General features: G+C 59.0%; 45 protein-coding genes (1 of these 45 running past the window's edge). 22 read left to right on the top strand and 23 right to left on the bottom strand.

Annotated elements, in window-relative coordinates:
- Positions 1-1,278, top strand: partial view of a sodium-extruding oxaloacetate decarboxylase subunit alpha gene (gene oadA / locus BK659_RS23400; RefSeq protein ID WP_123427497.1) — the 3' portion only. The gene continues 531 nt to the left of window position 1, outside the view; the window shows 1,278 of its 1,809 coding nt (coding positions 532-1,809); its start codon lies beyond the left edge, outside the window; it ends in the stop codon at positions 1,276-1,278.
- A 78-nt stretch (positions 1,279-1,356) separates the two neighbouring features.
- Here the strand turns inward: oadA and BK659_RS23395 are convergent, their stop codons facing one another.
- The 4 genes from BK659_RS23395 to BK659_RS23380 form a co-directional block, all read right to left on the bottom strand.
- Positions 1,357-3,333, bottom strand: a complete 1,977-nt coding sequence (locus BK659_RS23395) for an autotransporter outer membrane beta-barrel domain-containing protein (RefSeq protein WP_123427515.1) — start codon at positions 3,331-3,333, stop codon at positions 1,357-1,359.
- Positions 3,334-4,392: 1,059 nt separating this feature from the next.
- The gene (locus BK659_RS23390) at positions 4,393-5,064 is read right to left on the bottom strand and encodes a GNAT family N-acetyltransferase (RefSeq protein WP_123427495.1); all 672 of its coding nucleotides are present in this window, start codon (positions 5,062-5,064) and stop codon (positions 4,393-4,395) included.
- A gap of 17 nt (positions 5,065-5,081) precedes the next feature.
- Entirely contained in the window at positions 5,082-5,528 is a 447-nt protein-coding gene (locus BK659_RS23385) for a GNAT family N-acetyltransferase (protein ID WP_123427493.1), read from the bottom strand.
- A 2-nt stretch (positions 5,529-5,530) separates the two neighbouring features.
- Positions 5,531-6,160 carry an FMN-binding negative transcriptional regulator gene (locus tag BK659_RS23380; protein ID WP_123427492.1) on the bottom strand — a complete coding sequence of 210 codons (630 nt, stop codon included), beginning with the start codon at positions 6,158-6,160 and terminating at the stop codon, positions 5,531-5,533.
- A gap of 104 nt (positions 6,161-6,264) precedes the next feature.
- On the opposite strand from BK659_RS23380, the gene pdxR reads away from it, so the two are divergent.
- On the top strand, positions 6,265-7,815 hold the full coding sequence (pdxR, locus tag BK659_RS23375; protein ID WP_123427490.1) for a MocR-like pyridoxine biosynthesis transcription factor PdxR: 1,551 nt from the start codon (positions 6,265-6,267) through the stop codon (positions 7,813-7,815).
- Between the two features lie 33 nt (positions 7,816-7,848).
- Here the strand turns inward: pdxR and BK659_RS23370 are convergent, their stop codons facing one another.
- The 8 genes from BK659_RS23370 to BK659_RS23335 form a co-directional block, all read right to left on the bottom strand.
- Entirely contained in the window at positions 7,849-12,432 is a 4,584-nt protein-coding gene (locus tag BK659_RS23370; protein WP_123427488.1) for an energy transducer TonB, read from the bottom strand.
- Positions 12,433-12,561: 129 nt separating this feature from the next.
- Entirely contained in the window at positions 12,562-17,187 is a 4,626-nt protein-coding gene (locus BK659_RS23365) for a coiled-coil domain-containing protein (protein ID WP_123427486.1), read from the bottom strand.
- 157 nt (positions 17,188-17,344) lie between these two features.
- Positions 17,345-18,460, bottom strand: coding sequence for a polyamine ABC transporter substrate-binding protein (locus BK659_RS23360; RefSeq protein WP_123427484.1), 1,116 nt, complete (start codon positions 18,458-18,460; stop codon positions 17,345-17,347).
- A gap of 12 nt (positions 18,461-18,472) precedes the next feature.
- Positions 18,473-19,504 (bottom strand): histone deacetylase family protein, encoded by a 1,032-nt coding sequence (locus BK659_RS23355; protein ID WP_123427482.1) that lies wholly within the window; start codon positions 19,502-19,504, stop codon positions 18,473-18,475.
- Positions 19,505-19,822: 318 nt separating this feature from the next.
- Positions 19,823-20,815: an AraC family transcriptional regulator gene (locus BK659_RS23350; RefSeq protein WP_123427480.1), complete on the bottom strand. Its 993-nt coding sequence runs from the start codon at positions 20,813-20,815 to the stop codon at positions 19,823-19,825.
- A 164-nt stretch (positions 20,816-20,979) separates the two neighbouring features.
- The gene (locus BK659_RS23345; protein ID WP_123427478.1) at positions 20,980-21,984 is read right to left on the bottom strand and encodes an asparaginase; all 1,005 of its coding nucleotides are present in this window, start codon (positions 21,982-21,984) and stop codon (positions 20,980-20,982) included.
- 181 nt (positions 21,985-22,165) lie between these two features.
- Entirely contained in the window at positions 22,166-23,617 is a 1,452-nt protein-coding gene (locus tag BK659_RS23340) for an alanine/glycine:cation symporter family protein (protein ID WP_123427476.1), read from the bottom strand.
- A 484-nt stretch (positions 23,618-24,101) separates the two neighbouring features.
- The gene (locus BK659_RS23335) at positions 24,102-25,526 is read right to left on the bottom strand and encodes an aspartate ammonia-lyase (RefSeq protein WP_071552724.1); all 1,425 of its coding nucleotides are present in this window, start codon (positions 25,524-25,526) and stop codon (positions 24,102-24,104) included.
- Positions 25,527-25,706: 180 nt separating this feature from the next.
- On the opposite strand from BK659_RS23335, the gene BK659_RS23330 reads away from it, so the two are divergent.
- The 5 genes from BK659_RS23330 (at position 25,707) to BK659_RS23305 (ending at position 29,523) form a co-directional block, all read left to right on the top strand.
- The gene (locus BK659_RS23330) at positions 25,707-26,633 is read left to right on the top strand and encodes a LysR substrate-binding domain-containing protein (RefSeq protein ID WP_123427475.1); all 927 of its coding nucleotides are present in this window, start codon (positions 25,707-25,709) and stop codon (positions 26,631-26,633) included.
- Between the two features lie 322 nt (positions 26,634-26,955).
- Positions 26,956-27,447 carry a 5-(carboxyamino)imidazole ribonucleotide mutase gene (purE, locus tag BK659_RS23320; protein WP_019694319.1) on the top strand — a complete coding sequence of 164 codons (492 nt, stop codon included), beginning with the start codon at positions 26,956-26,958 and terminating at the stop codon, positions 27,445-27,447.
- Between the two features lie 11 nt (positions 27,448-27,458).
- Positions 27,459-28,541 carry a 5-(carboxyamino)imidazole ribonucleotide synthase gene (locus BK659_RS23315; RefSeq protein ID WP_123427472.1) on the top strand — a complete coding sequence of 361 codons (1,083 nt, stop codon included), beginning with the start codon at positions 27,459-27,461 and terminating at the stop codon, positions 28,539-28,541.
- A gap of 111 nt (positions 28,542-28,652) precedes the next feature.
- Complete coding sequence (locus tag BK659_RS23310; RefSeq protein WP_123427470.1) at positions 28,653-28,898, top strand: GlsB/YeaQ/YmgE family stress response membrane protein; 246 nt, start codon at positions 28,653-28,655, stop codon at positions 28,896-28,898.
- An 88-nt stretch (positions 28,899-28,986) separates the two neighbouring features.
- The gene (locus tag BK659_RS23305) at positions 28,987-29,523 is read left to right on the top strand and encodes a DUF3299 domain-containing protein (RefSeq protein WP_123427514.1); all 537 of its coding nucleotides are present in this window, start codon (positions 28,987-28,989) and stop codon (positions 29,521-29,523) included.
- 135 nt (positions 29,524-29,658) lie between these two features.
- Here BK659_RS23305 and BK659_RS23300 read toward each other — a convergent pair whose 3' ends face one another.
- The gene (locus tag BK659_RS23300; protein ID WP_123427512.1) at positions 29,659-30,558 is read right to left on the bottom strand and encodes a D-hexose-6-phosphate mutarotase; all 900 of its coding nucleotides are present in this window, start codon (positions 30,556-30,558) and stop codon (positions 29,659-29,661) included.
- A 57-nt stretch (positions 30,559-30,615) separates the two neighbouring features.
- Positions 30,616-31,020, bottom strand: coding sequence for an acyl-CoA thioesterase (locus BK659_RS23295; protein WP_019694314.1), 405 nt, complete (start codon positions 31,018-31,020; stop codon positions 30,616-30,618).
- A gap of 361 nt (positions 31,021-31,381) precedes the next feature.
- Between BK659_RS23295 and BK659_RS23290 the strand changes: the two genes are divergently transcribed.
- The 11 genes from BK659_RS23290 (at position 31,382) to BK659_RS23240 (ending at position 43,919) form a co-directional block, all read left to right on the top strand.
- Positions 31,382-32,680 carry an MFS transporter gene (locus BK659_RS23290; protein ID WP_123427468.1) on the top strand — a complete coding sequence of 433 codons (1,299 nt, stop codon included), beginning with the start codon at positions 31,382-31,384 and terminating at the stop codon, positions 32,678-32,680.
- Positions 32,681-32,937: 257 nt separating this feature from the next.
- Positions 32,938-33,942, top strand: a complete 1,005-nt coding sequence (locus tag BK659_RS23285; RefSeq protein WP_123427466.1) for a phosphate ABC transporter substrate-binding protein PstS — start codon at positions 32,938-32,940, stop codon at positions 33,940-33,942.
- A gap of 499 nt (positions 33,943-34,441) precedes the next feature.
- Complete coding sequence (locus BK659_RS23280; protein ID WP_185015457.1) at positions 34,442-36,475, top strand: ABC transporter permease subunit; 2,034 nt, start codon at positions 34,442-34,444, stop codon at positions 36,473-36,475.
- Between the two features lie 15 nt (positions 36,476-36,490).
- Positions 36,491-38,161, top strand: a complete 1,671-nt coding sequence (gene pstA, locus BK659_RS23275) for a phosphate ABC transporter permease PstA (RefSeq protein ID WP_123427462.1) — start codon at positions 36,491-36,493, stop codon at positions 38,159-38,161.
- A gap of 143 nt (positions 38,162-38,304) precedes the next feature.
- Positions 38,305-39,138 (top strand): phosphate ABC transporter ATP-binding protein PstB, encoded by an 834-nt coding sequence (pstB, locus tag BK659_RS23270; protein WP_019694309.1) that lies wholly within the window; start codon positions 38,305-38,307, stop codon positions 39,136-39,138.
- 113 nt (positions 39,139-39,251) lie between these two features.
- Complete coding sequence (gene phoU / locus BK659_RS23265; protein WP_123427460.1) at positions 39,252-40,013, top strand: phosphate signaling complex protein PhoU; 762 nt, start codon at positions 39,252-39,254, stop codon at positions 40,011-40,013.
- A 180-nt stretch (positions 40,014-40,193) separates the two neighbouring features.
- On the top strand, positions 40,194-41,138 hold the full coding sequence (locus tag BK659_RS23260; protein WP_123427458.1) for a response regulator: 945 nt from the start codon (positions 40,194-40,196) through the stop codon (positions 41,136-41,138).
- A 475-nt stretch (positions 41,139-41,613) separates the two neighbouring features.
- Positions 41,614-42,003, top strand: coding sequence for a DUF6124 family protein (locus BK659_RS23255; protein WP_123427456.1), 390 nt, complete (start codon positions 41,614-41,616; stop codon positions 42,001-42,003).
- 253 nt (positions 42,004-42,256) lie between these two features.
- Entirely contained in the window at positions 42,257-42,580 is a 324-nt protein-coding gene (locus BK659_RS23250) for a type II toxin-antitoxin system RelE/ParE family toxin (RefSeq protein ID WP_123427454.1), read from the top strand.
- Between the two features lie 5 nt (positions 42,581-42,585).
- The gene (locus tag BK659_RS23245; RefSeq protein ID WP_123427510.1) at positions 42,586-42,903 is read left to right on the top strand and encodes a helix-turn-helix domain-containing protein; all 318 of its coding nucleotides are present in this window, start codon (positions 42,586-42,588) and stop codon (positions 42,901-42,903) included.
- Positions 42,904-43,022: 119 nt separating this feature from the next.
- A complete protein-coding gene (locus BK659_RS23240) occupies positions 43,023-43,919 on the top strand; it encodes a peptidoglycan DD-metalloendopeptidase family protein (protein WP_123427444.1) in 897 nt (298 codons plus the stop codon).
- 141 nt (positions 43,920-44,060) lie between these two features.
- On the opposite strand, the gene BK659_RS23235 is transcribed toward BK659_RS23240, so the two are convergent.
- From BK659_RS23235 to phoB, 3 genes are all read right to left on the bottom strand, one after another.
- Complete coding sequence (locus BK659_RS23235; protein ID WP_123427442.1) at positions 44,061-45,401, bottom strand: hemolysin family protein; 1,341 nt, start codon at positions 45,399-45,401, stop codon at positions 44,061-44,063.
- A gap of 279 nt (positions 45,402-45,680) precedes the next feature.
- The gene (gene phoR / locus BK659_RS23230) at positions 45,681-46,967 is read right to left on the bottom strand and encodes a phosphate regulon sensor histidine kinase PhoR (protein ID WP_259740302.1); all 1,287 of its coding nucleotides are present in this window, start codon (positions 46,965-46,967) and stop codon (positions 45,681-45,683) included.
- Between the two features lie 81 nt (positions 46,968-47,048).
- Entirely contained in the window at positions 47,049-47,738 is a 690-nt protein-coding gene (gene phoB / locus BK659_RS23225) for a phosphate regulon transcriptional regulator PhoB (RefSeq protein WP_007896474.1), read from the bottom strand.
- A gap of 151 nt (positions 47,739-47,889) precedes the next feature.
- Between phoB and BK659_RS23220 the strand changes: the two genes are divergently transcribed.
- Positions 47,890-48,270, top strand: a complete 381-nt coding sequence (locus tag BK659_RS23220) for a COG4315 family predicted lipoprotein (protein WP_123427438.1) — start codon at positions 47,890-47,892, stop codon at positions 48,268-48,270.
- Positions 48,271-48,394: 124 nt separating this feature from the next.
- Here BK659_RS23220 and ubiA read toward each other — a convergent pair whose 3' ends face one another.
- A complete protein-coding gene (ubiA, locus tag BK659_RS23215; RefSeq protein ID WP_123427436.1) occupies positions 48,395-49,285 on the bottom strand; it encodes a 4-hydroxybenzoate octaprenyltransferase in 891 nt (296 codons plus the stop codon).
- A complete protein-coding gene (locus BK659_RS23210) occupies positions 49,285-49,848 on the bottom strand; it encodes a chorismate--pyruvate lyase family protein (protein WP_123427434.1) in 564 nt (187 codons plus the stop codon). Before BK659_RS23210 ends, ubiA begins: the two co-directional genes overlap by 1 nt.
- Positions 49,849-50,049: 201 nt before the next feature.
- On the opposite strand from BK659_RS23210, the gene BK659_RS23205 reads away from it, so the two are divergent.
- The 3 genes from BK659_RS23205 (at position 50,050) to BK659_RS23195 (ending at position 51,868) form a co-directional block, all read left to right on the top strand.
- Positions 50,050-50,220: a rubredoxin gene (locus tag BK659_RS23205; protein ID WP_123427432.1), complete on the top strand. Its 171-nt coding sequence runs from the start codon at positions 50,050-50,052 to the stop codon at positions 50,218-50,220.
- Between the two features lie 34 nt (positions 50,221-50,254).
- Positions 50,255-51,403 (top strand): NAD(P)/FAD-dependent oxidoreductase, encoded by a 1,149-nt coding sequence (locus BK659_RS23200; RefSeq protein WP_123427430.1) that lies wholly within the window; start codon positions 50,255-50,257, stop codon positions 51,401-51,403.
- Between the two features lie 189 nt (positions 51,404-51,592).
- Positions 51,593-51,868: an HU family DNA-binding protein gene (locus BK659_RS23195; RefSeq protein ID WP_003213368.1), complete on the top strand. Its 276-nt coding sequence runs from the start codon at positions 51,593-51,595 to the stop codon at positions 51,866-51,868.
- Between the two features lie 624 nt (positions 51,869-52,492).
- Here the strand turns inward: BK659_RS23195 and BK659_RS23190 are convergent.
- The 4 genes from BK659_RS23190 to BK659_RS23180 all read right to left on the bottom strand — a co-directional run.
- Entirely contained in the window at positions 52,493-53,104 is a 612-nt protein-coding gene (locus BK659_RS23190) for an imm11 family protein (protein ID WP_076029261.1), read from the bottom strand.
- Complete coding sequence (locus BK659_RS27810; protein ID WP_185015456.1) at positions 53,101-53,259, bottom strand: hypothetical protein; 159 nt, start codon at positions 53,257-53,259, stop codon at positions 53,101-53,103. The genes BK659_RS23190 and BK659_RS27810 overlap by 4 nt, the downstream gene beginning before the upstream one ends.
- Positions 53,260-53,346: 87 nt before the next feature.
- Positions 53,347-53,937 carry a hypothetical protein gene (locus BK659_RS23185; protein WP_123427428.1) on the bottom strand — a complete coding sequence of 197 codons (591 nt, stop codon included), beginning with the start codon at positions 53,935-53,937 and terminating at the stop codon, positions 53,347-53,349.
- The coding region (locus BK659_RS23180) for an RHS repeat-associated core domain-containing protein (RefSeq protein ID WP_259740301.1) at positions 53,937-57,671 on the bottom strand (3,735 nt) is incomplete at its 5' end. The genes BK659_RS23180 and BK659_RS23185, both read right to left, overlap by 1 nt.

Genomic DNA, 57,671 nt, shown 5'->3' with positions numbered 1-57,671 from the left:
GCCGGCCTGCTGACCCCGTACGCCACTGGCGAATTGGTCAAGGCTCTCAAAACCGAGCAGTCGCTGCCGGTGTTTGTCCACTCTCACGATACCGCTGGCCTGGCCGCGATGTGCCAACTCAAGGCCATCGAAAATGGTGCCGACCATATCGACACTGCGATCTCCAGCTTCGCTTGGGGCACCAGTCACCCAGGCACCGAGTCGATGGTTGCCGCCCTTAAAGGCAGCGAGTTCGACACCGGCCTGAGCCTGGAACTGCTGCAGGAAATCGGTTTGTACTTCTACGCCGTGCGTAAGAAGTACCACCAGTTCGAAAGCGAATTCACCGCCGTCGACACTCGCGTACAAGTCAACCAGGTGCCGGGCGGGATGATTTCCAACCTTGCCAACCAGTTGAAAGAGCAGGGCGCGCTGAACCGCATGAGCGAAGTGCTGGCCGAGATCCCGCGGGTTCGCGAAGACCTCGGTTTCCCGCCGCTGGTGACCCCGACTTCGCAGATTGTCGGTACTCAGGCGTTCTTCAATGTGTTGGCCGGTGAGCGCTACAAAACCATCACCAACGAAGTGAAGCTCTACCTGCAAGGCGGCTACGGCAAGGCGCCAGGTGTTGTTAACGAGAAACTGCGCCGTCAGGCGATCGGCAGCGAAGAAGTCATCGATGTCCGTCCGGCGGATTTGATCAAACCGGAAATGACCAAGCTGCGCGGCGAAATCGGGGCCTTGGCCAAGTCTGAAGAAGACGTGCTGACCTATGCGATGTTCCCGGACATCGGCCGCAAGTTCCTTGAAGAACGCGAAGCCGGCACCCTGACTCCGGAAGTGCTGTTGCCGATTCCAGAAGCCGGTGGCGTGACCTCGGCGGGTGGCGAAGGTGTACCGACCGAGTTCGTCATCGACGTTCACGGTGAAACTTACCGCGTCGACATCACCGGTGTGGGCGTCAAGGCCGAAGGCAAGCGTCACTTCTACCTGTCCATCGACGGCATGCCGGAAGAAGTGGTGTTCGAGCCGCTCAACGAATTCGTCAGCGGCGGCAGCAGCAAGCGCAAGCAAGCCAGCGCACCGGGCCATGTCAGCACCACCATGCCGGGCAACATCGTCGATGTGCTGGTCAAGGAAGGCGACACCGTGAAAGCCGGCCAGGCCGTGCTGATCACCGAAGCGATGAAGATGGAAACCGAAGTGCAAGCGGCCATCGCAGGCAAAGTCACCGCCATCCACGTGGCCAAGGGCGACCGGGTCAACCCGGGCGAGATCCTGATCGAGATCGAAGGCTGATTTAACAGCCTCGACTGCAACGCTTTTACCTCGGGGGGGCATGTGCCCCCCTTTTTTTTGTCCGCGGTTGTCAGTGTTTTAGAAACTCATCCGCCACTGACCCATCACGCCGTTTTCGTGGCTGTTGTTGCTCATCTCACCGTTGTAGGCAACGCTCAAAGAGTGCTGTTTCGAGACCCTCAGATCCAACCCCGCTTCCAGTGTCAGGCTGTTGCGATCCAGTGGAATACTTTCGACGTAGAACGTCTCGCTACCTGCTAGAAAAGTCTGACGTACATGGCTGCTGACATCGCCGTAGGTGTGCTTCCAGCCGGCGCTCATGCGCGGGGTCAGGCTCATGCCGTTCTCCAGGTCGCTGCGGTGTGCCAGGCGCAGGCCAAGGATGCTGTTGAAGTTGCGTTGGGTTTGTCCATCGACTTTCAGCGCAGCATCGCCACCTTTTTCCCGGTAGCTGTCGCGTTGATAATGTTCATACCCGAGGCTTGCGAAAGGTTCGACCTGCAGGGCGCCACTGCTCAGGTTGTAACCGACTTCGGCGAAAATCTGCTGGCTGCTGGCGTCGTAGCTGCCTTTGAGTCTGTCGCTGTAACGACTGAAGGCAATATTGCGTTTGGTCGTACCGTCATGACTGCCGTAGGTAGCGCCGAAGCGCAGGGCCAGCGGACCACTTTGGCGCAAGGCATAGGCGCCGAGGTGCCAGCTGTCGAGATCGCCGTCCAGTAACGCCCCGTCCAGGCGTGTTTGTGATTTGCCACCGAGTATGCCTACGCGCCATTCATTGTCGAGTGACCAGTCGGCCCCCACCACAACCCCGTGAGTGCGTTGCCGCAATGCGCTGTCGTCCAGTTTGTCATCGAGGGTTGCGGAGTTGCCCAGCGCCTGAACCCAGACCCTGCCGTTGGTATCGTGACCGGTTGCCGAACGATCCTGCAGGCTCGCATCGTTACTCAGCTCGCGCAGGGCCGAAAGCATGCTCGCGCTGACCGGCCGGACACTACTCAAAGTGGCATTGGCGAGGTTGGCATTGCTGCCGCCGGCCAGTTGCTCCAGCGCTATCGCGGCCGTTGCGATGTTGCTGGTGAGCAGGGCATTGTTCGCAACGGTCTTCGGTGTTTGCGTTGTGCCGTTTTTATCTGAGTCGAGGCTGTTGGCCACTTGGCGGGCATTGTCGCTGGTGGCGGCGCTTTCCAGCGACATATCGTTGCGGGCGTAAGTCAGGGCGATGGAGGTGTCGGTGTATGCCAGGGTGGGCGTCATGTACGCCAGGTTGTTGGTGACGGTGGCGAACGTTCCCTCGACGTTGCCAGCCTGGAGCACCCTATGCTCGCTGGTCGGCGGGTGATCGGCATTGGCCGCATTGATAGCTAGCGTAGCGCCACTGATGGTTGCCGTACCCTCGACAACAACGGTAGCGCTTCGGCCTTCGGCGTCAATGTCATAGAACAGAACGGCGCCCTCGTTCAGGTACAGATCCTGACGAACCTTGGCGGCGCCAAGAGCTGCATTGGCCGACAAGCCGCCATACACAAACAGCTTGTTGACTGAGCCGCCACCGCCGTAGAGGCCACCGGATTCGACCTCTACATCGCCAGCGATACTGCCCTGATTGTACAGGGCAGCGTCCTTGAGAACTCCGGCGCCATGACTGAAGTCGCCGGAGCCGGTCAGTCTCCAGACACCCTGTTCGACCAGCAGTCCTCTGAAGTTGCGGGTTTCGCCCAGTGTGCCGCCCTCGACGGCATTCAGTTTCAAACCGTTCAAGCCACCGCCGCCATCGATTACGCCTTCCTGCCGAACACCGCTGGTCAGGACGATCAGGTCATCGCCGTCACCGTACTTCGCGGCAACGCCATCGGTGGCCTCAAGGGCGGTTGCGATTCGGCTGTGAAAAGTGGTGGGTGCTATGGCGAATGCGCGGAACAACTCCTGGACCGAGGGTTCGGCAAGGTCGTATTGCTTCACATTGTGGGCATTGGTCGTCACTTCCGCCGGGAGTTCAGGTGTCAGTGCAGCGATCAATCCTTCACTGGCCGTGGGTTCTTTTACGTCATACATCGTTTCGACGAGCAGAGGATCATTAGCGGGAACGGGTTGCGTGTTATCGGCTGTGATCGACTCCACCGATGTGATGGTGAGAACGTCAGGTATAGGCTGCCCAGCGGAGTTCTGGGCGTCGGGTTTGGGTTTCGCAGGTTTTTTGGCCTTAACCGGGCGGGGCTTCGTCTCGGTAACTGCAGACTCTGTTTGCTGAGCATGGGACATTTCGATGCCGCCGAAGGCGAGGGTGATAGCCAGGGCGAGATAATGTGGACGGTGAGTGTGCAGAATGGGCATTGGATGCGACCTCTTCCTTGGGGAGGTCGAACTCTAAAAGGCCGGGCACATGCTCCGATGCCGGGCATTTCCGGGGCTATCGAAAGACACTGGAGCTTCGGTTGTAGCAAAGGACCAGCTCACGATGCTGAATGATCATTGACCTCCTTGCACTGACGTTTTTCCTTACGCTGTTCTCGGATGTATCGATTTGCGAAGGCTTGGAAACCATATCTGCAATAAGTTGCATCGCCGGAGGGTGAGCTGGATTTGTTCGGAGTCGATGAGCATGGGAGTGTGGGTACTTGAGCGCGGGGCTCTACTCGAAAGCATTCAGGAAGGATTGGCTGACGGGACCTTGGAGATTGGTGAGGCGGACCTTCCGGTAAGTTAAGGAGCTTCAGCTTCAACATATTCCCCGTAGCAGCTGCCGAGCCTGCGTTCGAGTGCGTAGCGCTCGCAAAATGGCAAACTTCATCCTTTCAGGAACACTGCGTATCGCCTGTTTGCGACCGCTTCGCGGCCGAACGCAGGCTTCGCCAGCTGCTACGGTTCGCGTAACGGCTTAACTTGCCGGCATTGGGGCTGCCCGCGAGGGCGACCTCATGGAGCATATGCCGCGCATTTGTTGATTCAGGACGGTTGCGACGCGTTGGATGCGTTGGGGTGGAAGCTTAAGCGCGAGCCTGCCTCTGCTGTATCGTAAAAATCAAAAGATCGCAGCCTGCGGCAGCTCCTACAGAGGAATACGTACGCCCCGTAGGAGCTGCCGCAGGCTGCGATCTTTTGCTGTTGGGTCTTTTAGTTCCGGCACTCAACCAACGTTCTCACCTGCCCCGAGTCCGTCTGATTCTCATCAGACAACCACTCTTCAAACCCCGCACCAATCGCCGGCCACTCCGAATCCAGAATCGAATACCACGCGGTGTCGCGGTTCTGGCCCTTGACCACCATGTGCTGGCGGAACACACCCTCGAAGCTGAAGCCCAGGCGTTCGGCGGCGTATTTGGAGCGGGCATTGCCGTTGTTGCACTTCCATTCCAGGCGACGGTAGCCCATGGCGAACGATTCTTTGGCCAGCAGGTAAACGGCTTCGGTACTTTTCGGTGAGCGCTGCATCGGTGCGCCGAAGGTGACGTGGCCGATTTCGATGCGGCCCTGGGCCGGGACGATCGACATCAGGCTGAGGATGCCTTGCACTTCACCGGTGGCGCGGTCGATCACGCTGAAGAAATACGGGTCGCTGTTGGCGGCGTGGTTGTTCAGCCAATCGTTGAACGCGCTGCGCTCCGGGAACGGGCCGTAAGGCAAGTAATCCCACAGTTTCGGGTCGGCGCCCGGGCCTTGCAGGGCTTTGAACAAGCCATCGGCGTGGCGCGCCGGGTCGAGTTTTTCCAGGCGAATGAAGCGCCCTTCGATCAGTTGAACCGTTGGCGCAGGGACGCCTTTCCAGTCGGCGAGTGAAGTGCTCATGCTGTTCTCCTTGAACCTTAAAGGCCTTTGCGAAACTGAATGAAACCCGGGCGTTCGGCGATGCGCTCGTAGAGCTGGATCGCGGTGGCGTTGGATTCGTGGGTCAGCCAATGAACCTTGCAGCAACCGTCTGCCTTGGCGGTGGCATAGACGAATTCGATCAGCTTGCGGCCGACACCGGTGCCGCGGGTTTCCGGCGTCACCAGCAGGTCTTGCAGGTAGCAGGAGTTTTCGATGCTCCAGTTCGAGCGGTGATAGATGAAATGCACCATGCCCACCGCTTTGCCATCGGCCCAGGCGAGAGCGGCGTGGGTCGGTTCGCTCGGGTCGAGGAAACGCTGCCAGGTGCTGTGGCTGACGACCTCTGGCAGCTCGGTGTTGTAGAAACACAGGTAGGCTTGCCACAACGGCAGCCAGGCGGCGTGGTCATCGGCGGTGACACGGCGAATCTCGATCTGACTCATGATCATTCCTTGGGCATCAAGTGGGCGAGGGTCTGGTCGCGCGGGTCGGGACTGGCAGTCAGCCCTTCACGCACGCCGGCAATGTCTGCAGTACTGCGGTTCTGGCTGAGCTTGCGCTTGCCTTCCAGGCGCTGGATCGGCAGGGCGAAGCCGACGATGGCCTTGAGCATTCCATCGATGTAGTCGGGCGGCGCATCGTCGACTTTCCACGGCTTGGCGCGGCCGTGTTCATGGCGATCGGTCAGGGCGCTGACCAGATTGCGCAAGCGATGGGCATCGCTGAACACTTCGGCGCTGCCGTAGGCGTGCACGGCCACGTAGTTCCAGGTCGGTACGACTTTGCCGTGGTCGGTTTTGCTGGGGTAGAACGACGGGCTGACGTAAGCATCGGCCCCGGCAAAAATCACCAGCGCCTCGGCACCGGCCTCCAGTTCCTGCCACTGCGGATTGGCTCGGGCCAGGTGGCCGTAAAGAGTGCCATTGGGGCCTTGTTCCGGGCTTAGCAACAGCGGCAAATGGCTGGCCTGCAAGCCGCGCTCGCCGTGGGTGACCAATATGGCCAGGCGTGTGTCGAGGATCTGCTGATGCAGTGCGGGAAGGTCGTCGATGGCAAATGCGCTGGGGGTATACATGGATATTTTCCTTGGCGAATGCCTGTATCCTAGGCAGGCTATTGGTCTGTTGTAAGATCCATTAACAGCCAGTTTCGTAGGTCCATTAGCAGGGTTCCATTGCCATGAACAACCCGCCACTGTCCCTGTCGTTCAACCCGGCGGGTATCGAACTCGATCGCCGGCAGGGCTTGAGTCGTCAGCTCTATCAGGCGTTGCGCCTGCGCGTACTCGACGGTCGCCTGGCGAGTGGCACGCGTTTGCCGGCCAGTCGCGATCTGGCCGCGGCGTTGTCGATTTCGCGCAATAGCGTGGTCCGAGCCTACGACCAACTCTACGCCGAAGGTTTCATCGAAGGGCGGGTCGGTGACGGCACGTACGTGGCGCAATTGCCGCAAGCCGCGTTGCCCACGAAAAAACTATCCACAAAAGTATCCACAGGGTTGTCAACAGGCTTACCCACAGGGTTATCCACAAGTTGGCTGGATTTACCTGTGGTTACATCCAGTAAAATTATCCACAACGGTGCTCTTGAGCGGGTCGAGAAGCACCATTTGCCCAGGCCGCCAAGTGGTCCACCGAGGGCTTTTCGGGTCGGCGTACCGGCCTTCGATCTGTTTCCATTCGAGGTCTGGGCCAAGCTGAATGCGGCTTTCTGGCGCAAACCGGATTTACAGCAACTGTGCTACGGCGCGCCCGAAGGTGACGAGCGCTTGCGTGGATTAATTGCCGCCTACTTGCGCAGCTCGCGCGGCATGCAGTGCAGCGCTGAGCAAATTGTGATCACCAGTGGCGCACAGCAGGGGATTAGCCTTTGTGCACAGCTGCTGGTGGAGCCCGGCGATGGGGTGGCGGTGGAAAACCCCGGCTATCGCGCAGCCGGGCACGCCTTTGCCGTGGCCGGGGCGCGTTTGCATGGGGTCTCGGTGGACAGCGATGGTATCAACTGCGCTGAACTAGCTGATCTGAGCGACTGCCGATTGGCTTATGTCACGCCGTCTCATCAGTATCCGACCGGAGTGATCATGAGCCTGGCCCGGCGTCTGGAATTGCTCGCCTGGGCCGAGCGCACTGACGGCTGGATCATCGAAGACGACTACGACGGCGAGTATCGCTACAGCGGTGCACCATTGGCGCCCTTGGCGGCGCTGGATCGACAGGGTCGGGTGCTCTACGTCGGCACCTTCGGCAAAGTCGCGTTTCCGGCATTGCGTCTGGGTTATCTGGTGTTGCCGATGGGCCTGGTGGAGGCATTCGCTCAGCGCCGTGCGGTGGATGTGCGCCATTCAGAGGTGAGCACTCAGGCGGTGATGGCTGAGTTCATGGCGGCCGGGCACTTTCAGCGGCATATCCGCCGTATGCGGCGCGCGGCTTTGAGTCGCCGCAACACCTTGCTGGCCGGTTGGCCTGTGGATATCCCCGGCGTTGGCAGCCTGCCAAATGTCGCGGCAGGACTGCATTTGACGGTGGCGGTCGATACTCAGGCCCGTGAACGCGAATTGATCGAAGCGGCGGCGAGTGTTGATGTCGAGATCAATGGCCTGAGCAGTTACTGGTTACCGGAGTCGAGCACTCCGGCGGATCAGCGAGCGGGGCTGGTGCTGGGTTTTGCGGCGGTGCCGGAAGCGGCCATCGAATCAGCGCTCGCGCGTTTGCGCAGTGCCTGGCGCCGGTAAAAAGGCTGCTCGGCAGAGCAGCCTTTTTACGGGTCACCGGGGCTCGAGTGTCAGGAACAGTGATTGGGTGGACGCACTGGTGATTCGACGCAGTACGTAGTCAATCGGTTGAAGTGTGGCCAGCTGTTGCCGAAGTTCGGGTTCCAGTGTCGCCAGGTATTTTTCAGATACTTTCAGGTGGGCTGCGGTGGATTGAGTGGCGTTACTCTCAAGTGTGTCGTAGTGGAAATGCGCAACCCATAGTTCCTGGTCATTGTCGGTGGTGTCGAGAATCCGGTACTCCTGAAAGTAGTCCTTGCGCCCTTTGGTTCTGATCCTGCCTTGCTCGTGGCGGACGATTTTGATCTGTCGGTTCTCGTGCAACCATTGAAAGTACTCCTGCCTGGGTTTGCGCTTCTTGAGCATTTTTGTGCGGGTACTGATGCCCTCCTTGCGGAGTCTGATGGCAGCTCCACGCATTTCCTCGCGCTGGCCTGATATAGGAGGAGGTTGCTTGCCGGCACTTCTGATGTCGCTCATGGCCCGGTCGAGGTTTGTTGCAGACTCTTCCAGTTTGCGCGCCTGTTGATCGAACAGATCCTGCACATCGGCAGGGATTCGGTTCGCACGTTCGGCATCCCGGTTGGTGCGTCTGATGAAATCGCTTACGTCCAGGTTGAGGTTCAGGGCGGCAGCGATGGTATCGAGATCATCGAGGGCGGGTCTGGCTGGCTGAGCGCTTTTGGGGGCGAGCTTCTGGAACGCCTCCTCTTCTTTCACCTGCTTGGGTGTTTGGGGTGCTTCGCTTTCCGCGACGCGTGGACGGGTCTTGGTGACCTTGACCTTGGGCCGCGACGGCCCTGCAACAACAGGTTGGGGAGGTTTCGGGAGGAAAGACTCTTCGGCCTCGGGAAGCGGATCATCGAGCTGGCTCAGCGTCAGTGCCTGAAATTCCGTGAGCAATGTTTGAAGGTGGTCGAGAGGCGATTGGCGGACCATCCCGGGATACAGGGTTGGCAGGTCCTGGATGCGCTGATGGATATCGGCATAGATGTCGGCCAGTCTGGACAGTTTGTTGATGTGCTCCTCGGACGGCTTGCTCACGCTTGGCTGTTTCATCATCTCAGCAATTTCACGGCTGGCGTCAGCTGCATCGACCACAATGCTGGCGGTTGCTGCTCGAGCCTGGGACATGGCCTTGTCAGATGTCTCTTGAATGCACGGTTCGTAGGCCATACCGATTTCGTTGGCCTTGAACTCCAGTCGAGTGAGTTTTGGCAGGTACATTGTGAGGATCTGGATTCTGGTGATCCCTGTGCGGCCTAGTACCTTGAGGCCCGCCAGAGAGGCTTTTGCCAGCTCAAGCCGTTCGATGATGGCGTTACTCAGTGCGGTTGCCTGCTGAATGACGGCCAGGTTTCCGGGCACCGGTTCAGCACTGTTGATGGCCTGTTTATTCAGTGCTTTCGCGAGCGGAGCGTATTGGTTGTTCTTCACCGTTAACCAGAGTGACAGGAACTTTTGCTGCTCGGTGGTGAGGCGCAACAGCTTGTAGGTGTAATTGGTTTCACCGCCCAGCGAGCGCCATTCGCGTAACTGTTTGAGGGCCTCTCCATAGCTTTTGATCCGCTCATCGAGTTTGTCGGTGTAAGACCTGGTGGCAGTTTCGAGGTTCTCGGCGGTAGCCTTGGACATAGCGTTCTGGAGGAGATCGAGTGCTTCCTGATGGTTTTTTTCCTGGCCCTTGAATGTCTCTAACTGAGTATTCAGTTCCAGCATGCGGTTCTCCTTTACTTGCTTCAAGGCTTTCAAACGGCTTTTGGGACCACCACCGCGCAGCCGCAGCCGCGTATCGACATACCACTTGCCGTGCTGGTCATGAACCAGCAACGGGCCAGGACGCTTGGGGTCATTTGGATTGAGGATCTGCACTTGCTCGTCGTCATCGATGCTGACCTTGAACCAGCGCTCGCCGACCTGGGCGTAGTGTGTGTCGTTGAGTTGATACAGATGAGGCGGTTTCCCATTCAACGTCTTCAGCTCGGTGTTGGTCAATTCCGGCGCCGCGACTTTGAGCGTGTCCAGATAGGTGCCCAGTGTCGTGCCTGAGCGACGAGGCACCGATACACCGATCTCCAGAGATGAGGCATGGCTGGCGGGCAGTTCACCGGAGAGTACGAGGGGGTCCATGGAAATCGTCGCAGGTACAGGCCCGGGTAATGGATGTGGTGCTGGAGGTGACGGCAGTTCCCATGCCGGTTTCTTGCGCGAATGCCCAGTCCACTCGCTATGACGCCGCTCGTAAGCGCGGTGAGTCAGCACAATGGCCAGTGTCACCAGCACATCACCCAATGAACTCCACTCGACCAGCGTGTCGCCTTGTTCATGAGCATCGAGGGCTTGCTGGATCTCGCTGATGCTTTGCCACACCCAGACGGCGGTCCCCACAGGCCCGCTCAAGAAGGTCGAGGCAACGTTGAAGATCGCCCAGGCACTGTCCTTCAAGAGTGCCCAGCGTCTTTCGCCATTGGACAGTGATTGCCGATCCGCCTGTTCGACCATCGTGCTGGCGTTGCTGTTAAACAGCGCAGACAGTATGTCGCCGGTGATTTCTTCGGTTCCCAGGTCGATAGGCCCGGCCAGGTCCAGCGTGAGTAACGTATCGATACCGGACTGAGTCACCAGCCAGGGTGAAGGCAGCCCCACGGGAAAGACGTATTGCGCATATTCGAAGCTCAGCGCTGGGGTCGGGAGCCAGGCCAGTACGGAGTCGCGCAGCTCACCCGGTTGGTGCAGGGCGTAAACCAGGTTTGCCTGCGAGGCAAACTGCAATATAGGTTGCTCAAGCAGTGGCCGGTAAAGCAGGCAGGGAGCGTCTGTTTTTTGCCGCGGGCCGACGATGAACATGTTTGTAACGGTGTCACCGCCAGGTAGCAGGCGATGCCGAGGCCTGAACGTGAGGGGGCGAATCACGATATCGAGATTGCCTGGTCGCGGTTTTCCGAGGGCGACGTCCATTAACTCGCAGATGTAGCGATAGCCCGTTTCATCGACCCCGCCTTCCTGTTGAAGCATGCACTCCAGTGCATTGAGCCGCAGCAAGTCGGGCAGTTGATTGATGTAACGCTGTTTCTGGAGCGCGGCTTGTGCCGGATCATCGATCAGTTTGTTCCTGAGCAACTGCGGGTAGATCCTGCCGATATTGACCTGGGTGGCCATGGCAATCAGATAATCATCAGTCAACCATTGGGGGACGGTTTCGTTGTTTTTGAAGCGCAGTTCTGCCCGGTAGGGCGCGGTATTTTGCAGGGCGAAATCACCCAGGCTTTCGATATGCCGGTCATGCGGGTTGGGCAAGGTGAGCCCGCCGACGGTGAAGCTGTTGGTGACGGTGATTTGCAGGTCATCCAGCGGCAGCAGCGCGGCCCCTTCGCTGGCTTTGTCCGTAACGATGGCTTCACGCATTTTGGTCTGCGCGTATGCACCGATCAGCGGGATATCGTTCAGGCCTGAGGCGTTTCGCAGTTTTCCCAGGCGAGAGAGGCTGAGACTGTAGTCTTGCAGGTGGCTGGCCGAGGCGTTTGATAACCAATCGGGTATGGCCGCCTCAAGCTGATCGATGCGGCTCTTGTCGGCGGAGCTGAAATGTCCTCCCGGGGTGACGGCCGTGCGCAAGCCAGGGGTTTTTCCGGTCCCGGCGGTCGAGACCGAAGGGATGAATGCGTTGATGGCGTCCATTTGAGAGGCGATCAGCGCCCAGACCATGTGATCGAAAATGTTGCCTGCTGGCTCGACCAGTTGCCACTTGAGCGTGCGACCTGCCAGGTCCATGTCGATCCGGGCGGGCAGCGACGCGCCCAGTTTCTCCAGAGTGTCGAAGGCTTCGTAGCCGCCTTCTACCGTGTACAGCATGATCTGTTCGCGCTGTTTATAAGTAGCCTTCAGGACAATTGCACCTCCCAGCATGAGATGGGCGGTGTCGGTGGTTTCGTTGTAGTCCACGTCGATCAGGCAGGCTTTGATGCCGGGGATTTCAGTGTTTTTCAACGCCCGTTCGGTTTTGTCCGGATAGTTGTACACCGCACGGGCCACGGCGCATTGATCGGCGCTCCAGCCCTTTGCCTGTTGAACATTAAACGTGTTTCTCAGCATCTCGCAGAGCCCATGCCAGCGGGGTTGATCGTTGACCGCCTCATTCCAGAAAGCCAGTGCGCGCTGTTGAAATTCGACGGATAGCAGGGAGACGTGATTGTTCAGCAGTTGGGCAATGTCTTCGACACTGACAGCGAGATGAACGGGAGAGCTGGTAAGGGGATTGCGCGTCAGGAAGTGCTCACCTTCGATGAAATTCGCGACACCTGCGCTCCAGCTCAGACGCACCAGCGCATGGGTCAATGTCTCCACGTATGGCGAGTCGGCACTCAAGGTTCCATCCACCATGCGCCATCCTGGAGTGACGATCAGTGTTTGGTCGGGGTCGATGTCGAGCTTCGGATAAAGCTGTTTCAGTGCTTCGCGCAGCACTTGCGAGCTGACATCGTCGAGGGTGGGACCCTGACTGGTCAGGCTGACCAGATAACTTCTGTCCAGCAGCGGTGTTGCGTTGTTTGGGGGGGTGGTTGTGGATACTTGTGTCATGGTCATTTTCCTTTTTGACCGGAGTAGAGGGCGGCCGCCAACACCCGATAATGGGCGTTACAGCCGGTGAGGCGGCAGTCGATGACCGCGGGTAAAAAGACCCACCGGCAGGTGAGTCTGTGGTAACGGTCAGGTGGATGCGGGTGCCTTAGGGAGGAACAGCGATCGGGCCAACTGAGGGCTGATCTTGCTGTGATAGATCTCGATCGCTTCCTGGTCGCTGGTGCTCGCCCCTATATCGGCACGGCCAAGCAGCCGTTGCTCGCGGGTTTTCAGGTGAGCGGCGGTATAGAGCTGGGCGCCATCCTTGAGCTGGGCGTAGTGAAAGTGGGCGTACCACAGCACGCGGGCGGTGGTGGCCTCACGCACTTCGTATTCCTGCAGATAATCCCGGCGCGGCCCTTTGAGTCGACGTCGGTCTCCCACGCGCACGATGTCGACTTCACCTTTGCTGTGTAACCACTCGACGCGTGCGGCGGTAGGCGGTTGTCGTTTGGTCATCTCAAGCCGCAGGCGATGGCCTTCGGCATAGAGCCGGGTGGTTTGTGTGGCCAGTTGGATCAATACCGGTCGTGCGTCGCTCGTATGATCCTGCGTGGAGTTGCTTTGGATGAGCGCTGTGTTGATCGCCTTGGCGGCGTCTTCAAGGCGGGAGGCCTGCTGGTGGAACGCTTCCTCTATTTCCACCGGGAGCTGCCATAGCTGTTTTGAGTCAGCTTCGGTACGTTGAGTAAAGGCGGGCAGAGTATCCAGCAGCGATTTTCCTGCCGTTATCAGTGTCCCCGGATCAGGCAGGCGCGCTCTGGGGGCTTGCGGTTTCGTCTTCAGCCGCTCGACCCAGACCCCTGGGGTCTTTTCGTGGAAGGTGGCGATCACCTTGCCGGTCACCGGCGCGGTGACATCCACGAGGACCGGGCGGTCGGGCGCGGTTTTGCGGGTATGGCCGATCACGGTGCCTTTGAAGCGCGTCTTGATGACTCTCTTGTTTGACGCCGATGAGGTGCGTGACGGGCCCGGTGTAGGCTCCAGGAGTCGCTGCTCGCGCAGCAGGTCCGCCAGATGCCCGACGGTCTGCTGATTGAACTCGTCAACGCGGCCCTGTAGTCGCTCAAGTTGTTCTTTGACAATCTGCTCCGGGTACGTACCGGCGAAGCTCTGCAGGCGCTGTTCGATAGCGGCGAACTGGTCGACCAGGTCGTTCAAGCCCTCAATCCGGTCACTCGTGCTCAGCACCAGCTCATCACGTATCAACTCCATCGCACTATTCACCGTCAGATCGGCATCTTCGACAATCTGCTCGATGGAAGCTTTGGCTGCGGACAGTTCGGGCGTTTCGCCAGGTTTGAGGCACAACTCTCGGGCAAGGGTGACCTGAAGGGACTTGAGGTCCTGGAGGTCGAATTTTGGTAGTTTTGCTTGAAACTCAAGGGACAACTGCTCCGCAGTTCTACCCAGGCGCGTCAATTCCTGGAAACGGGACTGAGCGAACTCAACCTTTTGAATAACGCCCTGGGTCAGGTCTGACATGGTTTCAAACGTGCCGGCGGGAGGAGGGGGGCCGCTGTTTTCTTCGGCATCGAGATGTTTCAGGGTCAGCTGCAGGGCTTCGGTGAATGCCAGGGACTTCTCGTCGATCCAGGTTTGGTTGAAAAACAGCTGAGTTCTGAGCATTTCGATCATTCCGTCACGATAGTTAGGCACTTCCTCGAGCAGACTGAGCGATTTGACTTTCTCGATCGTGGTTTCATATTCGTCGCTGCGTGCCTCAAGCTTTTCGAGAAATGTTTGTCGAGCGGCATCGATTGCGTCTGCGGGGGCAGCTTTCATGGCGTTGTAGGCGTCGGTAATAACTTTCAGTTTGGACAGCATCTGCGCATCGAAGACGGCCAGATAAGTCTTGATGGTGGCAATTTTCGTTGCGTTCTCTTTTTGTATTGCCATTAGCTTGCTTTTCTTGCCACCACCACGCAGTCGCAGCCTGATATCAATGAACCATTCACCTGTGGAGTTGTTGATCAACAATGGTCCGTTGATGGGCGGTTCCTTGCGGGTATCAATGATCTGAACGAGTCCATCGTCGTTCACGAAGACCTCGAACCATCGTTCGCCAACCGGGGCATAGCATTTGGACTGATGTTCATAGAGGTGCTTGTGCAAGCCTTCGGTACTGGCCGCCCCGAGTCCTTGCGGTTTGGGGATTTTGTACCGGTCCAGGGTTGCCCCCAGCCCTTGGCTGCTGCTGTTGAGTACGGTTGTGGGATGAAGTGAGGTCTGGTGTTCGGCTGGTAGATAATCGGCAGCAACATCAGGCAGCTGTATGCTGTCCGGGGTCTGGACCGGAGGGCCTTTCTCCGTGCTGACAATGATGGGTGTTTCGGTCTGCGGTAGGCGGTCTCTCGCGGGTTGGCGTCGGGCGGTCGCTTGATGTGCCAGCACCATGCCCAGGGTCAGGAACAAGTCGGTCAGGGCGGACCATTGTGCCGTCGTATCCTGGTTTTCCCGGGCGTCGATGCCCTCTTGCAGGTCGTCCAGAATCTGCCAGATCCACGCAGCTGTGCCAGCTGTGCGACCGAGAAACGGCAACACGGCGCTGAATATCATCCAGGCGTGTTGTTTGAAGCTGGCCCAGCGGCTTTCGGCATTGGACACCGAGTCTCGCTCACCCTTCATGACCATCGCGTTGGCGTTGGCCTTGAACAGAGTCGCCAGGCGGTCGTGTTCGATCACTCTCTGCCCGAACAACACCGGTCCGCTCATCTGCAAGGAAATGGTTGGGTCGACCAGCAGTTGTGACAAGGTCCAGACCGAAGGCAATTCCCCCGGGAAGACATACTGCGAATAGTTGAACCGAACGTTGTCCGGCAACCATGCCAGGATAGATGCCCGTAGCTCTTTGGAGTGATTGATCGCATACAGCAGGTTGGCGGCCGCGGGGTACTGCGCCAACGGTTGCTCAAGCAGTGGGCGATAGAGGATGCAAGGCCCCTTGTCCATGTCCCTCGGCCCGATCACATACATGTTGGTGACTTCGTCAGGGGTCTTGCTGTCCCGCTGGCTGGGGATGAACGCCAATGGGCGAATGACGATCTCTTGCCCGTCCACCCACCGATCGGTATTCGGCACATTCATCGCCGCCACTATGTAGCGATAGCCCCGCTCGTCGATGCCATGTTCGCCAAGAATCTTGCTTTGCAACGCTTGCAGCGCCAGCTGGATGCGCAGGTTACTGGCGTATAGGCGTTGACGGCGCAGCGATTCCAGCGGGTCATCCAGTAGCTTGCCCTTGACCCATGCCGGGTAGGTCGCACCGATATCGACGACGCTGATGGCCGTCTTTAGATAGGCGGGTGTCATCCAGTCCGGCACCGCTGTGCCGTCTTTGTACTGAACCGACTGGTTACCCAGCGGGAGGGCGATGAGGTTTTCGAGCGCCAGTTCGGCAAGGTCCAGGCGTTTGGTCTCGCTCATGCCGGGGGCTGTGAATACTCCCCACACCACTTGACTGACAATAACGATCTCGACGTTCTCAAGCTTCATGTGGGCAACGTCACTGTGGCTTTTGAGCATGTGGGCTCGAAGTGCATCCAGTGCGAATGTCTTGATCGGAGCAATATCGTCGTCGAAGGATTTCCCACTGTTACGCAGTTGTAGCATCGCCAGGTCGAACAGGTGTCGACTGTAGCAACCCAGATCGAATGGCGAAGCGTCCTTCAGCCATTCGGGGATCAGACGCTGCACCTTTTCGAAGTGCGAAACCTGATCGGCTTGAGTCGTACCGCCCACCTCTGCTGCGGGACGGGGGGTGGTGGTGATCACCGGTCTGCTGACTCGTTGTGACTCCAGATCGGCAATGGCATCAGCCTGGAGAGCAATCAGTGCGATGGCCTGATGATCAAAAAAATTCCCGGAGGGTTCGAACAGGCGCCATTGAAGCGTGGCCTCGGGAGGCAGTTTTTCAACATACTCCGGCAAGACCTCGCCCAGCTTTTCCAACGATTCATACGCCAGAAAGCCTGTTGCGATGGAGTGGGTCAGAACGATCGTGCGTGTCCCGACGGTGCCGATCACGACTGTCAAATCCGTACGATTAAGGTGGCTGGACACTGTGCCTTCGAGCCGGTCGAAGTCGATCAGGCAGACCCGAATCTTGTAGGTGTCGTGGGGGCTACGTAAGGTCGCATCGGGATAGGTGAAGACATTGTGTGCAATGGCCAGTTGGTGCACATCCCAGCCCTCAACCTTTTTTACATTCCAGACCTGGCGCAATGACTGCGACAACTCCTGCCAACGCAGGGTCGTGCCGCGGGTGGGTTGGTCCCAGTATTCGAGTTGTTGTTCCTGGTAAGCCACCAACAGGAGGGGGGACAGCTTATTGATCAGGCGCCCTATCGCATCGATCTTGACCGGAAGGTGGATGGGCGTGATCGCGTTGGGATTCAGGCTCAGGAAGTGTTCACCGTCGAGGTAGATCACTGACTCGCCTGAGCCGGTGTGCCGCAGCAGCGCGTCCGTCAGTGATTCGAATCTCAATGGCCCGGGCTGGACCGTCCCGGCGATGATTCTCCAGCTCGGTGTGACGACCATCGCCATTCCGGGATTGATTTCCAATTGTGGATACAGCTGTTTCAGATCGTCTTGAAGAATACGGGTGGCCACCTCCCTGATCGAGGGGACGATGACCAGTTGGGTGAGCAGATCACTTGGGTTGCTGGATTCCGGATCGGCTTCGACAGCATTCGTTTCGGTAGAGGCCATGTGCATTCCTTTCTGAGGGACTGGGACGTGCGCGCAAACGCGCCGGTCAGGTTCGGAAAGTAGCGGGGTGCGGGATCGGTCGGGCGGTACATAAATATTGAGGTAAAAAAAGACCCGCACGGGGCGGGTCTTCAATGGCGCGTAAACGATGGGTTGTTCAGGTCCCGGACTTTATCTTGGTCCAGGCCCGGGTCCGCGCACGTTCGGCGTCACGGGGCAGCGGTTGCAGGGTGTAGAGCGTGCTCATCGCCGCTTCGGTCGGGTACAGGTTCGGGTTGTGACGGATCGCCGGGTCGACCAGTTCGGTGGCGTCCTTGTTCGGGTTTGGGTAACCGACAAAATCGCTGACCGGCGCGATGACTTTCGGTTGCAGCAGGTAGTTCATGAAGGTGTAGGCGTCTTCCGGATCTTTCGCACCTTTGGGGATCGCGAGCATGTCGAACCAGATCGGCGCGCCTTCTTTCGGCAGACGCATGTCGACGATCACCCCGTTCTTGGCTTCCTTGGCGCGGTTCGCGGCCTGGGAGAAGCTGCCGGAGTAACCGACGGCGACACAGATGTCCCCGTTGGCGATATCGGCCATGTACTTGGACGAGTGGAAATAGGTGATGTACGGGCGAATCTTCATCAGCAACGCTTCAGCCTTGTCGTAGTCCGCAGGCTTTTTGCTGTTGGGGTCCAGGCCCAGGTGTTGCAGGGCCAGCGGCAGGATCTCCGACGGCGAGTCGAGCAGGGCCACACCGCACTGCTTGAGCTTGCTGATGTTCTCTTCCTTGAAGATCAGGTCCCAGCTGTCCACCGGTGCATTGGTGCCCAGCGCGGCCTTGACCTTGTCCGGGTTGAAGCCGATCAGGATGGTGCCGTACATGTACGGCACGGCGAACTTGTTGCCCGGATCGTTGGCTTCGATCAGCTTCATCAGCTTGGGATCGAGGTGGTTCCAGTTCGGCAGCTTGCTGCGGTCCAGCGGCTGGAACACCCCGGCTTCGATCTGCTTGGCGAGGAACACGTTGGACGGCACCACCACGTCGTAACCGGAGTTGCCGGTGAGCAGTTTGGCCTCCAGCGCTTCGTTGGTGTCGAAGATGTCGTAGACCAGTTTGACCTTGGTGTTCTCGGCCTTGAAGTCTTCAAGGGCCTTGGGGGTGATGTAGTCGAACCAGTTGTAGACTCGCAATGTGCGCTCTTCGGCGTGTACGGCGCCGCTGAGGACCGTGGCGCAGAGCACTGTGGTGAAGAGTGCCGGCGCGATAAAACGCTTGAGTTGATTCATTGTTCTAATTCCTCATTGGGCGCTTTTGAAACCTTCGAGAACGTTTACGGCATTGATGCCGATTTCTTCCACCGCGTAGCCGCCTTCCATCACAAACAGGGTTGGCTTGCCGAGGGCACCGATGCGTTCGCCCATCGCCAGGTAATCCGGACTGTCGAGCTTGAACTGGGAAATCGGATCGTCCTTGAAGGTGTCCACGCCCAGGGACACGACCACGATGTCGGCGCCGTAGTTTTCGATTTCTTTGCAGGCCTGTTCCAGTGCGGCGCTCCAGCTGTCCCAGCCAGAACCTGCAGGCAACGGGTAGTTGAAGTTGAAACCAACACCGGCACCTTCGCCGCGCTCGTCTTCGTAGCCGAGGAAGAACGGAAATTCGGCTTCCGGGTGGCCGTGGATCGAGGCGAACAGCACGTCGCTGCGCTGATAGAAAATCGATTGGGTGCCGTTGCCGTGGTGGTAGTCGACATCGAGGATCGCGACTTTCTGGTGACCCTGATCGAGGAATGCCTGGGCGGCGATGGCCGCGTTGTTGAGGTAGCAATAACCGCCCATCAAATCGCTGGCGGCGTGATGTCCCGGTGGACGGCACAGGGCAAACGCACTGCGTGCGCCGCGCTGGATCTCGGCCTGGGCGGTCAGCGCCACTTGTGCTGCGCTATACGCTGCCTGCCAGGTGCCGACGGTGATCGGTGCACCGCCGTCGAAGCTGTAGTAGCCGAGCTGACCATGCAGACTTTTCGGGATGACCGTGCGCAGGGTGCGCGCCGGCCAGGTGTAGGGCAGCAAGTCGCCGTCACGCTCGAACTCGGTCCAGCGCTGCCAGGCACCTTTGAAGAACGTCAGGTAGTCGTCGCTGTGAATGCGCTGGATCGGCCCCAGACCAAAATTCTGCGGCGCTTCCACCGGCCCCAGGTCACGGGATTGAACGCGTGCCAGAACGTGGTCGGCCCGCGAGGGCATTTCGAAGCAGGGCATCAGTTGCCCGTCCATCAACTCGCAGCGTCCGTGGTGCAGGTGGTGATCGTCCGAGTAGATCGTCAGCATTTTCTTGTTCTCCGCAGGCTGATTCGGTTGAACACAGTCTTGCGGCGTGCGCGGATTCAGAGAACGGCAGGAGCGGCCAAAAGGGGATAGATATGGCCAAAAGGTTTGACCGAAATTCGCCCCTTATTGGCACGAGGATGCGCCAGCTCAGGGCATGGAATGCTGAGCTGTCTGCGAGGCTTTGGGTGTTCTTGAGGACGCCATCGCGAGCAAGCTCGCTCCCACATTGAGCTTCAGTGAACACGGCATTTGTATACGATAGTAATCCCTGTGGGAGCGAGCTTGCTCGCGATGACGGCAGCCCGGAAACCGCAGTACTCAAGGGCGGAACTGACTCGGCGCCACGCCGCTCCAGCGCACGAAAGCATGGCGAAAACTCGCGGTCTCGCTGAACCCCAGCGCCTCGGCGATCTGGTAAATCGGCAGTTGATCCTCATAGAGCATTTGTTTGGCCTGCTCGAATCGTAGTTCGTCGATCAACTCCTGATAACTGCAGCCAAGATCCTTGAGGTGCCGACGTAACGTCCGCGCTGAACAATTCATCTGCTCGGCCAGCCCTTCGAGCCCTGGTGCGGAGTTCAATTGTGCACTGAGCAGTTGGCGAATCCGCCCCAGCCACGCCTGGCGGCCGGTGAACTCGGTATTCTGCTTACGACAACGTTCGGCCATGGCTTGATGGGTGATGGTGTCGGCTAGCGGCAACGGTTGGTCGAGCCACTGTTTGTCAAAAGCGAAGGCGTTATCGGTGCAACCGAAATGCAGCGGGCAATCAAAGTGCGTCGCATAGCTGGCCTGATAATCCGGTGCCGAATGTTCGAAACGAGCGCCGAGCAGAGGCAGTGGATGGCCGAGCAGGTCGTCGCAGATGACTTTCAGCGAGACCAGGCAGAACTCGGCGTTGAACACTGCCATCGCCGGGCTCTCCCGGTAATCGGCGGCAACAAACCAGATACGCTCGCCGTCGTCCTCAAGGCTCAACTCGAAAAGTGTTCCCAACAGCGCCGGATACCGCATCGCCAACCGCAAAGCGTCACCGAAGGTGGCACTGGTGAGCAGCGCATAACCGAGTAAGCCGTAGGACGAAACGTGCATGCTCCGACCCAGTTCCAGGCCGATATCACGCTTGAGCGCGACCGCGTTGGCGCAAACCTGCATTTCCTGGTTGGTGGTGATCCGCGTGTCCGCCCGGCTCAAATCCGCCACGCTGATGCCGCTGCCAGCCAGCAGCGCTTCACTTGAAAGCCCATCGGCCTTGAAGGCATTGAGCACCAGGGAGACGGCGTTGAGGGTGGTGAGGTGGGAGTGGAGCATGGGCGGTTCCAGCTTGGGAGTGCCGGAAAGGGGAGCAAGTTGTATGCCCAATGACGATCTGGTGGGAGCGAGCTTGCTCGCGATAGCGGTTGATCATTCAACATCAATGTCGACTGGCCCACCGTCATCGCGAGCAAGCTCGCTCCCACAGGGTTTGTGGTGTGTCAGCTCAGTTCGCCGCACAGATCGAGCTCTACAAGTCGTCGAACCTCTGCCGTATCCAGATCCGCGCCCAACAACGCATGCAATTTGCCGAACGCGGCCTCACGGGTCATGCCGCCCCCGGACAACACACCCACGCCGCGCAAGCGACTGCCCGCCTCGTAGACGTCCAGCTCAACCCCGCCTTCATGGCACTGGGTGATCGCTACCACCACAACGCCTTTGTCCCGCGCGCGCGCAAGGCTGGCGAGAAACTCAGGGTTGTCACTCGGTCCGGTGCCGCTGCCGAAGCATTCCAGCACCAGACCCTGAATGCCGCTATTGAGCATGCCGTCGAGTTGCTCGGCGCCGATGCCGGGGAACAACGGCAGCACACCGACTTTAGCCAGTTGCTTGCTCTGACGGTACTCAAGCGCAGCCGGCAGAGCAGGCGCCTTGACGCCGCCGCCCTGGCGTTGCAGACGAGCAAACGGATGTCGGCCGAAGCTGCGAATTTTCGCGCAACGGGTCGGGTCCAGCAGCTCGCCGTGGAAGTACAACTGCACGCCCGGCGCCAGGCCCTGACCCAAGGCGACCAGCGCACCACCGAGGTTTTCCCAGGCATCGCTGTCGGGCACGCCGGCTGGCAGCATGGAACCGGTAAACAGCACCCGCGCGTGCAGGCCGAGCAATTGAAAACTCATGGCCGCAGCGCTGTAAGCGAGAGTGTCGGTGCCGTGCAGGATCAGCACGCTGTCGCAGCCGTCGACATCGACCGCTTCGATGACCGCGTCACGCAGGCGCTGCCAGTAGGCCGGGGTCATGTTGGCGCTGTCGATCAGCGGGGTCATTTCGCGGAAGCGCCAGTTCGGCACCACCAGCTCAGGCTGGCTATGCAGATAGTCGCGCATCCGCGCCTCGAAACCGGACGCCGGGGCCAGGCCGTTGGCGCTGGCTTGCATGCCAATGGTGCCACCGGTGTAGAGCACCATGACGTGCTGCGCAGCGGGATAGGTTGAGGAATTCATGGAGGTTCTCCGAAAACGATGACTTCTTGTGGGAGCGGGCTTGCTCGCGAAAGGAGCGCCGCGGTCTTAAGCTCGAACCAAAACGGCAGCCTCAACAAGCTGCCACAACATACGACCGAGCATGACGCCGGTCGCACGCTGTGTCACGTCGGGCGCAGGGGATGCGCCCGGTTTTAACCGATCAGCGTTGCGCTGCGGTCACGCCTTGCGGCTCGGCTTCGGCCTTTGGAGCGGCGGCTGGCGGGTTGGCTGGCCAGGCGTTGAGGTCCAGGTCCAGGTCCGGGAATTTGCTTGAATCGAACACTGGCGTCTTGATGCCGGCAGCACGCTGGTCATCGTAGTCACGCAGGATGCGCATGCCGACCTTGAACAACAGGAACAGCGCGATCAGGTTGACGAACGCGAGCATGGTCATGGTGATGTCGGCAAATGCGAACACCGTGCCGAGGTTCTCGATAGCGCCCCAGAAGATCAGCACCAGTACCAGTGCGCGATAGCCCATCAGCGCTTTACGGTTGTCACCGATCAAGAAGCGCAGGTTGCTTTCGCCGAGGTAGTAGTTGTAGAGGATCGAGGTGAACACGAACAACGCCAGCGCGACGCTGATGAACATCCGGCCCCAATCGCCGACGACCGCTGCCAGGGAGTTCTGGGTCAGGGCGATGCCGTCACCTTCGAAGCCCGGAGTGTAGAAACCCGACAACAGAATCAGCAACGCGGTGCAGGTGCAGATCACGAAAGTGTCGAGGAACACGCTGAACGCCTGAACCACACCTTGTGCCACCGGGTGCTCGACCGAGGCCACAGCGGCCACGTTCGGTGCGCTGCCCAGGCCGGCTTCGTTGGCGAACACGCCACGCTTCACGCCCATGATGATGGCGCTGCCGATCAGGCCGCCGAAGGCCTGGTCCAGACCGAAGGCGCTTTTGACGATGGTCATCAGCATGCCCGGTACGTGATCGAATTGCAGCACGATCACATAGAGGGTCACGGCGATGTAGACCAGCGTCTTGACCGGCACCAGCAGGTCAGCGATGGCCGCAATGCGCTTGATCCCGCCGACGAACACCAGACCCAGCAGCACCGCCAGGCCGAGGCCGGTGTAGGTGGTGTCGAGGCCGAAGGCGTTGTTCAGCGAGTGAGTCACGGCATGGGCTTGCAGGCCGTTGAAGGCGAAGCCGAAAGTGATCAGCAGCAGGAATGCCATGATCATCCCCAACCAGCGTTTCTGCAGGCCGTGCTGGATGTAATAGGACGGGCCGCCACGGAACTGGCCTTCGGAGTCGCAGCGCTTGTAGAGCTGGCCGAGAGAGCATTCGAAGAAGCTGCTGGACATGCCGACCAGTGCCGTCACCCACATCCAGAACACCGCGCCTGGACCGCCAAGGGTCACGGCGATGCCGACACCGGCGATGTTGCCTGCGCCGACGCGGCCGGCGAGGCTGAGCATCAGGGCCTGGAAGGAGCTGAGTTGACCGGCGCTGCTGCGCAGGCTGTCGCGGAAGACCGAGAACATGTGGAAGAAGTGACGCAACTGAACGAAACGCGAGCGGATCGTGAAGTAGCTACCGAGCCCGACAATGAGCACGATCAGTACTTTCCCTGAGAGGAAGTCGTTAATGACTTCGAGCATGGAGTATTCCTCGCTGTTTTTTGTGTAGGCAAATGCTGGGCGGTCGACACATCGCGTTACACCAGTCTGTGCACGGCACAACGGGTGGGGCGAAGTTCGTCCCGGTTCCATATTGCGGGTTTGTTATTAGTTCGGGTTTCGCATGGGTTTGGGTCTCGTTACCGACGACCGCTCACGCGAAGAGGGGCGGCACTATACCTATCAGTGCGGCGCCCGTCTGCACGGTTGTGGTGCGAACGATGAAACGAGTCCTTGAAACACCTGACTTTTTCGAGTCAGGCTCATGTGGGAGCGAGCTTGCTCGCGATGCCGGCACCGCAGTTTTTCGGGAAAACCGCGTCATCGTTCATCGCGAGCAAGCTCGCTCCCACAGGTTCTGCGTTGTTGCAAACAAGTTAAAAAAAAGGGCCTGGAGAATAATCTCCAAGCCCTCAAAAGGTGAGAGGTGTCTAGTCCCTCGACCTGGTGAGCAATAACTACAGCGTTAGGCTTTCAGTGGCACCAGACGCGGAGCAATCATGTTTTCCGGGCGCAGGATGTCGGCGAGCATGGCGTCGTCGAGCAGGCCTTCTTCGCGCACCAGTTCCAGCACGCCACGGCCGCTTTCAAGGGCGATACGGGCGATGCGGGTAGCGTTTTCATAGCCGATGTACGGGTTCAGCGCAGTGACCAGACCAATCGAGTGCTCGACCAGTTCGCGGCAGCGGGCTTCGTTGGCGGTGATGCCGACGATGCAGTGCTCGCGCAGCATGTCCATGGCGCGTTGCAGCAGGCGGATCGAGTCGAAGATCTTGAACGCGATCAGCGGCTCCATCACGTTCAGTTGCAACTGGCCGCCTTCGGCCGCGATGGTCAGGGCCAGGTCGTTACCGATGATCTGGAAGGCCACCTGGTTAACGGCTTCCGGAATAACCGGGTTGACCTTGCCTGGCATGATCGAGCTGCCTGGCTGACGCGCTGGCAGGTTGATTTCGTTGATGCCGGTGCGCGGGCCGCTGGACAGCAGACGCAGGTCGTTGCAGATCTTCGACAGCTTGACGGCGGTGCGCTTGAGCATGCCGGAGAACAACACGAAGGCGCCCATGTCGGAAGTGGCTTCGATCAGGTCGGCGGCCGGTACCAGCGGTTGACCGCTGATCAGTGCCAGACGCTCAACGGCCAGGTGCTGGTAACGCGGGTCGGCGTTGATGCCGGTGCCGATTGCGGTGCCGCCCAGGTTGACTTCGGTCAGCAGCTCGGGAGCCAGGGTTTTCAGGCGTGCCAGGTCTTCGCTCAGGGTGGTGGCGAAGGCGCGGAATTCCTGGCCAAGGGTCATCGGCACGGCGTCTTGCAGCTGGGTACGACCCATCTTCAGAACGTGGCTGAATTCTTCACCTTTGGCCGCGAACGACTGGATCAGGCTGTCGAGGCTGGCGAGCAGGGCGTCGTGACCCAACAGCAGACCCAGACGGATAGCCGTCGGGTAGGCGTCGTTGGTCGACTGCGCCATGTTCACGTCGTTGTTCGGGTGCAGGTACTGGTATTCGCCCTTGCTGTGGCCCATGGCCTCCAGCGCGATATTGGCGATGACTTCGTTGGCATTCATGTTGGTTGAGGTGCCAGCGCCGCCTTGAATCATGTCCACCACGAACTCTTCGTGGAAATCGCCGCGGATCAGACGGGCACAGGCTTCGCTGATGGCAGCGTGCTTGACTTCGCTCAGGTGACCCAGCTCGCGGTTGGCGTCAGCGGCGGCCTGTTTGACCATCGCCAGACCGACAACCAGCTTCGGGTAATGCGAAATCGGAACGCCGGAGAGACGGAAGTTGTTCACCGCTCGCAGGGTCTGGATGCCGTAATACGCTTGAGCCGGTACTTCGAGTACGCCAAGCAGGTCTTTTTCGGTGCGGAATGATGCAGCGGAGGACATGATAGAAATCATCTCGATATGGACCCGGTCTGTGCCGGAACGCTGCGAATGCTAGGCTTGTGGAGAATTTTGGGCCAATGCTGTTAAGCACTGCCCTATGCACATTCGGCATAATGCCCGTGTGACGCCGTGTTTACGGCGAGCGTGTGACCTAAATTGGTGCGTGTCCGGGAGGACGTGATGAATCTGGAAAGCAAATGGCTCGAGGACTTTAGTGCCCTGGCCGCCACCCGTAGCTTCTCGCAGGCTGCCGAACGGCGCTTCGTGACTCAGCCGGCGTTCAGCCGGCGGATCCGCAGCCTGGAAGCCGCGCTGGGGCTGACCCTGGTCAATCGCTCGCGCACGCCCATCGAATTGACGGCGGCGGGGCAGTTGTTCCTGGTGACGGCACGCACGGTCGTCGAGCAACTCGGCGAAGTGCTGCGGCATTTGCATCACCTCGAAGGCGGGCAGGGCGAAGTGATGCAAGTCGCGGCGGCTCACTCCCTGGCCCTGGGTTTCTTCCCGCGCTGGATCGCGCAGCTGCGCAACGAAGGGTTGAACATTGCCACGCGGCTGGTAGCGACCAACGTCGGCGACGCTGTGCACGCTCTGCGCGAAGGCGGTTGCGATTTGATGCTGGCGTTCTATGATCCGGACGCCGCCATGCAAATGGACCCGGAGATTTTCCCGTCACTGCATCTGGGCGATACCGAAATGCTTCCGGTCTGCGCGGCCGATGCCGACGGTAAACCGCTATTTGACCTCGAAGGCGAGGCGAGCGTGCCGCTGCTGGCCTACAGCGCCGGTGCGTTTCTCGGCCGTTCGGTGAACATGTTGCTGCGCCAGCGTGCGCTGCGTTTCACCACCATTTATGAAACCGCCATGGCCGACAGCCTGAAAAGCATGGCGCTGGAAGGGTTGGGTATCGCCTGGGTGCCGCAATTGAGTGTGCGCGCCGAACTGGCGCGCGGTGAGCTGGTAGTCTGCGGCGGCCCGCAATGGCACGTACCGTTGGAGATTCGCCTGTACCGCTGCGCACTGGTGCGCAAGGCGAATGTGCGGTTGCTCTGGCGCAAGCTGGAAGGCGGGGCGGCGCAGGGCTCCACCGTCTCTGGAACACAATGAAGCACCCTGTGGGAGCGAGCTTGCTCGCGATGACTGACTAACATTCAACATCAATATTGAATGCCCTGACGCTATCGCGAGCAAGCTCGCTCCCACAGGGGATTTGCGGTGTGTTTTGGCTGACCTTAAAGTCAATAAAACCGGCACTTTGCGCCGTATGACAGATGGTCGCGCGGGGGGCTGTTTATCTGCTTCATTGAGGTATACTGCGCGGCCTTCGGCCGGTTTGACTGGCCATATTTCGTACAATCAAGCCACGCATTTTGCGTGGCTTGTTGTTTTTTGACGCGCCTGCGGGCGCCCAGAGAGAAGAGGCACGACGATGAGCGCACTGGTTGGCGTGATCATGGGCTCCAAGTCCGATTGGTCCACCCTTAGCCACACCGCCGATATGCTGGAAAAGCTCGGCATCCCTTACGAGGTGAAAGTGGTTTCTGCCCACCGCACCCCGGACCTGCTGTTCCAGTACGCCGAAGAGGCCGAGGCCCGTGGCATCGAGGTGATCATCGCCGGTGCCGGTGGCGCGGCCCACTTGCCAGGCATGTGTGCGGCCAAGACCCACCTGCCGGTGCTGGGCGTGCCAGTGCAGTCGTCGATGCTTTCGGGCGTCGATTCGCTGTTGTCGATCGTGCAGATGCCAGCGGGTATTCCGGTTGCCACCCTGGCCATCGGCAAGGCGGGCGCGATCAACGCCGCGCTGCTTTCGGCGAGTATCCTGGGCGCCAAGCACCCGCAGTTTCACGCGGTGCTGAAAACCTTCCGTGCTGAGCAGACAGACAGCGTCCTGGACAATCCAGACCCACGCATCGCCTGAGGTTGTTGACGATGAAGATCGGTGTAATCGGTGGCGGCCAGTTGGGTCGCATGTTGGCCCTGGCAGGTACGCCGCTGGGAATGAACTTCGCTTTTCTGGACCCCGCGCCGGATGCCTGCGCAGCCGCGCTGGGTGAACACCTGCGGGCCGACTACGGCGATCAGGACCACCTGCGTCAGTTGGCCGATGAAGTCGACCTAGTGACCTTCGAATTCGAAAGCGTCCCGGCCGAAACCGTGGCCTTCCTGTCGCAATTCGTCCCGGTTTACCCGAGTGCCGAAGCGCTGCGCATTGCCCGCGATCGCTGGTTCGAAAAGAGCCTGTTCAAGGACCTGGGCATTCCGACTCCGGCCTTCGCCGATATTCAGTCGCAAGCCGATCTTGAAGCTGCGGTAGCCACCATCGGCCTGCCCGCCGTGCTGAAAACCCGCACGTTGGGTTACGACGGCAAGGGCCAGAAAGTCCTGCGCACGCCGGCCGATGTGGTCGGCACGTTCGCCGAGCTGGGCAGCGTAGCCTGCTTGCTGGAAGGCTTCGTGTCGTTCACCGGTGAAGTTTCGCTGATCGCCGTGCGCGCTCGCGATGGCGAAACGAAGTTCTACCCATTGGTCCACAACACCCACGACAGCGGCATTCTCAAACTGTCCGTGGCCAGCACCGACCACCCGCTGCAAGCCTTGGCCGAGGATTACTCCAGCCGCGTGCTCAAGCAGCTGGACTACGTCGGCGTGATGGCGTTCGAGTTCTTCGAAGTCGACGGTGGCCTCAAGGCCAACGAAATCGCCCCGCGCGTACACAACTCCGGCCACTGGACCACCGAAGGCGCCGAGTGCAGCCAGTTCGAAAACCACCTGCGCGCCGTTGCCGGCCTGCCGCTGGGTTCGACCGCCAAGGTCGGCGAGAGCGCGATGCTCAACTTCATCGGCGTTGTACCGCCGGTGGAGAAGGTCATTGCTATCGCTGATTGCCATCTGCACCACTACGGGAAGGCGTTCAAGGTCGGCCGCAAGGTCGGTCACGTCAACCTGCGTTGCGCCGACAAGGCCACGCTTGCGCAGCAGATTCTCAAGGTCGAAGCGCTGATCGCCGAATAGTTTCATCTGGCAGCGACGGAACCTTCGGTCGCCGCCGATCTCTGATGGCAGGATGCCAAAGTCTGACTAGGCTTTGGCATATCCAGTCCAGTTCATTCAGAGGGAAACGGCATGCACATTATTGGAACCATCTTCATCGGATTGATCGTTGGCCTGCTGGCTCGTTTCCTGAAGCCGGGTGACGACAGCATGGGCTGGATCATGACCATCCTGCTCGGCATCGGCGGTTCGCTGGCGGCCACGTACGGCGGCCAGGCGCTGGGTATCTATCAGGCTGGCCAAGGTGCGGGCTTCATCGGTGCACTGGTGGGCGCGATCATCCTGTTGGTGATCTACGGTTTCATTAGAAAGAGCTGATTCAAACGACAAAGCCCTCTCTGCTCTGCGTGCGGGGAGGGCTAGAATGCTCGACGACTTACTGACTTCCCTTTTGCCGAGCATCTTCATGCGCCGTCTTCTGTTGACTCTCCTATTGCTGGGCTCAGGCCTGGCCCATGCCGGCGAACTGCCGGAAACCGACTGGCTCGAACTGATGCCCAAGTCGGACCAGAAGGCCCTCGAGGCCATGCCTGAAATCGACCACAACTCGCCCGAAGCCAACGGCACCTTTACCGACAAGGGTGGCCTGAAGCAGAGCAAGGGCTTGCCGGCGGTGATGTATTCGACCAAAACCGTGGCGTCGATGAACGACAAGAACATCCGTATCGGTGGTTATCCCGTGCCGTTGGAAACCGATGGCAAGGGTCGCAGCACGCTATTCTTCCTGGTGCCTTACCCAGGTGCCTGCATCCACGTGCCACCGCCGCCGCCTAACCAGTTGGTGTTGGTGCGTTATCCGAAGGGGTTGAAGCTGGACGATATCTACACACCGCTGTGGGTCACCGGCACGCTGAAGATCGAGAAGGTCAACAATGACCTGGCCGATGCGGCCTATGCGCTGGATGCGGAGAAAGTGCGGGTGGTCAAAGAGTCGGATTTGTAACGCGCCAGCTGGCTTGGCACTGATCAAATGTGGGAGCGAGCTTGCTCGCGATGGCGGTGTAACAGTCAACATAGATGTTGGATGTTATGGCCTCATCGCGAGCAAGCTCGCTCCCACATTTGTTTATGGTGTTGCTTAAAGCGGCTTGCTTCCGATACTCACGCCCAGCGTATGACTCGCCCCCGGCGCCAGGGTCACGATGTCATCCATCACGTTGGCCGTTTCGATGCACAGCATGCGCTGCCAGCCATCGTCGGCCATGTCACTGAACTGCGCCGCGCGCGCAATCCACGGGTTCCAGATCACCGCCGAGCGCGAGCCGCTGCTGGTCAGTTCGATCCGCCGTTCCCAGGCAGGATCGACGATGCTCAATGGCGCCGGTGTATTCAGGTAAATCCGGTCGGTTTCCCCGGCAAAACGCAGATCGCCGGTCTGAGTGACGGTTTTCCAGTTATCCAGGGTTTCGATGTAGCTCAGCCCATCCAGGCCTTCGACATGCACGTTACGTACATCGCTGACCGCGAAGTAGCTGTGCAGCGCCTGGCTGATGCTCACGCTGTCGGCACCGCGATTATTGCTGGTCAGGTTGATGTGCAGTTGCTCATCGAGACGAATGCTCAGCGTCAAATCGACCTGATGCGGCCAGCCCGGCAGACCAGCTTCAGGGTATGGCAGTACAAATTCGACCTTCAGGCTTTCGCCTTCGGCTTCAATCGCGCCCAGTTCCCAGTCCATCGCCCGCACCAGCCCATGGGCGGTAGCGGGTTGATCGCTGACGCGCATCGCCTGAACGCTCGGCGGGTTGCGGTCGAGATTGCCAAACCATGGCCAGCACACGGGAACACCTGCGCGGATGCTCTTGCCGGTTTTGAATACCGCCTCATCGTTGAGCCAGATCAGCGGCGGTTGCCCGGCCAGTTGATAACTGAGGATGTGCGCACCTTGCTGGGCCACCAGCAATTCGGCCTGACCGTGGCGGATGCGCCAGCAGTTCAGTTCATCCAGTTTCACGGCTTCAACGTTGGGAGTAGGCATGTTGCACATCTCGCTCAGGATCAATGACAGCAATGGACCGCAAAACGGCTGCCGGGTTTAACGAGCTCTAGGCGGAACCGAGCGGGTGCGGCCGCTGCCATCGATGGCGACGAACACGAACACCGCTTCAGTGACTTTACGCCATTCGCTGGACAGTGGATCGTCGCTCCAGACCTCGACCATCATCTTGATCGAGCTACGACCGATTTCTGTTGCCTGGGTATAGAAAGACAGCTGCGCGCCGACCGCGACCGGCACCAGGAACGCCATGCGATCGATCGCCACGGTGGCTACGCGCCCGCCCGCGACTTTGCTGGCCATCGCCGTGCCGGCCAAATCCATCTGTGACACCAGCCAGCCGCCGAAAATATCGCCAAAGCCGTTGGTTTCGCGGGGAAGCGCGGTGATTTGCAGGGCCAGATCGCCTTGCGGAATAGGATCTTCTTGTTCGAGCTCTATCATGCCGGGGGTGCCTCTGACCCGTGACTCTCTTTGGTACTTCAGGTGAATAGCCGTCTTGAGAAAAACGATTCAGCCCGAACATACTACGTTCGTCGCGTTTTCCATAAGGCGCGCTAAAGGGAAACTCTGCGAAATCGACTGGTAGAGCCAGCGGCGTCTTCGCACAGCAACCCTTTCAGCGTGTTGCAGGTTGCGAGTATATCGAGCGGTAGACCGCGCGACGACCACCCGGTTCTCATTTTGACGGCCAAATACGCGCTTCCATGTGCTTTTTCGAACAATTTGTTATCGTGCCGAACCTGCCCAAGCCCCTGCCAGCGTTGTTGGGGTTGCGGATCTGACTATAAGAGAAGCCCTTGCCATGACCACAGCGCCATCGAGCATAGCGACACCCGCGCAATCTGCACGTCCCTTGACCCGCAACGATTACAAGACGCTGTCGCTGTCTGCCTTGGGCGGTGCGCTGGAGTTTTACGACTTCATCATTTTCGTGTTCTTCGCCACGGTAGTCGGCAAGTTGTTCTTTCCGGCGGACATGCCCGAGTGGTTGCGGCTGATGCAGACCTTCGGCATCTTTGCCGCAGGTTACCTGGCGCGGCCGCTGGGCGGCATCGTCATGGCGCACTTCGGCGACCTGTTGGGGCGCAAGAAAATGTTCACCCTGAGCATTTTCATGATGGCCGTACCGACGCTGATCATGGGCTTGCTGCCGACGTACGCGCAGATCGGCATGTGGGCGCCGATCCTGTTGCTGCTGATGCGAGTGATCCAGGGCGCGGCGATTGGCGGTGAAGTGCCGGGGGCCTGGGTCTTCGTTTCCGAACACGTGCCCCAGCGGCACATCGGCTACGCCTGCGGCACGCTGACGTGCGGCCTGACTGCCGGCATCCTGCTCGGCTCGCTGGTCGCCACTGTAATCAACAGCCTCTACACCTCTGAACAAGTAGCTGATTACGCCTGGCGGATCCCGTTCCTGCTCGGTGGTGTGTTTGGCCTGTTCTCGGTCTACCTGCGCCGCTGGCTGCACGAAACTCCGGTGTTCGCCGAGCTGCAACTGCGCAAGGCGCTGGCCGAAGAAGTGCCGCTGCGTGCGGTACTGCGTGACCATCGCGGCGCCATCGCTATCTCGATGCTGCTGACCTGGCTACTGTCGGCCGGGATCATTGTGGTCATTCTGATGACCCCGACCGTGCTGCAAACCATTTATCACTTCTCGGCCACGACCGCGCTGCAAGCCAATAGCGTGGCCATCGTGTGCCTGAGTCTGGGTTGCGTAGCCTCCGGCGCGCTGGCGGATCGCTTCGGTGCTGGCCGGGTGTTCGTGTTTGGCAGCGCGGCGCTGCTGGCGACGTCCTGGACCTTCTACCACAGCCTGTTCAATCACCCCGACTGGCTGTTCCCGCTGTACGCGCTGACCGGCCTGTTCGTCGGCACCATCGGTGCGGTGCCGTTCGTGATGGTCAAGGCGTTCCCGGCGGTGGTGCGCTTCAGCGGCCTGTCGTTCTCCTACAACCTGGCTTACGCGATCTTCGGCGGCCTGACCCCGATGGTCGTCACCCTGCTGCTCAAGGAAAGCCCGATGGGGCCTGCCTACTATGTGGCGATCATCTGCAGCATCGGGATTCTGGTGGGTGGTTACCTCTGGAAAAACAACCGCTAAGCCGACCCCTTGCATTGACTGCACCGGCCTCATCGTCGGAACGCCGCCCGGAGCAAGCTCGCTCCCACATTGGTTCTGTGTTTACCGCAGATCCCCTGTGGGAGCGAGCCTGCTCGCGATGGGGGCGACGCGAATCATCCTGTAAAAAATCGAATACTGGCCTTTCATCTAATTGTCATATTCGAGTCATAGAGTGTTCATACGGCCTGCCGATACTTGGCCCCGACTTAACACACCCTATTTGCTAGGAGTAAGGCATGAAACTGAAGCGTTTGATGGTGGCAATGACTTTTGTCGCTGCTGGCGTTGCAACCGCCAATGCGGTCGCTGCTGGTGTTGACCCGGCTATTAAGCCTTATGTAAAGGCCACCGGTGTGTCGGGCAACCTGTCCAGCGTCGGTTCCGATACCCTGGCCAACCTCATGACCCTGTGGGCTGAGAACTACAAAAAAGAATACCCGAACGTAAATATCCAGATTCAGGCCGCTGGCTCCGCCACTGCGCCACCTGCGTTGACTGAAGGCACCTCTAACCTGGGCCCGATGAGCCGCAAAATGAAGGACACCGAACTGGCTGCCTTCGAGCAGAAGTACGGCTACAAGCCAACCGCCATCCCGGTTGCCGTGGATGCCCTGGCCGTGTTCGTGCACAAGGACAACCCGATCCAGCACCTGACCATGGAACAAGTCGACGCGATCTTCTCCTCGACTCGTCTGTGCGGCGCTAAAGAAGAAGTCAAAACCTGGGCCGACCTGGGCGTGAAAGGCGACCTGGCCAACAAGCCGGTTCAACTGTTCGGTCGTAACTCGGTATCTGGCACTTATGGCTACTTCAAAGAAGAAGCCCTGTGCAAAGGCGACTACAAGCCAAACGTCAACGAACAACCAGGCTCGGCTTCGGTCGTGCAATCGATCAGCTCTTCGCTGAACGGTATCGGTTACTCGGGCATCGGCTACAAGACCGCCAGCGTGAAAACTGTTGCCCTGTCGAAGAAAGGCAGCACCGAGTTCATCGAAGACAGCGAAGAAAACGCCCTGAACGGCAAATACCCGCTGTCGCGTTTCCTCTACGTTTACGTCAACAAAGCCCCGAACAAGCCTCTGGCCCCGCTGGAAGCCGAGTTCGTGAAACTGGTTCTGTCCAAACAGGGCCAGGAAGTTGTCGTGAAAGACGGCTACATCCCACTGCCAGCCAAAGTTGCCGCCAAGGCGCTGGCTGATCTGGGTCTGGCGGAAGGCGGCGCTGAAGTCGCAAAAAAGTAAAACCGTAGGTCCGGGGCTAACCTCGGACCTGTAGGAGGGCGTAGGAGCTGTCGAGTGAAACGAGGCTGCGATCTTTTGATCTGGCTTTTTAACTGCAAGGTCAAAAGATCGCAGCCTCGTTTCACTCGACAGCTCCTACGCAGCTCCTACACTCCCAAATTTCTGTCCGCTGCCAGTTCATACGGGCGGCGGATTTGTTGCGTCACTGCATTGTCATCTTTCTGTCATACAGGATCGCTAGGGTGTGCGCATGAATGATCTGGCCAATTCCAACATGACTACCAATCCCCCCAAGCGCATTGACTTCAATACGCCTGAGCTGCAACGCAAGCGCCGTATGCGCGCGCTCAAAGATCGCCTGACCCGCTGGTATGTCCTTGTCGGCGGCCTCGCCGTGCTCGGCGCGATCACGCTGATCTTCTTCTTCCTTGGCTACGTCGTTGCGCCACTGTTTCAGGGCGCCAGCCTGACCGCCAAAGACGCGATTACTCCGGCCTGGATGCAAGACGCCGGCAAACCGCTGATGATCTCCCTCGAAGAACAGAACCAGGTCGCCATGCGGGTTTCCGACAAGGGCCAGGCGCTGTTTTTCGACATCGACAGTGGTGCCGAGCTGCGCCGCGTCGACCTGCCGATCCCGGCCGGCACCAGCGTAACCGCCATTGGTAAAGATCAACCCGGCCATCCGCTGGTAGCGGTGGGCTTGTCCAACGGTCAGGTGCTGGTGTTCCGTCACACCTATAAAGTCAGCTACCCGGATGGCAAAAAGACCATTTCGCCGGCCATCGAATTCCCGTACGGCGAAACGCCGATCACATTGAACGAGCAGGGCGGTGCCCTGGAGCACGTCAGCCTCAATGCGACCGACTCGACCCTGCTGCTCGCCGGCTCTACCGGCTCGCAACTGCTTGTACTGTCGCTGACCAGCGAAGAAAACATGATGACCGGTGAGGTCACCAACGAGCAGAAGCGTATCGAACTGCCGCAAATGACCGAACCGGTGAAGAACATCTTCGTCGACCCGCGTCAGCAGTGGCTGTACGTGGTCAATGGTCGTGCTCAGGCCGACGTCTTCAGCCTGAGTGACAAGAGCCTCAACGGTCGCTACAAACTGCTTGAAGACGGCGAAGCGCAAGTGACTGCCAGTACTCAACTGGTGGGCGGTATCTCGCTGATCATCGGCGACTCCAAGGGTGGTCTGGCCCAGTGGTTCATGGCTCGCGATACCGATGGCGAGCAACGACTGAAACAGATCCGCACCTTCCAGATGGGCACCACGCCGATCGTTGAAATCACCGCCGAAGAACGTCGCAAAGGCTTCGTCGCCCTCGACACTGCCGGCAAGCTCGGCGTGTTTCACAGCACCGCTCACCGCACCTTGTTGGTGGACCAGGTGGTTGATGGCACGGGCCTCTTCGGTCTGTCGCCGCGTGCCAACCGCATCATCGTGGAGCAGGGCGGCAAGCTGCAACCGCTGCTGCTCGACAACCCGCATCCGGAAGTCTCGTGGAGCGCGTTGTGGAGCAAGGTCTGGTACGAAAACTACGACGAGCCTAAATACGTCTGGCAATCGACCGCGGCCAACACCGACTTCGAACCCAAGATGAGCCTTTCGCCACTGACCTTCGGTACGCTGAAAGCGGCGTTCTACGCGATGCTGCTGGCGGCGCCGCTGGCTGTTGCGGCCGCGATCTACACCGCGTACTTCATGGCTCCGGGCATGCGCCGCAAGGTCAAGCCGGTCATTGAATTGATGGAAGCGATGCCGACGGTGATTCTCGGTTTCTTCGCCGGTCTGTTCCTCGCGCCGTATGTCGAAGGCCACTTGCCGGGGATCTTCAGCCTGCTGCTGTTGATGCCGGTCGGCATCCTGGTGGCCGGTTTCACCTTCAGCCGCCTGCCTGAGTCGCTGCGCCTGAAAGTGCCGGACGGCTGGGAAAGCGCGATCCTGATCCCGGTGATCATTTTCGTCTGCTGGCTTTCGCTGTACATGAGCCCGTACATGGAGACCTGGTTCTTCGGCGGCGACATGCGCATGTGGATCTCCCACGACCTGGGCATCACTTACGATCAGCGCAACGCACTGGTGGTCGGTCTGGCCATGGGCTTTGCGGTGATCCCGAACATCTATTCGATCGCCGAAGACGCCGTGTTCAGCGTGCCGCGCGGCCTGACGCTGGGCTCCCTGGCCCTCGGCGCTACGCCATGGCAGACAATGACTCGCGTGGTGATCCTCACCGCCAGCCCGGGCATTTTCTCCGCACTGATGATCGGCATGGGCCGTGCGGTTGGTGAAACCATGATCGTGTTGATGGCCACCGGTAACACCCCGGTCATGGAAATGAACCTGTTCGAAGGCCTGCGCACTCTGGCCGCCAACGTCGCGGTGGAAATGCCCGAGTCGGAAGTCGGCGGCAGCCACTACCGCGTGCTGTTCCTCTCGGCGCTGGTGTTGCTGTTGTTCACCTTCATCATGAACACCCTCGCGGAGCTGATCCGTCAGCGTCTGCGCAAGAAATACTCGTCGCTTTAAGAAAGGTAGAAGTCTGTGAAACAGAACTCCCTGAAAGGATGGTTCAAGAGCGGCGCCCCCGGCGTCTGGATCAGCGGTGGCGCGGTGTCCATCGCGGTCATCATGACCATTGGTTTGCTGGCGGTGATTGCCGTGCGCGGTCTGGGCCACTTCTGGCCGGCAGACCTGATGCACGCCAGTTACGACGTGCCAGGCCAGGCCAACCATATCGTCATCGGCGAAGTGGTGCAGAAGGAAGAAGTGCCGCGTGAGCGTCTGAAAAGCGCTGGTTTGCCAGTGCCGGATCAGGGCCCGGAGTTCATGACCCGCGAGCTGATCAAGGTCGGCAACCGTGACCTCAACGGCAATGACTTCACCTGGATTGTCGGCGAGTGGCTGACCAACCAGAGCAATCCACCGGAGTTGATGACCATCGAGCGTCGCGAGTGGGGTAACTTCTACGGCTACCTGCTCAACGTCAAACAGGACGGCAAGGTCATCGCTGAAGGCGAAGCAGCCTGGCCAGAGTTGCAAGCGCGGGTGGATCGCGTCAACAAGCTCGCGGCACAACTCAAGAGCCTCGAAAAAACCGACATTGGCGCGATCAACTCAGGCCTTGAGCGTATTCGCCTGCACGGCCGCAAGCTGGAACTGGAGGGCAAACTCGACGCCGCCGCGCAAGCTGATATGGAGTCCGAGCGCGCCGAGCTGAACGCCCGCTATCAAGACGTCGAAGCGCGCCTGAGCGACCTGCACGCGCAGTTCAACCGCGACAGCCTGACCGCTCGAGATGCCAACGGTAAGGAAGTCGAAATCGGTATCGGCAAAGTGGTTCATGCCTACCAGCCGAACTCGATGAGCTACCTGACCAAACTGGGTTTCTACTTCAAAAAGGTCTGGGAATTCCTCAGCGACGACCCGCGTGAAGCCAACACCGAAGGCGGGATCTTCCCGGCGATCTTCGGCACGGTGATGATGACTCTGATCATGGCGATGATCGTTACCCCGTTCGGCGTACTGGCGGCGGTCTACCTGCGTGAATATGCACGCCAGGGGCCGATGACCCGTTTGATCCGCATTGCGGTGAACAACCTGGCGGGCGTTCCGGCGATTGTTTACGGCGTGTTCGGCCTGGGCTTCTTCGTTTACGTGCTCGGCGGCTCGGTTGACCGTTTGTTCTTCCCTGAAGCCTTGCCGGCGCCGACCTTCGGCACCCCGGGCTTGCTCTGGGCCTCGCTGACCCTGGCGCTGCTGGCGGTGCCGGTAGTGATCGTGGCCACTGAAGAAGGTCTGGCGCGGATTCCTCGCACCGTGCGTGAAGGCTCGCTGGCCCTCGGCGCGACCAAGGCTGAAACCTTGTGGAAGATCGTGCTGCCAATGGCCAGCCCGGCGATGATGACCGGGATGATCCTCGCCGTGGCTCGCGCCGCCGGTGAAGTGGCGCCGTTGATGCTGGTGGGTGTGGTGAAACTGGCGCCGTCGCTGCCGGTAGACGGCAATTACCCCTACCTGCACCTTGACCAGAAAATCATGCACCTGGGCTTCCACATTTATGACGTCGGCTTCCAGAGCCCGAACGTCGAAGCCGCGCGGCCGCTGGTGTACGCCACGGCGCTGCTGCTGGTGCTGGTGATCGCCACGCTCAACCTGTCGGCAGTGTGGATTCGTAACCACCTGCGCGAGAAATACAAAGCGCTGGACAGCTGATTTCATGCAGCACTGATTTTTCTATGGGAGCGAGCTTGCTCGCGATGGCATCGCCGCGGTTTCAAGTGAACCGAGTTGCCCAAATCGCGAGCAAGCTCGCTCCCACACAACCGAACCGAATTTGTTAGCACAGGGAGTTTCCCATGCAGCACGAAACACATACCCACGGCATCAACATGTCGGCCCTGGGTCGCGACAAACAGAGCCTGAACCTGGCACAGGAAACCGTGGCCATCGAAGTGCCGAGCCTGAGCCTGTTCTACGGCGACAAACAAGCGCTGTACGACGTCAGCATGAACATTCCCAAGCAGCGCGTGACCGCTTTCATCGGTCCGTCCGGTTGCGGCAAGTCAACGCTGCTGCGCACGTTCAACCGGATGAACGATCTGGTGGACGGCTGCCGTGTCGAAGGCGAGATCAACCTGTACGGCAACAACATCTACCGCAAGGGCGAAGACGTGGCCGAATTGCGTCGTCGCGTCGGCATGGTGTTCCAGAAGCCGAATCCGTTCCCGAAAACCATCTATGAAAACGTGGTCTACGGTCTGCGCATTCAAGGCATCAACAAAAAGCGCGTGCTCGACGAAGCCGTCGAATGGGCGTTGAAGGGCGCGGCACTGTGGGATGAAGTCAAAGACCGTCTGCACGAGTCGGCACTGGGCTTGTCCGGTGGTCAGCAGCAACGTCTGGTGATCGCTCGTACCATCGCGGTAGAGCCGGAAGTGCTGTTGCTCGACGAACCGTGCTCGGCACTCGACCCGATCTCGACGCTGAAAGTCGAAGAACTGATCTACGAACTGAAATCCAAGTTCACCATCGTCATCGTGACCCACAACATGCAACAGGCCGCGCGGGTTTCCGACTACACGGCGTTCATGTACATGGGCAAACTGGTGGAATTCGGCGACACCGACACCCTGTTCACCAATCCGGCGAAGAAGCAGACCGAAGACTACATCACCGGTCGGTATGGCTAGTTGAGGCAGCTGCAAGCCGCAAGCTTCAAGCGGCAAGTGAGAGCGGTTCAGCGTTACGACACAAATAGCTTGCAGCTTGTAGCTTGCAGCTCACAGCTTTTGCGGAGCAAATCATGATTTCGAAGGAAGGTTTAACTCACCACATCTCCCAGCAGTTCAACGCTGAGCTTGAGGAAGTGCGCAGCCACCTCCTGGCCATGGGCGGGTTGGTCGAGAAGCAGGTCAATGACGCGGTCACTGCACTGATCGAAGCGGACTCGGGCCTGGCCCAGCAAGTGCGCGAGATCGACGACCAGATCAACCAGATGGAGCGCAACATCGACGAAGAATGCCTGCGCATTCTGGCCCGTCGTCAGCCAGCCGCGTCCGACTTGCGCTTGATCATCAGCATCTCCAAGTCGGTGATCGACCTGGAACGCATCGGTGACGAAGCGACCAAAATCGCCCGCCGTGCCATTCAGCTGTGCGAAGAAGGCGAGGCCCCGCGTGGCTACGTCGAAGTTCGACACATCGGCGACCAGGTCCGCAACATGGTTCGCGACGCGCTGGACGCCTTCGCTCGCTTCGACGCCGACCTGGCGTTGTCGGTGGCCCAATATGACAAGACCATCGACCGCGAATACAAGACCGCGCTACGCGAGCTGGCGACCTACATGATGGAAGATCCGCGTTCTATCACGCGGGTCTTGAGCATCATTTGGGTGCTGCGTTCACTGGAGCGGATCGGCGACCACGCACGCAATATTTCCGAGCTGGTGATTTACCTGGTGCGCGGTACCGATGTCCGTCACTTGGGCCTCAAGCGCATGAAGGAAGAAGTTGAAGGCACAAGTGCCGAAAGCGCTAATGTTCCGGGCAAAGCTGACGATAAGTAAGATTGCCCAAGTAAAGCGCCCGGCCTTGTGGTCGGGCGTTTTTGTTTGTGTGGCTTTCGAATTGAAACGCCGAATGAAAAAGCAGCACCCGCGAACGAAAAGTCCCGGCGTGACTGAAGAGTTTTGGCAAAGTGCCATCAGCCAGCGTTATGCTTGCCGGGATTTTTATAGGGGTGTTGGATGAGCAAGATCAGTGTGTTGGTCGTGGACGATGCGTCGTTTATTCGCGATCTGGTAAAGAAGTGCCTGCGCAACTACTTCCCGGGTATCCGGACCGAAGATGCCGTCAACGGCAAAAAGGCCCAGGCCATGCTGGCCAAGGAAGCATTCGACCTGGTCCTGTGCGACTGGGAAATGCCGGAAATGTCCGGCCTCGAACTGCTCACCTGGTGCCGTGAGCAGGACAATCTCAAGAGCATGCCGTTTGTCATGGTGACCAGCCGTGGCGACAAGGAAAACGTGGTTCAGGCGATCCAGGCCGGCGTTTCCGGCTATGTCAGCAAGCCGTTCACCAACGAGCAGCTGCTGACCAAGGTCAAGCAGGCGTTGAACAAGGTCGGCAAACTCGACACCTTGATGAACAGCGCGCCCACCAAGATGAATTCGGCGTTCGGCAACGACTCCCTCAGCGCGCTCACGGGCGGCAAGGCGGCTGTCGTGGCCCCTGCAGCGGCCCCGGTCAATCCGTTCGCCAAGCCTGCCGCCGCCGTACCTGCCCCGGCAGCAGCACCCTCTCGCGGCCTGCTCAACAGCCCGCCGGTCAAAGCCCCTGCAGCGGCCCCGGCCGGCGGTCGTGGCCAAGGTCAACTGCGTCTGCCCAACGGCACTCAGCAATGTGTGATCAAAGCCTTGAGCATCAAGGAAGCGTTGCTGGTGGTTAAACGCACCGACACCCTGCCACAAGTGCTGGATAGCGCAGTGCTCGACCTGGAGCAGGGTGACAACGCTGAAGTCGCACGCCTGAACGGTTACCTGCACGCTATCGTCGCCTTTGAACCGAAACCCGACAGCGAATGGCTGCAACTGACCTTTCGCTTCGTCGACCAGGACGCACAAAAGCTCGACTACATCTCCCGCCTGATTGCCCGTGGCACGGCGCAGAAGCATTTCGTACCGGGCGCGTAAGTACAGCGTCGTCTACCCGTACGCCATCGCGAGCAAGCTCGCTCCCACATTTAATTGGCGTCGAACCACATTTATGTGATCGACACACAACCAGTGTGGGAGCGAGCTTGCTCGCGATGGGGTCATCGAACTCTGCGCATCTCTCCCTGAAGCGCTCATTGGTCGTTCCCAACCCCTCGGACATTTCCTTCAAGTTGTAGCGGTGTTCGGTAACTAGCCCGGCCTGCGAGTCAGGGCTAGTCTCACCCTGTCACCAAAAAACGGTGACACGGACGTGCAAGTCCGGCTTGGTACACAATCGTAGATGGCTATTCATCGAGCGTTTTCTTATGCTCGCGAATCGTTATGGCGGCTGTGTGTGGGAGGCCTTCGGGTCTGCCGGTTTCCGAGCCCGGTCTTGCACACCTATGCACAGCTGCCACCTCTTTCGAAGCAAGCGAAACGGTGTTAGCTCCTTAATCTCGGGATTACTCCAATGATCAAGCCAACACCTAATCCACCAGAAGACCCAGCAACTTCCCCCTACGAATCCCTCGATTCGAAAAAACTCCACGAAGCCGCCGAACGCGCCCTCGACCACCACCTGATCCCACCACGCCACAAAATCCACCTGGCCGACGCCCGCAAAGGCCAACTCTTCATCGTCGCCCCAGACGTCGACACCGACAGCCTCCTGGCCAACGCCTCCGAAGATATCGCCTCCATCAAAGCCATCGCCGGCGACCTCGCCTTCGAAATCGAAGGCTCCCGCCGCAACGTCGCCCTCGCCATCTACCGCATGGCCGAAGGCGCACAGCTGCTGATCGACCGCGCCATGGACAACCTCGACCCGCCGAACCCAACGGAATATCGGGTCAAGATGTAGCTGATCGTTCCCACGCTCCGGCGTGGGAACGCCTCCCCGGACGCTCCGCGTTCAATCGATAAGGTGGTGTTTTTTTGTTTCGTGTCCGCGCATCGGATTCACGATTCGTTTCTTGATTTATATCCGTTTCGATATAGCCTGATTGATAGCGATCTTGCACCGTCAGGTTGATCTGCCACGCTTTGAAACAACCCGAAGCCGCAGTCTTGGGCAATCGTGATTACGCTTTTCCTGTCAGCAACAGGAGGCGTCGATGCCAAGACACAAGGATGTGGTGTTTTTAGGGAGTGCGCTCAAGGACCTCAAAGCCTTTCCACTTGATGTGCGGCGGGCTGCGGGTTTTCAACTGGATCTTTTGCAACAGGGCGAAGAGCCCTTTGACTGGAGGCCTATGAAGACCATAGGGCGGGGCGTCAACGAGATCAGGATTACCGAAGAGTCAGGGGCGTTTCGAGTGTTTTATGTGGTCAACCGGCCGGATGCGATTTATGTACTGCACGCGCTGCGTAAAACCACACAGAAAACCGAAATGCGGGATATCGAACTGGCACGCGCCAGATTGCAGGAAATAGGTTGAACACCATGACCGAACGTCAGATTCAAACCGAGCGTTTCACCAGTGTCTGGGATGCGCTGGAAGACACTCCACAACAAGCGGCCAACATGCGCCTGCGTTCCAGGCTGATGCAGGAACTGTGCAAAACCATTCGTGCCTGGGAGTTGCCGCAAAAGGACGCGGCCAAACGCCTGGGCATCACTCAACCCCGGCTCAATGATGTGCTCAACGGCAAGATCGACAAGTTCTCGCTGGATGCCTTGGTGAACTTGTCCGCAGCCGCTCGATTGGGCGTTGATATCTGTTTCGACCCACAGCCGCTCGGGCCACTCCAGATGGTCTGATGCGGTCAGTTGATCGTTTACGAAAGGTTTGGGAACGATCATTTGAAACATCTGCCGGCTACACGGGTCGATTCTGGCTGCTAGGCTGTTTCCAGGCCTTCCTCGACAGAACTTTACTCATGCTCGCGCGATTGCTGTTTTTCTGTGGTCTGTTCATGGCCTCCACCTCGGCTGTGGCTATCACTATTTACAAGTCCACAAGTGCCACTGGCGTGGTCTCCTACAGTGATCGCCCATCCCATGGCGCCCGGATATTTGTGTTTCGCGACCGGATGGACGAGCACCTTGAGCGCCAGGTTCATCTGGATATCAAGAAGCAGAAGGACACGCACATCGTGTTTGCGCGTAACGACCTGTATGCGCCGGTAGAGGTCGAGTTGAGTTTTGCAGGACTGATGAATGTCAGGGGCGCGCCTTCGCAGACGATCCGCCGGGTGTTGCCGGCGCGCAGCACTATGCGTCTGGCGTTGCTCACGGCGATTGCGCCTGGCAAGCCGCTGGCCTATACCCCGACGTTCAACTATTCACTGGGCGACCCCTCAGGCACCACGCTGGCCTATCGGTATCCGCTGCCGTGGCGTGGCGGGCCGTTTCACCTGACTCAGGGCGCCAATGGCCAATACAGCCACTTTGGGGTCAAGAACCGTTACGCGATGGACATCGCCATGCCGGAAGGCACGCCGATCATTGCGGCGCGTGGCGGGGTGGTGGTGAAGACCGAAAACAGCCAGAGCGGACGCGGCACCGATCCGTCCGGCAATTTCGTGCGGGTGCTGCACGATGACGGGACCATGGGCGTGTACCTGCACCTCAAGCGCGGTTCGGTGTGTGTTCGGGAAGGTCAGCGGGTGGTGGTCGGTAGCGCGTTGGCGCTGTCGGGCAACACCGGCAACAGCAGCGGGCCGCACTTGCACTTCGTGGTGCAGCGCAATAGCGGGCTGGGGCTGGTGTCGATTCCGTATCAGTTCAACCAGCCGGTGGGCAGCTTGCCGAACTTTGCGCTCGGCAAACAATGATGTGTTGCCCGAGCTGGCGCTATCGCGAGCAAGCTCGCTCCCACACTGATTCGGTGTTACTCCGGTTTCCCGGCAAAACACAAATCCCCTGTGGGAGCGAGCTTGCTCGCGATGGGATCGACGCCGATCAGGTGTCGGGCACTAGTCGAGCATCAACACCTTGGCCAATATGATCTTCGGACCTTTCATCTTTTTGATGATGATCCGCAAACCTTCGACTTCCAGCACTTCTTCCTCTTCCGGCACCCGTTTCAGGGTTTCGTAGATCAGCCCGGCGAGGGTTTCTGCTTCGACGTGGTCCAGATCGATGCCCAGCAGGCGTTCGACCTTGAACAGTGGTGTGTCACCACGCACCAGCAACTTGCCCGGCTGGTAAGCGAGGATCCCGCGTTCGGCTTTGCGGTGCTCGTCCTGGATGTCGCCGACCAGCACTTCCAGCACGTCTTCCATGGTCAGGTAGCCGATGATGTTGCCGTCGGCCTCTTCGACCACGGCGAAGTGCGAACCGCCTTTGCGGAACTGCTCCAGCAACTGCGACAACGGCATATGGCGCGATACGCGCTCCAGCGGGCGGGTCAGCTCGGCCAGGTTGAACGACTCGGGAATGTGGTCCAGTGCGGCCAGTTCCAGCAGCAGGTCCTTGATGTGCAGCAGGCCGACGAACTCCTGGCGTTCGCTGTCGTACACCGGGTAGCGGCTGAACTTGTGACGACGGAACAGTGCGAGGATTTCCTTGAGCGGCGCATTGAACTCCAGCGTCACCAGGTCTTCCCGGGAGTTGGCCCAGTCGACCACTTCCAGCTCACCCATCTCCACGGCCGAGGCGAGTACGCGCATGCCTTGGTCGCTCGGGTCCTGGCCACGGCTGGAGTGCAGGATCAGTTTCAGTTCTTCACGGCTGTAATGGTGGTCGTGATGCGGGCCGGGTTCGCCTTGGCCGGCGATCCGCAGGATGGTGTTGGCGCTGGCGTTGAGCAGGTAAATGGCCGGGTACATTGCCCAATAGAACAGGTACAGCGGCACTGCGGTCCACAGCGACAGCAACTCGGGTTTACGGATCGCCCAGGATTTGGGGGCCAGTTCGCCGACCACAATGTGCAGGTAGGAAATGATGAAGAAGGCGGTAAAGAACGATATGCCTTTGACCACTTCAGCGGACTCTACGCCCACCGCACTGAGCAGTGGCGCCAGCAAGTGCGCGAACGCCGGTTCACCGACCCAACCCAGGCCCAGGGAGGCGAGGGTGATACCCAATTGGCAGGCGGACAGGTAGGCGTCGAGCTTGCTGTGTACGGTGCGCAGGATCTGCCCGCGCCAGCCGTTTTTATGGGCAATGGCCTCGACCTTGGTCGAGCGCAGTTTGACCATGGCAAATTCCGCCGCAACGAAGAAACCGTTGAGCAAAACCAGGATCAGTGCAAAAAGAATCATGCCGAAATCGGCGAAGAGTGAAGCGAGGGTCAAGCCAGGGGAAGGGTCCATGATGGAGTTTTGCGGGTTCCGTATATTCGAAAGGAAAGGGGATTGCCGAGCCTGAAAGGCAGGCCCAAGTCAGCCAATGTAGCGGCTGACAGGGCGATTGCCTAGAGGGTAGTGGCCTGTGTGGCCAGTTCTGTTAGTCAACTTCGGCGCCAGCAGCCCATATCCTGCGTTGCTGTTCCTCGCCATAGCGGGCTATGACTCGTCACAGCGCCTTGGCTCTGGACCGCTGGCATCCGAATTTGAGCTAACGAACTAGCCGTACAGGCCACGACACGTGCGCTAGTCGGTCAGCGAGTTGACCCGCGATTTTGTGACCTGTGCCGGCACGAAATGGCAGGTGAACGTGCTGCCGTGACCCAGCACGCTGCTGATCTCCATTCGCGCGCGATGTCGTAACAAAACGTGTTTGACGATGGCCAGGCCCAGTCCGGTGCCGCCGGTATTGGAGTTGCGGCTGGAATCGACGCGGTAGAAACGTTCGGTCAGGCGCGGCAGGTGTTTGTTGTCGATGCCGATCCCCGAGTCCTGCACGCTGAGGTGTGCGCCTTGCTCGTCACCCCACCAGCGGATGCGGATATTACCGCCGTCCGGGGTGTATTTGACCGCGTTGAACACCAGGTTCGAGAACGCGCTGCGAAGTTCCGCTTCACTGCCCTTGAGCATAATCGACGAATCGGCTTCCAGGGTGATGTGCTGATTACGCTGCCCGGACAGTGCCTGGGCATCGCTCTTGATCGATTGCAGCAGACTGTCGATCGGCACGGGTTGGTTGTCCGACGGGTAATCGGTGGCTTCGAGCTTGGCCAATAGCAGCAAGTCATTGAGCAGCGTCTGCATGCGCCCGCCTTGCTGCTGCATTTGCTGCAACGCACGGCTCCAGCGCGGATTCACTTCTTCGACGTTGTCGAGCAGGGTTTCCAGGTAGCCGCAGATCACCGTCAATGGCGTGCGCAGTTCGTGGGAGACGTTGGCGATGAAGTCTTTGCGCATTTGCTCAAGTTGATGAATGCGGGTGACATCGCGCACCAGCATCAGGTGTTCATTGTTGCCGTAACGGGTGATGTACAGCTGAATCCGCATCCGGTCGTTGGTCGGCGAAGGGATTTCCAGCGGTTCGGCGTAGCTGTCCTGCTCGAAGTATTCCTTGAAGCGCGGATGACGCACCAGATTGGTTACCGGCTGACCGCTGTCCTGCGGGGTCTTGAGGCCCAGCAGCGTTTCGGCGGCGCGGTTCCACCATTCCAGGTTGCCGTCACTGTCGAGCATGATCACTGCGTCTTTCAACGCCGCGGTGGACTCCTGAACCCGGTCGATCACCGCTTGCAGGCGTCCGCGCACGCGCTGATCGCGCCGTTGCAGGTGGTAGATGCTGTCGAACACTTCACCCCACAGGCCATAGCCGTCGGGTGGTGCTTCGTCGGGTTTTTGCAGGCGTAGCCACTCGTGCAGACGCAGCAGTTGTTTGAGGGTCCAGGCCAGGTAAATCCCCAGGCCTGCGGCCAGGCTCCAGCCGTATGCGCCTGTGATCAGGCCGATCACCAGACAGCCGGTGACCAGCAACAGCATGTGGCGGATCAGAGTGCCATGCCAGTTTTGGTTCACTTAAACATGCGTCCTTGTCAGCTTGTCGAGCAAGTAAGGGCTGGCTCAGGCTTTGGTGGAAAAGCGATAACCAGTGCCACGCACGGTTTGTACCAGATTCTCATAGGCATCGCCGAGGGCTTTACGCAAACGACGGATATGCACGTCGACGGTGCGCTCTTCGACATACACATTGCCGCCCCAGACCTGATCGAGCAATTGCCCGCGGGTGTAGGCGCGTTCCTGGTGAGTCATGAAAAACTGCAGCAAGCGGTATTCGGTCGGGCCCATCTCGGCGGGTTTGCCGTCGATGGTCACACGATGGCTGATCGGGTCCAGCAGCAGGCCGCCGACTTCGATCGGCGCCTCGCCGTCGGTAGGACCAGCGCGACGCAGCACGGCTTTCAGGCGCGCAACCAGCTCACGTGGGGAAAACGGCTTGGTGATGTAGTCATCGGCGCCAACTTCCAGGCCCTGGATCTTGTTGTCCTCTTCGCCCTTGGCGGTGAGCATGATGATCGGGATGTCCCCGGTCAGTTCATCGCGCTTGAGACGCCGGGCCAACTCGATGCCTGACGTGCCGGGCAGCATCCAGTCGAGCAGGATCAGGTCGGGTTTACGGTCGACAATAATGGCGTGGGCCTGCTGGGAGTTTTCCGCCTCCAGGCAGTCATAGCCGGCCATTTCCAACGCAACGGCGATCATTTCGCGAATGGGCGCTTCGTCGTCGACGATCAGAATACTCCTGCCAACCATGCCTTAATCCTCTTGTCATTTAACTGTCTTGCGCCGCATTAGATAACGGAATTATTGCAGTCGTGTGACAGTATTTTAGTCGTGCGGCGATCAGTGCAATCCTGAACTAAGCTCAAAGTTCGAATCCTGACAACCACAAAGGAAGGTTTCCATGACTCACTACGCTCAATCCTGGAAGGCCCTGCTGATTACGGCTGCGCTGGCGCTGCCGACAATGGCCTTCGCGGCCGAACCGGCCATGATGAAAGACGGCATGATGGTCGATTCCAAGGGCATGACCCTCTACACCTTTGACAAAGACAAAGGTGGCAAGTCGATGTGCGATGCCAAGTGCACCGAGTATTGGCCACCGATGGTGGCCCCGATGGACGCCAAGCCCGAGGGAAAATGGACGGTGATCAAGCGCGACGACGGCACGATGCAATGGGCTCATGACGGCAAGCCGATGTACACCTTCAAAATGGACACGAAGCCCGGCGACAAAATGGGTGACGGTAAAATGAACGGTATGTGGCATATGGCCAAGCACTGACCGGCGCCCGATGATCTGAACTGCTAAAAGATCGCAGCCTTCGGCAGCTCCTACAGGTGTACGCCAATCGGGTGTACGCCGATCGGGCGTAGGAGTTGCCGCAGGCTGCGATCTTTTCAAACAATCAGCGCAACGCGTAATCCAGCACGATTCCGATGAAAATCGCCAACCCGGCCCAGTGGTTATGCAGGAAGGCCTGGAAACACTTCAGTCGGTCCTTGTCCCGGGTGTACCAGAACTCCCAGGCAAAGCACGCTGCCGCAGCCAGCAACCCCAGGTGGAACCAGCCGCCCAGCTCGAATTTTGATCCCGCCAGCAGCAAGCACGCCAGGGCCAGCCCTTGCAGCGTGAGAATAATCACCCGATCGGCATCGCCAAACAGAATCGCCGTGGATTTCACGCCGATCTTCAAATCGTCGTCGCGGTCGGTCATGGCGTAATAGGTGTCATAACCCACGGTCCACAGCAGGTTGGCGATCCACAGCAACCAGGCAATGGCCGGCAGCTCACCGGTTTCAGCGGTGAACGCCATCGGCATGCCCCAGGAAAACGCAGCGCCCAGCACCACTTGCGGGTAATAGGTGTAGCGCTTCATGAACGGGTAAGTGGCGGCCAGCGCCAGACCGCCGAACGATAGCCAGACCGTGGCCGCGTTAGTGCACAGCACCAACAGGAAACTCACGCCCATCAGCAACGCGAAGAACACCAGCGCTTCTTTCGAACTGATTTTGCCGCTGACCAATGGCCGTTGTTCGGTACGTTTCACGTAGCCGTCGACCTTGCGATCAGCCCAGTCATTGATCACGCAGCCACCGGCGCGGGTCAGCACCACACCCAGGACGAAAATCACGATATTGGCCAGTGACGGCGAACCTTTACCGGCAATCCACAGCGCCCACAAGGTCGGCCACAGCAGCAGGTAAATGCCGATGGGCTTGTCCATGCGGGTCAGTTGAATGAAGTCCCAGGCACGTGGGTTCAGGCGATTCAACGATTTGAGCAGGCTCTGGTACATCAGCAGTTCTCCGCATTCGCGCAAACAGCACGCCACAGCGTCGGCAAGAATATTTCCGCGACCAGTACGCTTAAGCTCCCCCGGTCGAAACGCGAACGACGGCCCCACAATTGCGGTGCCCGGGATTCGCTCGGCAACCACTCGACGGGATAGTGACAAACCTCGATGGCGCGGCGCTGGAACGCCTGATCGCAAAACAGCAACTCGCCCAGGGAGCGGCTGCCCAACTCATCCATATTCAACCCGCCGTCCTGCAACGAACTGCGCGCCGCGACGCTGCGGGCAAACACCCAGGCCTCGCCATGACCGCGCAAATACACCTCACGAACCCAGCCTTCGCTGCCTTCGGGCAATTCCAGTGCGACACATTCGTCTGCGCGCAAAGGCTGCCAGCCTTCGAACAGCGGCGTCACGCTGAAGCCGTTATCCGACAAACGGGTCAGGCGACGGGTGAGCGAGCCCTCATCGAATAGCCAGTCGAGGGTTTGCGCGTCAGGTAGCGGGGTCAGCTGGCTTTGTGGCAGCCAGAGCAGAGCAGGGGCGAGGGGTTTTGAGTGCGGCACAGTGAGTCAGTATTGGCAGCAAATGAGGCGGCGAGCTTACCATGTCGGTCGGTGATATTGATTGATCGGGCGGGGTAATGGCACCGAACAGGCTTGCATCTGTTGAGCCCGATCAGTACAAAACGCCTTGAGCCGGACGGCAGACCTTTATCAGGCGACCGTTCGCGCCAGCAAAAGCCTGAGAACCTGAGGAAACAAGTAATGAAGAAGTGGCAATGCGTGGTCTGTGGGCTGATCTACAACGAAGCCGAAGGCTGGCCGGATGATGGCATCGCCGCCGGTACCTTGTGGCAGGACGTGCCGGAAGACTGGCTGTGTCCCGACTGTGGCGTCGGCAAAATGGATTTCGAGATGATCGAAATCGCTGCCTGATCACAGCTTTTTATGAATTGAAGAGGAGTAAGGAATGAACGCACCTGTCGTGATCGTCGGCACTGGGCTGGCTGGCTACAACCTGGCCCGGGAGTTTCGCAAACTCGATGGCGAAACACCGCTGCTGCTGATTACCGCAGATGACGGCCGCTCTTACTCCAAGCCGATGCTCTCCACTGGTTTCGGCAAGAACAAGGACGCCGATGGCCTGAGCATGGCCGAGCCCGGCGCCATGGCCGAACAACTGAAAGCTGAAGTGCGCACCCACACGCGCATCAGCGGCATCGACCCAGGCCACAAACGCCTGTGGATCGGCGAAGAAGCCGTGGTCTATCGTGACCTGATCCTCGCCTGGGGCGCGGAAACCGTACGCGTGCCGGTGCAGGGCGATGCGCCCGAGGCGATCTTCCCGATCAATGACCTCGAAGACTATGCGCGCTTTCGTGCAGCGGCGGCCGGTAAGCGTCGGGTGCTGCTACTCGGCGCCGGCCTGATCGGCTGTGAGTTCGCCAACGATCTGATCCTCGGTGGTTATGAAGTGCAACTGGTCGCGCCATGCGAACAAGTCATGCCGACGCTGCTTCACCCGGCGGCGGCCGCTGCGGTGCAGGCCGGGCTGGAAAGTTTGGGCGCGCAGTTCCACCTCGGCCCGGTACTCAACCGCTTGCAGCGCACCGATGACGGGCTCGAAGGGCATTTGTCCGACGGCCAGGTGATCCCCTGCGACGTCGTGGTTTCAGCCATTGGCCTGCGCCCGCGCATCGATCTGGCGGCCGCTGCCGGTTTGCAGATCAATCGCGGTGTGGTCGTTGACCGTCACCTCAAGACCTCTCACGCCAATATCTACGCCTTGGGCGACTGCGCCGAAGTCGATGGGCTGAATTTGCTGTACGTGATGCCCCTGATGAGCTGTGCGCGTGCGCTGGCTCAGACCCTGGCCGGCAACCCGACCGCGGTCAGCTACGGTGCGATGCCGATCACCGTGAAAACACCGGTCTGCCCATTGGTGGTTTCCCCACCGCCACGGGGTTTTGAAGGTATCTGGACCGTCGAAGGGCAGGGCGCCGACATCAAGGCGCTGTGCCGTGATGCCAGCGGAAAACTGCTGGGTTACGCGCTTACCGGGGCGGCGGTGATGGAGAAACTGGCTCTAAACAAGGAGCTTCCGGCGCTTCTGGCGTAAATACCGGTCGTTCTGTCGGAATCACCCCGCTTTTGCCCCTACAAAGGTCGCCCCGAGACTGGCGCCGCAACTAACCGCGTGCCATCCTCACTCCCGTCTGCCGCAGAGTAGAGCCTGCGGCGCCTTGGGCGCTGTTCCGGAAGAACAGCACGGACATAACAACAAAAAACCGTCAAAGAGGCTTCACTCATGCGTAAACCAGAACTCGCCGCAGCAATCGCTGAAAAGGCTGACCTCACCAAAGAACAGGCTAACCGCGTTCTCAACGCCGTCCTTGAAGAAATCACCGGCGCTCTGCACCGTAAAGACAGCGTCACCCTGGTGGGCTTCGGTACTTTCCTGCAGCGCCACCGTGGCGCTCGCACCGGCAAGAACCCGCAAACCGGTGAGCCAGTGAAAATCAAGGCCAGCAACACCGTTGCCTTCAAACCGGGCAAGTCGCTCAAAGACAGCGTTAATCCGTAATTAGCGGTACCGTCTCGAAGGGAGGCGGGGCGGTAAAAAAATGGGCACACCGACTGGGTCGGGTGCCCATTTTTTGTGGGTTTTGTAATTACAGTAATCGACGCGTTTTGGCGTCGCCACGCTTATCCCCTTACCAACTCGTCATGATCGTCTGTCGGCTCTTTCGCGACGAGCTCTTCGTAATTCGCAGGTTCTGAATTTAAATCACCGGGAATCCATTTGCCGTTCAACTGCTTGTAGCTGCCGGCTCTATACGGATACGAGCCAATGATGGCTGTGATTTCTTTTTGCAGGTTTTTTTCTTCATATCAAACACTGCCGCATTCACCACAGCCCCAGAAGGGCGGAGATTGCTCATCAATCAGATCAACCCAGCCGGTGCATTGGCTGATCGGACATCGGCAATTGGCAGGCTGCTGCGCGTCCAGCTCGAATGTTTCTTTGCAGAGTTGGCAGCGGGCGTTGTTAATTGAGTCCATATGGATTTTCCCCTTCAGGATACCAATGCAGGGCCTTGCTATTGGTTTTGTGGTAGGACTTGTCCATGAGTTCAAGGTTACTTTGTTGTGCACCACTAGCCCGGCGCCGGTCCTAAAAATGTCGGCCATTATGTGGGCCAGAAGCCTAGGCCTGATTTTTATAAGGGACAAACGTGCGGTTGGCGATATAGAAACCCAAGCCTTTGTTGCTTTTGAATTTTTTCTCGATCATAGAATCGGCCAACTGCTGAGAGATCAGAAGGTCTCCTGACTCTGGCTCACGAGCGATTCCGCGCATGCCGGCAGCATCGTCCAGGAACCAGGTTTTAGTGAAATAGATGATCGATCCGTCATCATCCCGTTCAGCGGCAGATTGCCCTTGATCTATCGCGTTGACGGTATTGATTGCATTCACTATGAAAAAAGCTTCGTCGACCTCTTCCCCGTCTGCAATGACGACAGCAGGTTGAATGAGCTGAATGTCCTGAGCAGATTGATGGGTGAGAAAATCCGCAAGTCGCTCAGTGACTAGTGGGACTCCCCCAAGTAGCCATAGGCAGTCATACGCAAGCAACTTTTTTTTCTTGCACGGAAAATAGACCTTTGGCTTGTCCATATTCAATGGATAGGGTTTTCCCGCCAACAATGACAGGTAGTCAAAATTCGAACCGGCGGTTTCATAAGAACCGCTTTCGATGTCATACGAGCCGATCAGTTGTTCGCTGTAATAAGTAGGGGCTTTCCAACTTAAAATCATGTTTGATTTTCCTGGCCGTAATAAACACCGGCCGTCAGCAGGTTGGCGGCGAAGTCGTACTCGGAATGCTTTTGCATGACAGCCGGCGTCATCGAGGGCTGGCTGGTGTGTACGGCATTGTCGCGCAGGTAAGCGACCACTGCGGCAAGGGGCACAAGAGTAAACGATCCTCGTATTGGTCTATTAAACTGTGAGTTCGACAATGAATCATTCTGCTCTGCTTTTTTCAATGTCAATGCTGATCAGCAAGATTGCGTGACCGTATGAAACGCTCTCTTATTTTCATCAAAAAACAAATAAGCCTGAGAGTTGTCATGGCTTAAATCACTAATATCGAGTTGCCCCAAAAAAATCATTGGCTTTCCATCCTGTATAGGCCATTCGGGGTTTTGGAGCCATTTGGGTGGTGTCTTCAGAGAGCGAAAATCACTTTTTATTTTTTCCTTTAACCATAACTGCAGCTCTTTGGCGCTAAGTGATTTTTTGTCTTCAATGAGGCTGGATAGATAATCTGATGGTAGGGACAACCATTTTGGCTGAACTTTCAGCGTTAGGTTAAATAGCTCTTCATATTTTCTTTCGACCGTGTGGGGTATATTTTTCTTGTTTAAAAAGTCAGATAGAAGAGTTTGGATGTTATATATGGATTCAAGGTTTTCATAGTTTTGACTAATGGCGTATGTGTATAGGTCTGGTTCTGCCACGTAAGCTGGTAAATTTTTCTCGCTTCTTAGTAGCTCTTCAATTGATGAGTTGGCATAAATTTTCCCTTCGAATTCTTTTGGCGAAATGGATGCCTCGACAAATTGCTTCACAATTTCTATAGCAGTCATTACTTGGTTCCTAGATGTCTGAAATCATCAAGTTCGGCATGTTGTTCTCGTGTGACTTCACGTAAATTTCGCGGGTTGTTCACGCCGACTCCGCCATTGCGTTGAGGGTTGTGATGGTGCAACTCCATCGAGTTTCCGTTTGCGTCCAAGGGGGCCGAGCCACGTTTCATTCGGCTCATATTGGCTGGACTGAACTCACCTGAAGCTTTCGAGGCTTCGTGTCGATTCTTCCAATACCTTGACCTCACTACGTCCCATGCAGGAGCTTTGCCGTTAGGCAGAGGTTTATCAATAGCGTCGCCTCTTTTCCAGCGTTTGAACTGGACACAACTCCAACCCCATGGATCCACCCATCCAACGGGGTTATATCCATATTGATAGAGGTTTAATCCTCCCTTCAACCCAATCGGATCCGGCGTCGTAAACCGCCCCACATCCGGATCATAAAACCTGAACGTATTGAAATGCAGCCCCGTCTCCCGGTCCAGGTACTGCCCCTGGAATCGCAGGTTCTGCTCTTCAATGTAGTACGGCTCGCGCACCTCTTCTAACGTGTTGCCCCACACCCGATAAGTCGCCTGCCAGACGTTGTGGCCGTCCGCTTCGGTGAGCTGTTCCGGCAGGCCGTTGAGGTCGTTGTGGTAGTAGCGGATTTTTTGCAGCGGGCCGGTGCCGTCGACGCGGGCCAGGGGGTCGTAACCTTCGTCTTCGTAGAGGTAGAGGCTGGTCTGCTGATGGCGATGTTCCTGCAACAGGCGCAGGCCGTCCCAGGTGAAGCGGGTTTCGCCCAGCGGGTAGCCGTGGGTGTCGTGCTCGGTTTTTTCAATGCGTCGGCCCAGCGGGTCGTAGGTCATCCTGACCACGCTGCCGTTTTCGTTGCGCACTTCAATCAACCGGCTTTCGGCGTCGTAGGCAAAGCGTTGCAGGCCCCGTTTAGCGCTGCGTTTTTCGATCATCCGGCCAAACGCGTCATAGCTATAACGTTTGTCCTGATAGGTCAGCAGTTTGTTGTGCACCACCAGCCCGGCACCGGGTTGCGGGCCGTCCAGCAGGTTGGCGGCGGCGTCGTAGGCGAAGGTTTCGCGCTGGCCGTGCAGGCTGTCCTGGCTGGCGATGATGCGGCCGGTGGCGTCGTAGTGCAGCAGTTGGCGGTGTTGCGCGGCGGGTTGCTGGTCGAGTTTGCCGATCAGGTTGTCGGCGGGGTCGTACTCGAAGTGCTTTTGCACCGCTGCCGGCATCAGTGATGGCTGACTGCTGTGGCGGCGTTGGCGTGAGCGCAAGCGGCCGCTACGGTCGTACTCGCTGCGAGTGCTGATCTGGCCTTGGGTACGCAGCACTTCGCGGTGCAGGCGGTCGCGTTCGAAGTCGCTGATGACCTGGCCGTCGAGGTTGATCTGGTGCAGGTGGCCGCTGCCGTAGTACAGGCGATTGAGCCAGCGCCCGTCGGGCAGTTGGGTCTGGATCAGGTTGCCGAGTTCGTCGTAGTGGTGGTGCAGGTTGCCGGCCGTGCTTTGTTCTGCGAGCAACTGGCCGAGGGCGTCGTAGGCGAAGCTTAGGGTTTGTGCGTTGCCCTGGTGGTCGGTGAAGGTGACGGCGGTGAGCTGGTCCAGCGGGTCGTAGCTGTAGTCGGTGCGGCCATCGTCGGTGACTTTGGCGATCAGCCGGCCAACGGCGTCGCGTTCCAGCCGATGAACGATGGGGGCCGGAGGTGCTTCGGGGACGACGGCCAGGCCGTTACCGTAAGGCGCGGGAATCGCCGTGACCGCCGCGACGTTATCCAGCAGATCATAGGTGTAGCGCTTGGCGCTGCCGTCGAGGTCTTGTTGTTCGGTCAGCCGGTCTCCAGCATCCCAGGCGAACCGATAACTTTCGCCGTTCTCATTGGTCAGCGCTTGCAGTCGCCCATAGCTGTCGTACCCGAACTGCACCTGCCGGCCATGGGCGTCGGTGCGCTGGCGCACCTGGCCGCGACGGTTATGTTGATACAGGGTGGTATGCCCGGCCGGGTCGGTGTAGCCGATCAACTGGCCGGCGACGTCGCGCTGATACTGCTCGGTGCGGCCGTCCGGCAACTGGCTGCTGATCAACCGCCCCTGGGCGTCGTAGCTGAACTGGGTGCGTTCGCCGAGGGCGTCGGTGATGGTTTGCAGATAGCCCCGGTTGTCGTAGCTGAACCGCGTCGGATAACCCGAGCAATCGATGTGTTCGACCAGTTGGCCGAACGGGTTCCAGCGCAGCTTTTTGCTTTTGCCGGTGGCGTCGATGATCTCGACGACCTGGCCGTGAGTGTCGTAGCGGTAGCGGGTGATGTGGCCCAGCGGATCGGTTTCGGCGATGCAGTTGCCGCGCTGATCATAGCGATATTGCCAACTGTTGCCCGCGGCATCGGTTTCCACCAGCGGCAAGGCCCAGTGTTCCAGCCATAGGGTCGAATCGCTGCGGCCCAGCGGGTCGGTTTCGCCGATCAGGTTGCCGGCGTCGTCGTAGCTGTAGGCATAGCGCCCGCCCAGCGGGTCGGTGGCGCTGAGCAATTGGCGCTCGTCGTTCCACTCGAATTGCCAGGTCTGGCCGAGGTTGTCGGTGTATTCGGTGATCTGATGCTGGGTGTTCCACCGGCGCGTACTGACGCGCTGCGAGCCATCGGTGATGCGCGTGACACCGGCGAGGAGGTCATAGTCGAACCGGTAAGTATCGCCCTCGTCGGTCCAGTGCCGGACCACGCGCCATTCTTTTTCCTCGATATAAGCCCATTCATAGAAGCAGCGCAGCCCCGTGGGCAACTGATGCTCGACCATCCGCCGCCCGGCGTCGTAGGCGAAGCGCCGCTGCACCTGGCCAGTGGCGTCGCGCACCTCGGCCAGATCGCCCACTGCGTCGTAGCCGTAGCTGACGAGCACTTCGCGGCGTTGGTCGGGGTACAGGCGTTCCACCCGAGCCACGCGACCGCCTTCATGAGTCAGCTCGACCTGCACCAGATCGAAAGTATCCCGCAGGCGCGCCAACCGTCCGGTTTCGTCATAGTCGAGGTGAACCCGGTTGTCATTACGATCACCCAGCTGATTCAGGCGCAACAAGGACGGATTACCGGGTGTACCGTCGAACAGCCGATACAACCCGTCCGTACTTTCAATCAACAACTGCCCATTAACGTGCCGTCGAACACTGAGCCCTTCACCGGCACTGAACACCGCGCCACCCAAGGGGATCGAACCCATGTCGATACGTCGGCCCTGTTCATCGGTGTAGACCAGCGTTTCCCCGCCCTCCGGGTGAGGCAGAATTTCGACGCACACCTCGTAGGACACGCTCCAGCCCGCGCCGAACAACCCGTCGCGGCGTTCGTCACGGCTGTTGTAGAAGCGCTGCCAATCGATCGGCAAGATGCCGGGCAGCACGAAATCCAGCTCTTCATCGCCCCCCAGTACCTTGGCCCCGGTCGCGGCATGCACCGGGTTCGACGAGCCCATGGCGGCGTTGGCCATGGCGCCCATCGCGCTGCTGACGGCCATCGACGTCGCGCCGCCGATCAGCATGCACGGCAGTTTGCTGAAGAACTTGCCTTTGCCGCCCTTGAGCATCAGTAACGCGGTGACCGCCAGCCCCACGCCTGGGGTCTTGCCGCTGCGGATCTCGCGCACCACCGCCGAACCGCCGCCGATGGTGACGTTGGGTGAGATCAGCCCGGAACCCACCACCTTGGCGTCGCAGGTGGTGCGGTCGCCGCTGCGCACGGC

Source organism: Pseudomonas brassicacearum (assembly GCF_003732225.1).
Taxonomy (GTDB): domain Bacteria; phylum Pseudomonadota; class Gammaproteobacteria; order Pseudomonadales; family Pseudomonadaceae; genus Aquipseudomonas; species Aquipseudomonas brassicacearum_E.
The sequence above is the reverse complement of the archived record's forward strand: the minus strand, read 5'-3'. Positions and strand labels throughout refer to the sequence as shown.

Coding starts and splice junctions, on each gene's coding strand:
- phoU (WP_123427460.1), top strand. CDS start 39,252: ATGATTTCGAAGGAAGGTTTAACTCACCACATCTCCCAGCAGTTCAAC.
- BK659_RS23250 (WP_123427454.1), top strand. CDS start 42,257: ATGCCAAGACACAAGGATGTGGTGTTTTTAGGGAGTGCGCTCAAGGAC.
- BK659_RS23290 (WP_123427468.1), top strand. CDS start 31,382: ATGACCACAGCGCCATCGAGCATAGCGACACCCGCGCAATCTGCACGT.
- ubiA (WP_123427436.1), bottom strand. CDS start 49,285: ATGTACCAGAGCCTGCTCAAATCGTTGAATCGCCTGAACCCACGTGCC.
- BK659_RS23360 (WP_123427484.1), bottom strand. CDS start 18,460: ATGAATCAACTCAAGCGTTTTATCGCGCCGGCACTCTTCACCACAGTG.
- pdxR (WP_123427490.1), top strand. CDS start 6,265: ATGAACAACCCGCCACTGTCCCTGTCGTTCAACCCGGCGGGTATCGAA.
- BK659_RS23390 (WP_123427495.1), bottom strand. CDS start 5,064: ATGAGCACTTCACTCGCCGACTGGAAAGGCGTCCCTGCGCCAACGGTT.
- BK659_RS23385 (WP_123427493.1), bottom strand. CDS start 5,528: ATGAGTCAGATCGAGATTCGCCGTGTCACCGCCGATGACCACGCCGCC.
- BK659_RS23355 (WP_123427482.1), bottom strand. CDS start 19,504: ATGCTGACGATCTACTCGGACGATCACCACCTGCACCACGGACGCTGC.
- BK659_RS23370 (WP_123427488.1), bottom strand. CDS start 12,432: ATGACACAAGTATCCACAACCACCCCCCCAAACAACGCAACACCGCTG.
- purE (WP_019694319.1), top strand. CDS start 26,956: ATGAGCGCACTGGTTGGCGTGATCATGGGCTCCAAGTCCGATTGGTCC.
- BK659_RS23395 (WP_123427515.1), bottom strand. CDS start 3,333: ATGTATGACGTAAAAGAACCCACGGCCAGTGAAGGATTGATCGCTGCA.
- BK659_RS23380 (WP_123427492.1), bottom strand. CDS start 6,160: ATGTATACCCCCAGCGCATTTGCCATCGACGACCTTCCCGCACTGCAT.
- BK659_RS23335 (WP_071552724.1), bottom strand. CDS start 25,526: ATGTCCTCCGCTGCATCATTCCGCACCGAAAAAGACCTGCTTGGCGTA.
- BK659_RS23220 (WP_123427438.1), top strand. CDS start 47,890: ATGACTCACTACGCTCAATCCTGGAAGGCCCTGCTGATTACGGCTGCG.
- BK659_RS23260 (WP_123427458.1), top strand. CDS start 40,194: ATGAGCAAGATCAGTGTGTTGGTCGTGGACGATGCGTCGTTTATTCGC.
- BK659_RS23330 (WP_123427475.1), top strand. CDS start 25,707: ATGAATCTGGAAAGCAAATGGCTCGAGGACTTTAGTGCCCTGGCCGCC.
- BK659_RS23300 (WP_123427512.1), bottom strand. CDS start 30,558: ATGCCTACTCCCAACGTTGAAGCCGTGAAACTGGATGAACTGAACTGC.
- BK659_RS23185 (WP_123427428.1), bottom strand. CDS start 53,937: ATGACTGCTATAGAAATTGTGAAGCAATTTGTCGAGGCATCCATTTCG.
- BK659_RS23310 (WP_123427470.1), top strand. CDS start 28,653: ATGCACATTATTGGAACCATCTTCATCGGATTGATCGTTGGCCTGCTG.
- BK659_RS23345 (WP_123427478.1), bottom strand. CDS start 21,984: ATGAATTCCTCAACCTATCCCGCTGCGCAGCACGTCATGGTGCTCTAC.
- BK659_RS23255 (WP_123427456.1), top strand. CDS start 41,614: ATGATCAAGCCAACACCTAATCCACCAGAAGACCCAGCAACTTCCCCC.
- BK659_RS23205 (WP_123427432.1), top strand. CDS start 50,050: ATGAAGAAGTGGCAATGCGTGGTCTGTGGGCTGATCTACAACGAAGCC.
- phoB (WP_007896474.1), bottom strand. CDS start 47,738: ATGGTTGGCAGGAGTATTCTGATCGTCGACGACGAAGCGCCCATTCGC.
- BK659_RS23245 (WP_123427510.1), top strand. CDS start 42,586: ATGACCGAACGTCAGATTCAAACCGAGCGTTTCACCAGTGTCTGGGAT.
- BK659_RS23190 (WP_076029261.1), bottom strand. CDS start 53,104: ATGATTTTAAGTTGGAAAGCCCCTACTTATTACAGCGAACAACTGATC.
- BK659_RS23315 (WP_123427472.1), top strand. CDS start 27,459: ATGAAGATCGGTGTAATCGGTGGCGGCCAGTTGGGTCGCATGTTGGCC.
- BK659_RS23240 (WP_123427444.1), top strand. CDS start 43,023: ATGCTCGCGCGATTGCTGTTTTTCTGTGGTCTGTTCATGGCCTCCACC.
- BK659_RS23305 (WP_123427514.1), top strand. CDS start 28,987: ATGCGCCGTCTTCTGTTGACTCTCCTATTGCTGGGCTCAGGCCTGGCC.
- BK659_RS23200 (WP_123427430.1), top strand. CDS start 50,255: ATGAACGCACCTGTCGTGATCGTCGGCACTGGGCTGGCTGGCTACAAC.
- BK659_RS23350 (WP_123427480.1), bottom strand. CDS start 20,815: ATGCTCCACTCCCACCTCACCACCCTCAACGCCGTCTCCCTGGTGCTC.
- phoR (WP_259740302.1), bottom strand. CDS start 46,967: ATGCTGTTGCTGGTCACCGGCTGTCTGGTGATCGGCCTGATCACAGGC.
- BK659_RS23285 (WP_123427466.1), top strand. CDS start 32,938: ATGAAACTGAAGCGTTTGATGGTGGCAATGACTTTTGTCGCTGCTGGC.
- BK659_RS23365 (WP_123427486.1), bottom strand. CDS start 17,187: ATGGCCTCTACCGAAACGAATGCTGTCGAAGCCGATCCGGAATCCAGC.
- BK659_RS23235 (WP_123427442.1), bottom strand. CDS start 45,401: ATGGACCCTTCCCCTGGCTTGACCCTCGCTTCACTCTTCGCCGATTTC.
- BK659_RS23280 (WP_185015457.1), top strand. CDS start 34,442: ATGCAAGACGCCGGCAAACCGCTGATGATCTCCCTCGAAGAACAGAAC.
- BK659_RS23340 (WP_123427476.1), bottom strand. CDS start 23,617: ATGCTCGAAGTCATTAACGACTTCCTCTCAGGGAAAGTACTGATCGTG.
- BK659_RS23195 (WP_003213368.1), top strand. CDS start 51,593: ATGCGTAAACCAGAACTCGCCGCAGCAATCGCTGAAAAGGCTGACCTC.
- pstB (WP_019694309.1), top strand. CDS start 38,305: ATGCAGCACGAAACACATACCCACGGCATCAACATGTCGGCCCTGGGT.
- BK659_RS23295 (WP_019694314.1), bottom strand. CDS start 31,020: ATGATAGAGCTCGAACAAGAAGATCCTATTCCGCAAGGCGATCTGGCC.